A 48,477-nucleotide genomic window follows, 5' to 3' on the forward strand; every position below is an offset into this window, starting at 1 on the left:
ACCAGTCTTTTCTGTGGTAGAAAGTGAGTCTGATGGCTTAGTTTCTGCATCTGTCTTCTGAGTTTCTTTTTTACAGCTTGAAAGGGCAAACAAAACAAGCGTTGCTAAAATTATCTTTCTCATAAATTATTTTTTATCTATTTTTGAATTGAAGTATGGAACAACAAATCTATAAAGGGAAACTGATACAGTTTCATTGGCTAAAAATAGCGAAAAAGGAAGAACTAACCAAAAATACTTTTTCTCTGGAGTTCGATATTCCGGGGAATTTACAAGAGAATTTCAAGTTTGAGGCAGGTCAGTATGTAAGTGTAAAATTTCAATCTTATGGAGAGGAAGTGATTCATGATTATTCGATGACCTCTGCTCCATATGAAAAAAAAATATGTCTGGGAATTAAAGTAAATTCTCCTGACGGGACAACTTCCCAACTCTTCAAAAATTATAAAGTGGGCGATCAGTTGCAGGTGGGAGAGCCTAACGGCAGATTCACATTAGGATCTAAACCGAGTGAATTCAGAACGATTATTGGTTTTGCTGCCGGTATTGGGATTACTCCGATCATAAGCCATTTCAAAAATATTCTTCATAATGAGCCGAGAACGAGACTTTTTTTATTCTTCGGAAATAAAAGCTCGGAGGAATTGATTTACAGGGATCTTTTGGACAATCTTACCAAAAAGTATGGAGACAGACTGCAGATTTTTTACTTCTTTTCACGGGAAAATACGGCTGACCCATTTTTTTATGGAAGGCTGGATGCTAAAAAACTCAATTTAATTATTAATCAAATTCTGCATCTGGATGATACGGATGAAGAATCTACGATCTGGGATGCGGTAGACGAAGTTCTTATTTGCGGAAAAGGGGATATGATCAAAACATTGGCTAATGCCTGCTATCATCATGGAATTCCTAAAAAGAATATTCATTTTGAACTTTTTGAAGAATTTAATGACGATATTTACCCGGTTGAAAAAGAATTCCCTTTGATTGAACAGATCGAAGTAGAATGTATAATGTTGGAAAAAACATATCAGACAGTACTTCCCGACAATAAAGAAAAGATTTTGCAACAGCTGTTGGCTCAAAAATTTCCGGTTCCATATTCGTGTAAATCCGGAATATGCGGCAGTTGTGAGTGTTATCTGGAAGAAGGAGAAGTAGAGCTGCTAGAAAATGAATATCTAACGGAAAAAGAAGAAGCGCAGGGACGGATTTTAGCTTGCATGTCCATTGCAAAAAGTAAGAAAATAAAGCTTAACTTTGATCTTAGTTGAGAGCCGTAAAAAACATATTTAACTTAACTTTTATATCAATAGAAATAGGAATTCTGTTGATATGTTTTTGTAATGCCTGGGTTTTTGGTCTTACAAACGGGAGAACTTATACTAAAATATCAAAAATACCACCCCGTGAAATAGCTTTGGTGCTGGGAACTTCACCTAAAATGAGATCAGGTTTGTCTAATCCTTATTTTACTAAAAGAATGGATGCCGCAGCCCTTCTATACCATCACGGAAAGATCAAAAAAATTATTGTGAGCGGAGAAAAAAGCAAAGGTTATAATGAACCTGCTGCCATGAAAAATTATCTGGTTTATCAGGAAGGGGTTCCGGGAGAAATCATCATTGAAGATCCTAAAGGTTTTAACACCTATAAAAGTATTTTACGCTGTAAAGACGTTTATAAAAAGAAGAATGTCATTATAGTCTCTCAGGGTTTTCATAACCTACGAGCTTTGTTTTTTGCAAGAAACAACAATATGAATGCATTGGGCTTTGATGCTCAGGATGTCACCAAACCTGAAAGTTACTACAGAAATCAATCCAGAGAGATACTCGCCAGAGTGATTGCTGTAGTGTATTTTACGTTGGGTATTTCTCCGGATTAGAAAGGATATCCGAAAGCAATGTTTAAGGTTGGTTTAAAAGGCTGGAAATTCTTAAATCTCCATTTGTCACCATCCGGTTTATTCGGATCATAAATCTTATAAGCCAGATCCAGTCTGAATGTGATGTAGGCAACATTCACTCTCAATCCGAATCCACTACCGATACCCATTTGCCCTAAGAATTTATTGAATTTAAACTCATCTCCGAATCCATCGTTATAACTACGAACACTCCAGGTATTTCCAATATCTGTAAAGATCGCCCCTTCATACATATCGCTGAAAGGAACTCTGTATTCTATATTCGTAGTCAGTTTTATATTATCCGTCATATAAGTCCTTACTCTTTCATCTACCTGAGAGTCTGAAGGACCTAGTCCTCCGAACGCCACCCAGGCTCTGATATCATTGGAACCTCCATTGAAATACGATTTAATAACAGGCATATTTTTAGAATTTCCATACGGAATACCGACTCCTATAAACTGACGTAGTACCAAAGTCTGATTACCGAATTTGAAGTATTTTCTGGTATCAATATCAAACTTCACAAACTGTGCATATGGTATTCCGAAAATGGTTCGTTGCGGGTTCGTTACAATTCCCCCTTCATCCCTTTTCTGGTTGAATATACTTAATATATTGCCGGCAAGCTCCAGCTTTCCATTGAAGTAAAAAGCATTGGGATAATCTTTTTTACCAATTTCACTATATACAAAATTATAGAGCATGGAAGAGATAAGAATATCCTGTGTCTGGCGGTCTTTATTGACCAAAGTTCCCCTAAAGGCTGTGAAAAGATCAACACCCTGTTGGTTCAGCGTTGCATAGTATTCCTTGTCTTCAACGATCATACGGGATACATTATCAATACTCAGTGCACCAGATTTATACTTCGTCTCGGTCTCAGGACTGTGCACAAAATAATTATCAAATATTTCACTTCTTACCTTATCATCATTTACAAAATAATCATAATAGGCATCTTTATTTTTGGTAAGGCTGACCTGAGTATTGAAAAGGGTTAGTCTGTGCGATACCTGATCGTTTACGTTAGCCTGATAATTAAGCCCTGTATTAAAGTTTACTCTTCCCAAACCAATATTATTCTGGATCGATGCTCCTAAAAGAATAGATGAAGTAGGAGTGTACCTTTTAGGCAGGAGCTTATAATAATCAAAAGGCAGTAATAGTCTTGGGAAATTAAGAGAAGCCTGTGCAGATATCTCATAAGCTAAAACTCTGTTACTGATATCTTTGGTGCTTCTGATAGAACCAAAGGTCCCTGAAAGGCTTGTTGAGAGGTTTTCTGCCCCTTTAAAAACATTTCTGGTAGTAAGGTCTACAGAAGGAGAAACCCCTAAATTCAAAATCTGGGAATAATTAATATCCGTTCCCAATTTTAATTCATATTTAGGAAGTGGTTTCAATATGTATAAAACATCAATAATGCTGTCATTAGGAGAAATTCCGCCACCTCTTCTTAAAGAATCTCTGGCCTTTAGAATACTGAAGTTATTCATTGCCAGAAAATTTCTTTTCGTAAGATCCAGTTTTTTTTGATCGTATATCTGCTTGTGATCTACGATAACTGCTCTCCATAATGATGATGTCTTATAATTATTATTCATCTTATGGAATCTTATCCTTCTTAAGCTATCTTTAATCGTGTTTTTAGGATAATCACCTGCCTCATCCACAATGGCGACATCTATATTTCCTATAGTGGCCACTTTATAAGGGTGATCTGCAGAATCCCTATGGATTTCAAGTGTTAAAGGAACCTGCTTTCTGCTCTTTAAAGAATCTGCTACAAAGAAGATTTCCTCATTGGAATTATTAAACCGATAATACCCCTTTTCCCTCATCAGCTCATTAATCCTGGTTACCTCTTTTTCAAGAACAGTCTGGTCAAGAATTTGTCCTGATCTTATAAGGCTTTTATCCAGCTTTTGCATGTAAAGACTTTTGATACCGGGATCGGGAATATTAAAATAATAGTCTTTAATATAAGTAGGGTCGTTATGCTTAATAAAATACGTTACTGCAGCTTTTTTCGCGGTTGAGTCCAGATCATGCTTAAAGGTTACCTGACCATCCCAGAATCCCCTGTATGTAAGTCTTTTATCGATGGATTCAGCACTTTTTGCCGTTCTGGTCTGATCTAAAATCACCGGTAGACTTCCCCAGCTGTGCAGAAGACGATCTAAAAACAAGCTTTTTCCCACACTGCTTTTCATGTTGTACTTAATGAAAAGAGAATCTCTAAGTTTTTGATTCCTCATCTCACTAGGATAAGTCATGTATTCATTGAGAATAGTGTCGTATTTAGGATTAGCCATATTATAGAACCCCAAACTTAGCGGCATAAAAAGAAGCTGCTTTTTGTTAGGTTTCTGTTGGACGTATCCTTTTAGCTCATCATCAAAAAATTCTTTTTTATCTTCGAATTCAAAATTGTTTTTGGTAAGCAGATATTCGCCGTTTGGAACTTTTTTTGTTGTACTACAAGCATAAAGGAGACCAACAAATGTTGCAAGTGAGATAATTTTATAATATTTTTGAGGAGAATTCTTAAAATGCTTACAGCTCATACAATAAAAGTTTTACAATCTTTAGATAAAAAGAAGTTCCGACAAAAATACAATTTGTTTTTGGTTGAAGGTAATAAAATCATTTGCGAACTTCCCAATTCTAATTTTAAAATTAAAGAAATATTCTCAACCGATCCGCAAAAATTGGACCGGACCGATTGCCCTGTTACTCATGTATCTGATAATGAGCTTAAAAAAGTTAGTTTCCTGCAAAATCCTAAAGATTCTGTAGCGGTATGCTATCTAAAGCCGGAGGAAAAACTTGAAGATCAGACTATTCAGTTCGTACTGGATGGAATTCAGGATCCCGGGAACCTGGGAACCATTATCCGTTTGGCAGATTGGTTTGGAATAGAACAGATCATATGCAGTGAAGATACGGTTGATTTTTATAATCCAAAAGTAATTCAGGCCAGTATGGGATCTTTTACCAGAGTCAATGTCGTGTATTGTGATCTTGTGGATTATCTTTCCAATACAGAAAATATAAATATCGGAACGGATATGGAAGGAGAAAATATTTACCGTTTTGAAAGGCCGGAAAAAATGAATTTGATTTTAGGGAACGAAGGAAGCGGAATGAGACCGGAGACGGAAAAGTTGCTTCAGAAAAGTATAAGTATTCCAAGATTTGGAAAATCACAGTCCACAGAAAGTCTTAATGTATCTATGGCAGCAGGAATCATTTTAGGACAGCTTTTTTCAAAGTAAGTCCTGGATTTTAGAAATCAGATGTCAGACTTTAGATTTTAGCCTGTATAGTCTATAATAATTCTATTATTTCACGATTAAAAAATCTGACATCTGATGTCTAATAAATTATATAAGTTGTTCCATACTGGAAACGCTTTTATTCTTTTGATAATTTTCTAGTTTTTTTCTGACGAATTTCAACGCAATAGGAGCGAGGTAGATCATGGCCGCACCCAGCAGTTTTTTCTTCCAGTTAGGACTTTTCATATTCTTTTTGGCATAGTTTCCTACGAGTGCCGTAATTCCTAATTTGATAAGACCGTCCGCCACATTACCTTTGAATGCTGAACTGGCAATTCCTACTGCAGTATTTTTGCTGATCAGCATGTCTTTTACTTCTGAAGTAAGCTGTCTTGCAATAACATCTTTTCTTAGAGTAATTTTTTCATCGCCGTCCTCATCTACATTTTCCTGCAGGTACTGATCTGTTAAACCATTGGTAAAAGCACTTAAACTTTCTTTGGTATTTTTAAAGGTAAGAAGGTTTTCCAAATCACTGATTTCTTCTTTTAAAAGTCTTTTCTTTCTTCTTAATTCTTCTATACTTTCGTACTTTCTACTCATAGCTTAATGATTTAAAAATTTAATAACCTGATCTGCCACAGAATTTACAATTTTATTTTTAAATACGACTACAAAAATCATCAATAAAAAATAGAATCCGGCGACAATTAAAAATCCATAAGAGGTATTATCCAGAGCTTTGCCAATGAGAAATGCAATTCCAAAATTAAAAAGGATAATAAAAAAAGCAAAAGCAACAAGCAGTACTATAAAATAGGTAATGAGCCCCGCGGAAAGAGAAGATTTTTCAGTAGCTTCAATTTTTAGAAGGTCTATTCTCTTTGACGCATATTCTTTAATAGTTTCTATCATTGTTTTTTTTTAAAGTTACAAAAAAAGGAACTTCTTGCAAAAAGTTCCTTCCCATAATTTACTCAAAAAAATAAATTACTTATTTTTTTAGATCATTTAATTCTGCTTCTACATCTTTTACTACATCTGCAGTTTTAGAAACAATCTGATCTTTGTATTTGTCATATCCATCCTTTACGGTATGAGCTACACTGCTTGCTGTTTCTTTGAAAGTAGAAGAGATATTACCATATTGATCTTTTACTTTTTCAGAAACCTCGCCATACTTGTCTTTGGCCTGATCTTTAAGGTCGTTAGCCTTATTTTTTATTTTTTTTCTAGTTTCCTTACCTTCCTCAGGTGCATAAAGCATTCCTAAAATTACTCCTGCTGCAGCTCCTGCAAGAAGTCCTGCTAATATACCTGCTGTATTTTTCTCTTTTCTAGACATTTTTCGTTTTTTAATAGTTAATAAAAGATTAGTTTTTACAGTATATAAGATTACAATTTGTATACCAAATGGGGTTATGCCCTTATTAAAAAGTGTTAAATATTTTTAAGATAAGATAAAATAAGTTCTATTGTTTCTTTTTTATTCAATGTAGTATTATCTATTACAATAGCGTCTTCAGCCTGCTTAAGAGGGGCAATTTCCCGCTCGCTGTCTATTTTATCTCTTATAATTAGGTTTTGCTTAACTTGCTGTTCATCAGCATCAATACCTAAGCTCAGTAATTCCGCGTATCTTCTCTTGGTTCTTTCGTCAATACTTGCGGTAAGGAAAAATTTAAAGTCAGCATTTGGCAGAACTACTGTCCCTATGTCACGTCCGTCCATCATAATGCCGCCTTTTTCTGCCAAAGAACGTTGTGCCTGTAAGAGAAAGTCACGCACTTCCTTTTGTTTTGCGACAAGACTTACGTTATCTGAAACTTTATTGGAACGTATCTGCTTGGAAATATCAGTATCATTAAGGTAAAGTACCAGTTCTCCATGGTCGTTTTTAAATTCAAGCTGAATGTCTCCAAAAGAAGAAAAAAGCTTTTCAAAATCCAGTGTTCCGTCTTCATTGGTACAGTTCTGTAGAGCAAACAAGGTTACTCCTCTGTAAAGCGCACCCGTATCCAGATGAATAAGTCCTAACTTTTCAGCAATGACTTTGGATATTGAACTTTTTCCGGTAGACGAGTACCCATCGATAGCTATTACAGGTTTTTTCATACCGCAAATTTCAAGATTTTTTTTAAAAAACCAAGAAAGACTGAGAAATTTTATGAATTATTTTGAGTATTTTTTGATAGCTCTTAATATTGGTGGCCGCTAAGATCCATGGAAACCCCTATCTGATTCACGTTTGAAGAGTTGTGATATCTCACATGGGCATAGTCTATGCGGAACTTTGAAATTTTAATTCCAAATCCGGCGGACAGCCCTGAGAAGTTTCTCTGATCTGCCACTGCAAGTTCGTTTCCTCTCTTTACATTATAACCCAGTCTGATATTAAAGCCCTTTTCCGGGAATAATTCTGCTCCTACCGAAAAGTGATCGGCAATTTTTCTTCCCAAATTAACTTCCTGTCCGTTCACATTATAATCTGAAGAGATGTTCAGCTTCTGAAGGTCGTGGGCAGTAACAGTAATAGCAAGAGGAATTACTTTTAAAATTCTGGTATATCCCAAATCTACCCTGAAGGGAAGATTTTCTTTTACTCCGTTAAAAGATTTCAGCTGGAACCCAAAGTTTCTAAGGACCAGGGAAAGGACTTCTTTATTTTTTTTATTATAATAGGTAACGCCCATATTGCCTGAAATGGCAGAGGAGGTGTAATTATCAATTTTTGAAGTGATGAAGTTAAGGCCACCACCAATGGTCCAGTCTTCTTCAAACTGGTAGGCATATCCGGCACCCACCGCTACATCTGAAGCTTTGAATTCACCATTTTCATATCCGCTTTCATCAGTTCTTGGAATGCTTCCGTAGCTCAAATACCTGGCATTCACGGTCACTATATGTCCGTTATCCAAATCTTTGGCAAAGCCGATAGTTCCATATTTTGAATCAGCAAGATAGGCGGCTCCGTTTACAGAAATTTGGTTATCTGAATCTTTGTTTAATAATGAGGGGTTTGCAATAGCAAAGGAAACATCATAATCTCTTATGGAAATTGCATCTCCCCCTAAGGCTGCCTGTCTGGCAGATACGGGGATATTTAAGAACGGATAAACATTTGTTCCCGTTTGTGCAAAAGAAACAATTCCTGACAGAAATAATGAAAGAATGACAATTTTCTTCAATTCAATTTATAATTAATGCAAAAATAATCCTTTTTCGTACTTAACAAAATATTTATCATATTATTTGAGTTAAATATTTTTCTTTTACCAATATTTTTAATGATTATATTTGCAAAATCAAATTTCAGGGAAATTCCCCTGGTAAAAGTTTATTAAAAATTAAAGATGAAATATAAAAGAATCCTTCTAAAACTGAGTGGTGAAGCCTTAATGGGAAACAGACAATACGGTATTGACAATGAAAGACTGCAGGAATATGCTGCGGAAATAAAACAAGTTGTAGACAAAGGCTGTGAGGTTGCGATTGTAATTGGAGGAGGAAATATTTTCCGTGGAGTAGCAGGTGCTGCAAAAGGAATGGACAGAGTACAAGGAGATTACATGGGTATGCTGGCAACCGTAATTAACGGAATGGCATTACAGGGCGCTTTGGAAGATGCAGGAATTAAAACCAGGCTTCAGTCTGCTATTGAAATGGATAAAGTAGCTGAACCTTTTATTAAGAGACGTGCAGTAAGACATCTGGAAAAGGGAAGAGTGGTCATTTTTGGTGCCGGAACCGGAAATCCTTATTTTACAACAGATACTGCTGCTACCTTAAGAGCTATTGAAATTGGAGCTGATGTTATCCTGAAGGGAACAAGAGTAGACGGAATCTACGACAGCGATCCGGAAAAGAATGAAAATGCAGTAAAATACAATTCCTTATCTTTTGATGAAGTTTTTGAAAAGAATCTTAAAGTAATGGACATGACTGCTTTTACTTTAAGCCACGAAAATAAATTACCTATTATTGTTTTTGATATGAACAAGGACGGTAATCTGGTTAAAATTGTAGATGGAGAAAATGTAGGAACTCTGGTTGATTTATAACAGGAAAAACGGAGTATATATTACGACATTCATTAATTATTGTAATTTTTTTAAAAAATAATTCCTCATTTGTAGAATATTGTTATATTTGAGACCTAATCAAATTAGCTATTTAACAATGAAAAATTTAAAGAAAATTTCAAGAGATCAATTAAAAGAGGTACAAGGTGGAACTTCTATTCCACAATGCCCGGTTGGATACATTTACAGATGTGATGCTGTAGGGGTATGTGATCCAATATTTGATCAATATGATTGTGTTTGTGGTTGTATTCCCAAACCGGTAAAAGGATAATAACTGAACCCTCTTTTTTAAGAGGGTTTTTTATTGGCTGTTTCTTTTTGAGATGATGGATTGTGAACGAATTGTTCACTCAGTATAGAACCCATTTCAGAGGTTATATTATTTGAAAAAATGATGAGTAAAAAGATATATCAAGTCATGACTGGAACGTTTTCAGCAAATAATGATTAAAATAAAATTGATAAAGTTTTACTTAATTAAAAACAAATGTTATTTTTGCACCACTGAATAGTAAAAAAACGGTATAAAAACCTTTGAAAAGTAGAATTTAAGAGGGCTGTGTGCTGATATTCAGAGCGATTGGATTAATGTGTAACTTATCAAATTTTAAATATATAATGGAAGAATTAGATCTTATAGTAGAATCTGTAAAGCAGGACATGGATGCAGCTATTAAACATTTAGATCATGCATTTCAAAGAATTAGAGCAGGACGTGCTTCTACATCTATGGTTCAGGATGTTATGGTGGAATATTACGGGGCTCCGACTCCAATTAATCAGGTTGCCAATGTTTCTGTTCCGGATGCGATGACGATTTCTATTCAGCCTTGGGATAGAACAGCGATCGGTGCCATTGAAAAAGCTATTATCAATTCTAACTTAGGTTTTGCACCTTCTAATAACGGAGAGAATATTATTCTGAATGTTCCGCCTTTAACAGAGGAAAGAAGAAGAGATTTGGCAAAACAGGCTAAAGGTGAAACTGAAGATACAAAAATCGTTGTAAGAAATGCAAGACAGAATGGTTTGAAAGAACTTAAAAGACTGGAAGGTATTTCTGAAGACGTTATAAAAGGAGTGGAAGAAGATATACAGGCTCTTACTGACAAGCATGTAAAGCTTTGTGAGGATCATCTTAAGACAAAAGAAGCTGAAATTATGAAAGTATAATTTTCAGTTTTTGAAAATAAAAAAAGACTTTTTTAGAAGTTACTGTAGTCGGAAGATTTTTTCTTCCGACTTTTTTATTAAATAGTCAAAACTACTTTTTCCCTTTTGTCGGGGTTTGTTTTTTATCATTATCAGTTTCAAGAGTTCCTTTTAACAAAAACTGTAATACTCTGTCTGTATAATCAAATGGTTTTTGAAGATAAAGAACATTGTTTCGGTTTTTATCCAGCATTGTATCTACTTTATTTCTTTCTGCTACAGCTGTAATGGCATTGTGTATCTGATCCTCAAAAGGGACTACTAGGTTTGTTTTAAGTTTTTTAATTTCGCCATTATTTCCAAATCTTAAACTCACTGTAGTTTTAACGTTTTTCTCCAAATCTAAGACTTCCTTTTCCCTCATTGTTAATTGAGTTCCGATTAATAATACTTTTTCGTTTTCAAAGGCTGATTTTTTCCTTTCATATTCGGACTGCAGATTTTGAAGTTCTGTTTGCCAGGTATTGATCTGTGCATCGAGCCTTGCTTCTGCTTCTTTATATTGAGGCATTTTTTGTAGTATAGCATCGGTATCTACAACCCCTATTTTTTGAGCATTACCGAACCCAAAAGCAAGGAATAGTGCGAGGCCGGAAATCATTTTGAAATTTTTCATGGTGTTAATTATATATATCGCCAAATATTTTGTCTATCAAAAGTGTATGTAAGAACGGCCAGTAAAATAAATTATTATATATAGTAGCTATAAATACATTACTGGGGCTCAATTTACGTAAAAAATGATAATCTGGCTTATCAATGTAAAGCATTTGGTCAACGGATATTTTTAAAACTAAATAAAAAAGTGGTGGAAGAAATTCCGACCACCACTATCTGGTTTTTAATCTTGGAATCTATTTATTTACAGTTTTCGTTGTAATCGACAATAACTTCATCTACAATTTGAGGAACATTGGACATCACATCATCAATCTGACTTTTAATCAATCTTCCTAATCCTGATCTTTTCTTTTCTTTTCATCATTTTTCAGTGAAGCATATGAGCCGTTTGCGAGTTTTCCTTTTGCATAGCTACAGTCTGCAATGATTATTTTAGCTTTGGCAAGTGTTAGCTCCTCCAGCTTACCGTCTTTCTTGCTGTAGATATAAGAAGGGGAGTTTCTCATTCGCTCATTTTCTTTGTCTGCTACAGCGATCTGGCCTCCTGCCGAAAAAGTAGTTGGATATCCGTATAGTTTATACACCTTGATTTTTCCGTCTGTTACCAACTCTGCAAACTGAGTGGATTTTGTAAGATTATTGAATGCTTTTAAATTACCGCTCAATCCTCCGGTTGCCGTATTGAAGCCTTCTTTGGTGTTGGTGTATTTTACCATTTCGAAATGCCTTTCATTGTTATTTTCGTCAAAGGCAACATATTCTTTCAGGTCATCTGTATCAAAAGTTTTGAATTTCTGCTTCTTTTTAGATTGATCAATATCGGAAGCAGCAACAAATTTCACTTTTTTCTGGTTCTGCCAGGGATTCATAGCATCTCCGGCTAATCTTACAATACCTTCAATCTTTTTACCGCTCTTATCAATAATGTAGCCATAGGTCTCATTGGGTCTTAAGTCATAGTCTTTATTGTCATCCTGAGCATAAGCCTGAAAAGTCATGAATGTAAATAATCCAAGAAGTAGTGTTTTTTTCATAAGGTTATCGTTTTTTATCAATTTTTGTAAATATAGCTTTTTATCGCTTAGCATGGAATGTAATAAAATACCACATTGTCAATAAAAAAGACCCGAAAAAATCGGGCCTGTAAAATATTTAAATTATTAAATCTTTTAATCTTTTAATGATAGCTATTGATACCTTTTATGTTCTTTACTTTTACTGAATAGCTTCGTAATCGGTTTAAATAATACTTTGTATTTTTCAGCATCAAAAAGCTGCGAATCGGTGAGTGCTTTATAAGTCATCCAGATTCCGAAAGGAAGAAGGATCAGGTTGGGAAGCCATGCCGCAAGATATGGGCTCATTTTTCCACTCCATGATATATTTTCAATTCCCAGGTTCATGACGTAGAAAATAATGAAAATAACGATCGCAATAATAACAGGAAGTCCCATTCCTCCTTTTCTGATGATGGAACCTAAACTCGCACCGATAAGGAAGAAGATGATACAGGTAACAGAATAAGAAACAATTCTCTGCTGGTAAATAACAATTTTGCTGAAATATTTGATATTTGGACTCAGTTCGTTCTTTTTCCCTTCTACTGTAGACTTCAAATTATCTAATCTATTGTAGGCATTATAGATGATTTCCAGTTTTTTTTCTCCTTTTACGGTGTCCAGTTTTATTTGAGGCTTTGCCGCTGCTTTGGACTTTGTATTTTTATCCATATAAGTAACGACAGCACTGGTCTGGTTTAACACATCATTGCTGATATTGCTGAAAAACTTATCGTTGTCTTTCTTATTTTTATCAATCGTTTCATTCAGCTGGCCGTAGGTCTGAAAACGGTAGTCATCTGTAATCTGCTCCTTTTCGATAGCTTTATTGATGATTTCACTCACATCAAAATGGGATACCAGTGTATCAAATTTAATAGCCTGATCGGGTTGTCTTAATTTCGCGTTTTCCGGCTTTCCTTCCAGTTTATCTTCAAATACATATCCGTTATACAGAACCAGTTTTAAGAAGTTCTTATTGGCAGCAGGGACAAACTTTCCTTTTTCAGCCACAATAGATTGCTGATCCTGGTAGGTACTTGCTTTTTTATGTACAAAAACCCCCTCTATATTTTCTCCGTTTTCTCCGTAGATTTTATCGAATTTCACCATATATCCGGGAATCTGGTCTATAAACTGTCCCGGAGTAAAATTCAGTGCCGGCTTGGTCTGGGCAATATTGAAAAGCATGTTTTTAGCCTTCTTCTGGAAATCCGGAATAATATTATTGGAAAAGAAAAAAAGCATGACTGCAAGCGCAGCAGCGACACCCAGCAGAGGAGCCATTACTCTTGTAAGAGAAATTCCGGCCGCTTTCATGGCTGCTAATTCATACCGCTCCCCAAATTCTCCAAAAGACATGATGCTCGCCAAAAGAATAGTAAGCGGAAGTACCAAACTGACTACACTTACTCCAAGGTAGAAAAGAAGTTTAAGGATTTGCCAGTAGGTTAATCCTTTTCCCATAAACTGCCCCAATTGAACCCAGATAATGTTTACAATAAAGATGAAAAACAATACGCTGAATATAAAGAAAAACGGTCCAAAGAAGGTTTTTATGATATATCGGTCTAGTATTTTTAACATTTGCCAAAATTAATGAAAAAGCCACAAAGTTTACTTGTGGCTTTCTATATTTTATGATTTTTTAAATAAATCTGATTTGCATTAGATAATTTCTGCGTTTGCTGTTTGTCTGATGCTGTTTACAATTCTGTGATCACGTAATTTTTAAATTTATTCTTATCAAAAACAAACATATTCGGATCCAGAGTCTGGTTTTCTTTATATTCTTTGATCGCAATTACAGCTACATCATTGTTATTTCCGTGCTGTTCAAGCTTTACCATCTGTTTTTTTGCAGAATCTACAAAAAGATATACGTACTTGATTCCGTTTGCTTTTACAGGGGTTAATTTAATGAAGTCTGCATTCACACCATTCACCATTTGTTTTCCGTTGTAAGTTACATTATAGTCGTTTCTGTAAGTAGTAAGATAGTTGATCGGGGAGAACATACTGCTGCTTCCGTTGGGTTTTGCTGTTGTTACTTCCATATCGTCTGCATTGATATTATAGATTTTATTCCCGTCAAAAATCTGCTCGGTATCCATAATCTTCAACTTGTATTTGTTGCCGGCTGAATAATAAATTCCGGGCTCTGTTTTAGAAACCTGTCCATTGGCTCCGCTTCCAAAAGAAAATTTAAAATAAGAATTCTTTTTGGAATTGTAATTGGCTGTGATGTCATCCAATATCTTTTTAGCCTTTGCATCAATTTTTTGTGCATTGGTTAATCCTACTGCTCCTACAACAAAACTTCCTAATATAACCTTTGAAATAATACTTTTCATTTTTTTAATTTAAATACTCTTAGATTTTTTTTAACTGATAAGGATAAACATGTTATTTTCCTTTATCTACGCAGATCTTCCAAAAACTGTTCCAAAGAATTAAGATCACTAATGATCACCTCTCTTGCTTTAGCCCCATTAAAGCCTCCAACAATACCGGTTGCCTCTAGCTGATCCATAATTCTTCCCGCTCTGTTATATCCCAGCTTCAATTGTCTCTGAAGCATTGAAGTAGATCCCTGCTGTGTAGAAACGATAATTCTTGCTGCCTCTTCAAATAATGCATCTTTTTCGTTAGGATCGAAGGTTCCTACTGTACTTGAAGCATCCTCAGAAACATATTCAGGCAGTAAAAATGCTGATGCATATCCTTTTTGTTCTCCGATGTATTCTGCGATTCTTTCCACTTCAGGTGTATCTACAAAAGCACATTGAAGTCTTAAAATTTCATTTCCGTTAAAATAAAGCATATCCCCTTTACCAATCAGCTGATCTGCTCCCGGAGAATCCAGGATTGTTCTGGAGTCTACACTTGAAATTACTCTAAAAGCTGCTCTTGCCGGGAAGTTGGCTTTAATCATACCGGTAATTACATTCACAGAAGGCCTTTGTGTTGCAACGATAAGGTGTATTCCTACTGCTCTTGCAAGCTGTGCTAATCTGGCGATCGGCATTTCAACTTCTTTTCCGGCCGTCATGATCAAATCTGCAAACTCATCAACCACTAAGACGATATAAGGTAAATATCGGTGGCCGTTTTCCGGGTTTAGCTTTCTTTCCGTGAATTTTTTATTATATTCCTTCAGGTTTTTACAGAATGCATTTTTAAGAAGATCATATCTTGTATCCATCTCAATACAAAGAGAATTCAGCGTATTGATTACTTTGTTGGTGTCCGTGATAATGGCATCGTCTGTATCCGGAAGTTTAGCCAGATAATGTCTTTCGATTTTTGAATATAGTGAAAGTTCCACTTTTTTAGGATCCACCATTACAAATTTCAGTTCACTCGGATGCTTTTTATAGAGTAGGGAAGTCAGAATGGCATTGATACCAACCGATTTACCCTGTCCTGTAGCTCCGGCCATCAGCAAGTGCGGCATTTTTGCTAAATCCGCCATGAAGACTTCATTAGAAATCGTTTTTCCGAAAACAACAGGTAGGTCCATATCCGTATTCTGGAATTTATGGGAAGCAATCACAGAACGCATAGAAACCATAGTAGGATTTTTTCTCGGAACTTCAATCCCGATCGTTCCTTTTCCAGGCATTGGTGCAATAATCCTGATTCCTAATGCAGAAAGGTTTAAGGCAATATCATCCTGTAGTTTTTTAATGGCAGATACCCTGATTCCTGCTTCTGGAACAATTTCGTATAAAGTAACGGTAGGTCCTATCGTTGCTTTAATTTCAGAAATTCCTACGTTAAAGTTTTTCAGAAGGCCTACAATTTTATTTTTATTTTCCTCTAATTCTTCTTGGTTGATAGAAATTTCTTCATTTCCATAATCTCTCAATAAATCAATAGTAGGCATTTGGAAACCTGCAAGATCTAAACGGTGGTCATACAAACCGTGCTTGTCAACAAGCTCCTGAGATTTTTTATCCGACTCGTCCAGTACATCAATAACCGGTGCTACTTCTACATTAAACTTAATGTTTTCTTGTGGCGGAGTCACCACTGGTGTAGAAACCGGAGGTTTTATATCAAAAGCTTGTTCCGGAGTGGAAAGCGGAACCTGAGGTTTTGTGTTAAGATTTACATTTAGAGGTTGGGAAAAATTTTTCTCATCCTCAAAAGAAGTATGATTAGGGGTTACAATCGTCGTTTCTACTGTTGGAGCGATAGGAACTTCAGGAAAACCTTTCGGGACTTCCACAGGCTCCTGAACTTTCACAGGCTTGGCAGTGGTATCTGTTACCGTGATATTGGATGGAGTTTCGTGAACTTCTTCCTCCAGCTCTTCATCAGCCTCAAAGTTTTCATCAGAATTAGGCATCATGGATTTTACCTTTCCAATGGTGTTTTCATTGATACTGTTGAATTTCGCTTTAATAGAACTTGGGCGAAGGTTAAATTCTAAGATGAAATATAAAAGAATGCTTGATGCCAACACCAGCCAAAGGCCAACTGTTCCAATAATAGCATTCAGATAATCCATAATCTGGTATCCGTATACACCTCCTAAAACGCCTTGGCCTTTTGTTAATGCTCCCATAAATATAGGAAGCCAGCAAATGAAGAACAGAGAATGTCCTATGGTTTTCCAGGGTTTGAATATTTTCTTTTTCAGAATCAGTGTGCCCACTACTAAAAATAGGAATGCAATGATAAAGGAAGCGATGCCGATGCTTTCGAATATAAAAATATTCCCCAGCCAGTCGCCGATTTTACCAAATATATTTGAAGATTTTATACTCTTGTCAAGCATTGTCCCGGCCTGGCTTTGGTCTGCTTTCCAGTTCATTAAATAAGAGATGAACGAGAAGGCAAGGACAACGGAAAGAAGTACAAAAGTAAGCCCGAAAAATATACGTGGCTTAGATAAAATTCTGCCTGTTTCAGGTGATTCTGTTTGCTTTGTTTGTGTCTTTTTATCCATAATATCAATGAGGCAAATTTAATGTTTTTTCAATACTAAAAGAATCTTTTTTCATCAAAAAGAAAGGTTACTATATATTCAGTTTCTGAAAGTTGATCTGCTTTATATAAAGCATTATTGTTTAAAAATATTGAAAATAAATTAAAAAAGCACTTCATTTTTTTTGAACCGATTCAGAATACATCCTAAAAACTCCCATACATTTTCAGAAAAAATAACTGTGAAAATGCATGAGGGAAATAGACTGACTCAATAACAGATATAGCTATTTTTCATGCGCTTTGTTAAGTGTTTTTGATATTGAATTTTCGGTATTATTTTTTATATTATTAAGAACAATTCAAAATAACGATTATACGGTTGAAAATGATAAAAAACAGTTTTTTTTATCGACCTTTTATTTAATCATCCTTATTTTTGCATGTCAAGTAAAAAAAATTCATGAAGAAGCTCCAAGATATTCTTATCTCAACCAGAACGATGGCTGTGTTGCTGTTGATCTATGCATTTGCGATGGCATATGCTACGTTCTTAGAAAACGATTACGGAACGCCCACTGCGAAAGCGTTAATTTATGAAGCAAAATGGTTTGAATTAATCATGGTGCTGCTCATTCTTAACTTCATAGGGAATATCGCAAGATATCGACTTTGGAAAAAAGAAAAATGGCCGGTTTTAATGTTTCACCTTGCATTTATTTTAATTTTCATTGGGGGTGCTATCACAAGATACATCAGTTTTGAAGGGCAGATGCACATCAGAGAAGGGGAAACTTCAAATGAAATCGTAACCGATAAAAATTTCTTTAAGATTCAGATTGAAGAAAAAGGAGATGTTCTTAATTATCAGGATGTTCCTTACCTGATGTCTCCGTTGCATAAAGATTTTAATGCATCATATGATTTTCATGGAAAAGAAGTGAAAGTTTCTGCAGTACAATACATTCAGAGAAAAAAAGACAGCCTGATTGCTGATCCAAATGGTGCGGAATATCTTCATTTGGTGTCGACAGGGCAGACCGGAAGACAGAATATTTACATTAAACCGGGAGAAACAAAATCGATAAACGGAACATTGGTTACCTTTAACAGATCGATTGACGGTGCTGTAGAATTTAAAAATGAAGGCGGGAAATTATTTGTTAAAACTCCTGTGGATGCTACTTATATGACCATGGCTACACAAGCTACGGGAAATACAGTTAAAGATGAATTCCAGCCTCTTGCATTAAGAAGTTTGTACAGCATCAATGAATTAAAACTGGTAGTTCCTGAAGGTCTTAAAAAAGGAAGATTGTTGGCCTTTGAAGGTGATAGAAAGAAAGATCAGGCTGTTCCGGATATGCTGACAATTGAAATTCAGGGTCCGAAAACAAAACGTCTTGTTGATTTGTCAGTAGAAAAAGGAAACCCTAATGCCTTTAAGCAGGTAACAATGGATGGGCTGAACATGATGGTAGGTTACGGCCCTAAAGTGTACAATACTCCGTTTGCATTGAAATTAGATGATTTCGTTATGGAAACCTATCCGGGAAGTTCATCACCGAGTGCTTATGAAAGTCACATTAAAATTATTGACGGAGGTAAAGAAACTCCTTATAAAATCTATATGAACCACGTTCTTAACCATGGCGGATACCGTTTCTTCCAATCCAGTTTCGATCCGGACAGAATGGGAACTGTACTTTCTGTTAACCACGATTTCTGGGGAACATTGATTTCTTATATCGGATATACCCTTCTGTTTTTAGGAATGTTTATTATTTTCTTCTGGAAAGGAACCCATTTCTGGAAATTGAATAAAATGCTTACCGATGTTAATAAGAAAAGAGCGGCCGGTGTACTTTTACTGTTTTTAAGTTTAGGTTTACAGGCTCAAAAAATTGAAACCCACGGAACAAGCGATGGAAGCAGAGAGCATGTACATGTAGAAGGTGACGGACACACCCATGCGGTGGCTCCTGAAACGGCACATGTACAGGAAGGTGCAGCACCAAAACAGAATTCTCTGGCAGCACCGTTAAGCAAAATGAAACTGATTTCTGCGGATGAGATCATTGCGAGAAATAAAATCAGCAAAGAACATGCAGATAAATTTGGATATCTTTTGGTTCAGAATTTTGAAGGAAGAATTGTTCCTATTAATACAGAAGCATTGGATGTTTTAAGAAAACTATACAAGAAAGATAGTTTTACTGAAGAGGCCAGCCCTTGGAAAAAGTTCCTGGCAAAGTTAGGTCTTGCTGAAGTAAAAACAATGACTGCCAATCAATGGTTTCTTTCGGTAAATACAGATACTCCAAGCTGGACTATGGTTCCTATGATTAAAGTGGGAACAAAAGGCGGAGATGAATTAAAGAATAAAACAAAGGCTGATGAGGAAGGATACACTTCTTTGATGAATCTTTTCCCGGCAGATGCTAACGGTAATCTTACTTATATCTTAGAACATGATTACAACACGGCATTCCGTAAAAAACCTGCTGAACAGACTAACTATGATAAAGAAGTAATTGCTGTAAATGAAAGAGTACAGATCTTCAATGAGTTCTTTAGCGGTCAGTTTATGAGAATTGTTCCTGTGAAAAATGACGCCAACCATACCTGGCATTCATGGTTAGATCAGAAATTCGAACCGGATATGGAATCTCAGCAAGTGATGGGGCCTTATTTTGCAGAAGCGCTGGCAGCTCAGAAATCAGGAGATTGGAGCAAAGCGGATGCTGAATTGGCAAAGCTATCAGACTATCAGCAGAAATGGGGGAAAAGTGTAGTTCCTGCAAAATCAAAAGTAGATCTTGAAGTATTCATGAATAAAGCAGATATCAACTTCAAATTGTTGATCTTCTATACTCTTATTGGTGGTCTTCTTCTGATCTTAGGATTTATTGAGTTATTCAAATCAAATAAGCGATTAAACAAAATAATTAAAGTAATTATTGCGGTTGGTTCAGTTGGATATTTGTTACATTTCCTAGGGCTTGTTGCCAGATGGTATATTTCAGGACATGCTCCTTGGAGTAACGGTTATGAAGCAATTATCTTTATCTCGTGGGTGGGTATTACGGCAGGTTTAGTGCTGTATAGAAACTCCAACGCTTTAATTCCGGCAGCCGGATTTATGGTGGCGGTTATTATGATGGGGTTTGCACACGGAGGTTCAGCGCTTGATCCGCAGATTACGCCGCTTGTGCCTGTACTGAAGTCATACTGGCTGATTGTTCACGTTGCAATTATTACTTCCAGTTACGGATTCTTTGCCCTGTCGATGATCATTGCAGTAATCTGTCTGGTATTCTTCATTATTGCCAATAAAGAGACGTATAAACTTCACCACGATACCACATTAAAAGAATTGGTCATCGTATCTGAAATGTCTCTTACGATAGGTCTGTTCGCATTAACAGTAGGAAACTTCTTAGGAGGGATCTGGGCGAATGAATCATGGGGTAGATACTGGAGCTGGGACCCGAAAGAAACATGGGCTTTCATCTCGATCATGGTATATGCTTTCGTACTTCACATGAGATTGGTTCCGGGCTTAAGAAGCAAATGGGCTTTCCACGTAGCAACAATGTTTGCATTCTGCTCAATGGTAATGACTTATTTCGGAGTTAACTATTACTTAAGCGGTCTTCACTCGTATGCAGCAGGAGATCCGGTTCCGGTTCCGGCTTGGGTATATATCGGATTATCTTCAATGCTTTTATTATCTGTTGTTTCTTACTTTAAGTTTAAAGTTTTAAATCAAAAATAAGACAACTCATTATATCAAAAAAATCCCGGAAATCATATTTTCGGGATTTTTTTTGTGCTATACTTTAATCGACTTAGGAAAGTAAAGCGTTAAGAAAATTAAAAACTAATTCCTTAAAAGTTCCCACTGTTTGAGAGCGGGACAGAGTTTGGGACTGAAGAACGGAAAGCAGACCAGCACGATTTTGGGGATTTTAGCATTCATTTTTCAGTCTCTAACTCTTGTTTTTTGTTTTAAGACGAAAGAAATTTGATGAAAAATGCATTCACACTACAAAATCTTCATGGTAAAAAAATTCATAATTTATATCTCATAAACCAAAATTTATATTTAGCTTTATGATATCAAATTAATATCATTATAAATTACATTTATGGAAAAAGTTTTAAAACCAATGTCAGGCTACTTAGCATTAATTATCTGCTTAGTATTGTTTGTAGCCTCAGTGTATTTCTTCATCAGCGGAGTTGATCAGAACATTCCTTTTGTAGTACTTTCGGTACTTTGTTTTCTGCTTTTCTGTTTTTTCATGAAGGGCCTGATGATCATTCAGCCGAATCATTCCAGAGTATTGAATTTTTTTGGAAAGTATGTAGGAAGCGTAAAAGATAATGGGCTTTTCTTCATCAATCCATTGTATTCATCACAAAAAATTTCGCTTCGTTCGGAAAACTTACAGGGCCAAACGCTGAAGGTTAATGATAAAATGGGTAATCCAATCGAGATTGCTGTGGTAATGGTTTGGAAAGTAGGAGATACCTATAAAGCGGCTTTTGATGTAGAACGGTATTCAGATTTCGTAAGAATGCAGAGTGAAGCTGCGGTACGTCATCTGGCAATGAGTTTCCCTTATGACAACCTCGAAGATGATCACGCACCAATTACTTTAAGAGAAGGTGGAGATAAGATCAATTCTATCCTGGAGCAGGAATTGACTGACCGTCTTTCAAAAGCGGGAATTATCATTCAGGAAGCGAGAATTTCACATCTTGCTTATGCTTCCGAAATTGCCGGCGCCATGTTGCAAAGACAACAGGCTACAGCGATCGTTGCAGCAAGAACAAAAATTGTAGAAGGAGCCGTAGGAATGGTTGAGCTGGCGTTGAACAAACTTTCAGAAAAAAACATTGTAGAGTTGGATGATGAAAGAAAAGCAGCGATGGTAAGCAATCTGATGGTTGTTTTATGCGGCGAAAAAGCGGCAACACCTATTGTGAATGCCGGAACTTTATATAATTAAATTAAACTGGATAGCAACTAGAATATAATGAAAGAACAAAAAGCTCAAAATCCATCTGAAAGCACCTCAAAAGGTAAAAAATCTTTTGTGTTGAGGATTGATGAGTCTACCTACAAACTCCTCGAAAAATGGGCTAGTGATGAATTCAGGAGTGTAAACGGGCAGATTGAGTATATGCTTCATCAAAGTCTTATAGATTCCGGGAGAAAAAAGAAAGAAGGATAAAAAAGATCTAACGATCTATAAATAATATAATTACTAATAAAAAAAGAAAAGCAGAGAATATTCTCTGCTTTCCTTTTTTTTATGTTGAATGTTTATAAGCTTATTCAAAAATCGACGAAAAATACGAGCTGATAACAGTCCAGAAATTTTTACCCAGGAAATAAATCAAAGTAGAAGTGATAATACCTTTTACCGTAAAAAAAATGATTCCTCCTACGCCAAAACGCTTAACCCACTGTTTCCATTTCGAATGATTCTCTTTTTCTACAGGTTCTTTTATAGGTGCATTACTTTCCATCACTGAAATTATAAAATTACTGTACAAAGGTAATCATGTTTATAACTAGTCCAAATAAAAATTTGTTAAAAAAATTAAAATTTTGTGATTCACATAATATTTTTATCTTTAGAGGAAACGAAAAGTAACATTTTATGTCTAAAAAAGTAAAGGATTTCGGGATCGAAAAGACTCTGATAAATCTAGGTATTAAAGATGAAAATAAAGGAACTTCGGTAGGTGGGAAGTTTTTTGCTTCAGGAAAAACTATCGAAAGTTATTCACCGTCAGACGGAAAATTAATTGGTACCATAAAAATGTCCGGAGAGAGTGATTATGAAAAAGTAATTACTACTGCTCAAAAGGCATTTCAGGAATTCAGATCAATCCCGGCACCGAAAAGAGGAGAGATTGTAAGACAGTTAGGTCAAAAATTAAGAGCGTATAAAGATGATTTAGGGAAACTTGTTTCTTATGAAATGGGTAAATCTTTGCAGGAAGGTTTAGGTGAAGTTCAGGAAATGATCGACATCTGCGATTTTGCAGTAGGTCTGTCAAGACAGCTTCATGGATATACGATGCATTCCGAAAGACCTGGTCACAGAATGTACGAACAATATCATCCACTTGGGATTGTAGGCGTTATTACGGCTTTCAACTTCCCGGTTGCCGTTTGGGCGTGGAACACAGCATTGTCTTGGATCTGCGGTAACGTTACGATCTGGAAGCCATCAGAAAAAACACCTTTCTGTGCATTTGCCTGTCAGAATATCATGAATGAAGTTCTTAAAGAAAACAATCTTTCAGAAGGTATTTCCAGTCTATTGGTGGCAGATCATGAGATCGGGCAGCGATTGGTGGAAGACAAGAGAATTTCATTAATCTCATTCACAGGTTCTACAAGAGTAGGAAGAATGGTTTCTTCTAAAGTAGCAGAAAGATTCGGGAAATCAATTCTTGAATTAGGTGGAAATAATGCGATTATTATCTCTAAAGATGCTGATATCGACATGTCGATCATCGGGGCTGTTTTTGGGGCTGTAGGAACTGCAGGACAAAGATGTACCAGCACAAGAAGACTGATCATTCATGAAAGTGTATATGATGAAGTGAAGAAAAGACTGGTAAAAGCATACGGGCAGCTGAAAATAGGAAATCCACTGGATGAAAATAACCATGTAGGGCCTCTTATTGACGTAGATGCTGTCAATCAATATGAAGAAGCGATCAAAAAATGCAAAAAAGAAGGCGGTAAATTTGTCGTAGAAGGTGGTGTGTTGTCAGGCAAGGATTATGAATCCGGATGTTACGTGAAGCCTTGTATCGCAGAAGTTAAAAACTCTTACGAGATCGTTCAGCACGAAACTTTTGCTCCTATTTTATATCTGATTAAATACAAAACATTAGAAGAAGCGATTGCGATTCAAAATGATGTTCCTCAGGGATTATCATCTGCAATCATGACTCAGAATTTAAGAGAAGCAGAATTATTCCTTTCTCATGCAGGTTCAGACTGTGGAATTGCCAACGTAAATATCGGAACTTCAGGTGCTGAAATCGGAGGTGCTTTCGGTGGTGAAAAAGAAACCGGAGGCGGTAGAGAATCCGGTTCTGACGTTTGGAAATACTATATGAGAAGGCAAACCAATACTATAAATTACACAGCTCAACTTCCTTTAGCACAGGGGATTAAGTTTGACTTGTAAAATTCTAATTTAAATCATTTAACGATTTAAAAATTAATAACCTGGAATGCTTAAATCTTTTTAACCATTCAATTTTTAAATCAAACACAGTTAACTATGGAACAAACAATTGATATAAAAGCAAATAAAGTAAAAGAAACGGTAGGCAGACACGTATTGGCAGACGGTTTCGACTTCGTGATGGATATAGAAAGATCCCACGGATCATGGCTGTATGATAAACTTTCTGACAGAGAATATTTAGATATGTTTTCCATGTTTGCATCGGCTTCTGTAGGGTACAATCACCCTTATCTTGTTGAAAGATCAGCATGGTTAGGGAAAATGGCAGTTAATAAGCCAACCCTTGCAGACGTATATTCCGAAGAATACGCTCACTTTTTAGAAGTTTTCGAAAGAGTGGTGATTCCTCAGGAATTGCAGTATGCCTTTTTTATTGAAGGCGGAACATTGGGTGTTGAAAATGCGATGAAAGCATGTTTTGACTGGAAAACCCGTAAAAACTTTGAAAAAGGACTTGATATCGAGGCAGGAATTTGCATCCATTTCAGACAGGCATTTCATGGAAGAAGCGGATATACTTTAAGCTTAACCAATACTTCAGACCCAAGAAAATATCAATATTTCCCGATGTTTGAATGGCCGAGAATCTTAAACCCTAAATTATCTTTCCCGATCACAGAAGAAAATCTTGAGGAAACGATCAAAAATGAAAGACTGGCTTTGCTGCAGATTGAAGAATCTATTTTAATGAATCCCAACAAAGTAGCGTGTATCATTATTGAGCCTATTCAGGCCGAAGGTGGCGATAATCACTTCAGAGACGAATTCTTTATCGGATTGAGAAAGATTTGTGATGATAATGAAGTTTTGTTGATTTTTGATGAAGTTCAGACAGGAATCGCAATTACTGGTGAAATGTGGGCATTCCAGCATTTTACTGCTAAACCGGACATTATTTCTTTCGGTAAAAAAGCACAGGTTTGCGGCGTTTTGGCCAACAAAGAAAAATTTGACGAAATCCCGAATAACGTTTTCAGAGAAAGCTCAAGGATCAATTCTACCTTCGGAGGAAACTTTATCGATATGCTGAGATTCCAGTTGGTAATGGAAGTAATCGAAAAAGAAAACCTTGTAGAAAATGCAAGAGTGGTCGGAGAATACTTACTGGAAGGCTTACAGAATTTAGCTCAGAAACATCCTGAAAAAATTTCAAATGCCAGAGGAAGAGGATTGATGTGTGCCATTGATTTACCTTCCGCAGCAGATAGAAATCATCTGGTTAACGAGCTTTTCAAAGATGGATTGATCATCTTATCATGTGGAGATCAGTCGATTCGTTTCAGACCTCACCTGAATGTTACCAAAGAAGAAATTCAGTTAGCGCTGGATAAAATTGAAAATAATATTAACAAAATTTAAAACCGAAGATTTGTAATTTAAAAAAAAACATTGTACATTTAGATACTCAAACGTTATAGAACTATGGAAAGAAGTACGAGAGTATCCGTTTTTGAAAGTGATAAACCTTCAGAAATTCAGTTGATCAAATCTAAATTGGATGATGCACAAATTACAAATGCAGTCGAAAACAGTTACCTGACTTTTACAACGACGCCCACGGCGACATCGTTAAAGATTATGGTAGATTTGGAAGAGGAGAAGAAAGCATTCGAAATTATTGATGCCTATCTTCAACAAAGTGAAAACCAATAAAAACAATTTCATAATTTTAAATTTTACTACTTCGAACCGAAAATTAATTTTAATTAGTTTTCGGTTTTTTAATTCAAATAATAACTACCAAATTTAATGGTACCATTGAAAAATAAAGTTCATCCCAATCCTACTGAGGTGGGCTTTAATTATTAAACCGTTAATTTTACATTTTAAATTAATATTCACACGAATGAATTCAGCAGAAATTAAATTAAGGAAAGCCGAAATTGAAGACCGGGAAATCATCTGGGAAATGATTCAGCAATCCATTGAACGAAGAAGACAGGACGGAAGTACGCAGTGGCAGAATGGCTATCCTAACATCAATACCGTAGAAAGTGATATTGCAAAAGGGTTCGGCTATATTCTTACTGTTGATGGAGAACCTGCAGTATATTCCGCTTTGATTTTAAATGACGAACCCGCTTACAGCACTATTGAAGGGGCCTGGCTGAGTAATGGCGAGTTTGTGGTGGTACACAGAGTGGCTATAGATGAAAAATTTGCGGGGCAAGGACTGGTAAAAAAGCTATTTGATCATATTGAAGAATTTACCAAATCTCATGGAATTCAAAGTGTTAAAGTAGATACTAATCATGATAATATAGCCATGTTGAAAATTCTTGAAAGCAAAGGATATTCATATTGTGGTGAAGTTGTTTTAGCAGGGGGAATAAGAAAAGCTTTTGAGAAGATTATAATTTAAGGGAAAAGTTAAATCCATTTCCATTGAATTTTTAAAACATCCTGTATTCATAAACTCTATCGGGTTTGTTCGTTTAGTTCTGAACTAATTTTCTATTTTTGGTGAAATTTTTCTAATATGCACCAAAGTATAGAAATTGATGAGAAAATTTTTCAAGATGCGGTAAAATTCTACGGAACTATTTTTAACATTCCCCCATTAGCTTCAAAAATATATGCTTATCTGCTTTTCGATTACGAAAAAGTGGGGATTACTTTTGATGAATTTGTAGAAGTACTGTCTGCAAGCAAAAGTTCCGTTTCTACAAGTATTTCTTTATTACTGAACGCACAGCTGATCATCGATCATAACAAAATGGACGAAAGGAAAAGGTATTTTTTCACCAACGACGAGTATAAAAAAATACGGTTTGAAAAAATAGTTCAGAAAATGAAGGATGAACTAAAGCTGCTGGATGATCTCAACCACTTCAAAAAAGTTCAGGATGAAGATTACAATGAAAAAATTGAAGCCTACAAAGCACTTTTAAATAAAAACATTTTAAATATTCAGGAATCTCTTAATAAACTATAAAATGAATAATAAACTAGTTATACTTTCTATTGCAGCGCTTTCACTCACAGCCTGCAAAAAAGAAGCTCCAAAACAGGATGGTGCAAAGCCGTATCCTGTCGTTAATGTGGAGGCAAAGAATATCGTAGGTTATCAGACATTTCCGGCTACCATCCAGGGTAGAGTAAATAATGATGTACGTGCGAAAATACAGGGATATATCACTCAGGTTTTAGTGGATGAGGGGCAGTATGTAACAAAAGGGCAGCCTTTGTTTCGTCTTGAAACCAATATCCTGACAGAAAATGCAGCAGCAGCAAAAGCCGGAATCGGTGCGGCTGAATCCACCATTGCAGCTTCACAGGCAGCGGTAAATGCCGCTCAGGTTGAAGTCAATAAATTAAAACCTCTGGTGGCTAAAAATATCATCAGTGATGTTCAGCTGCAGACGGCACAGGCTAATTTAGCTCAGGCAAAGGCTCAGTTACAACAATCTATGGCGGCAAAACAACAAGCCTCAGCCAATTACAAAGGAGTAGCAGCGAATATTGAATATTCCATTATCCGTGCGCCCATTTCTGGGGTTATTGGTAAACTTCCTTTAAAAGTGGGAAGTTTGGTTGGGCCAACAGATCAGACTGCATTAACTACGATTTCAGATACTTCCCAGTTGTTTGCTTATTTCTCAATGAATGAAAAAGAGTATTTTGATTTTCTGGAAAAATCTCCGGGTTCTACAATGTCTGAGAAGATCAAAAACCTTCCGATGGTAGAATTGCAATTGGCCAACGGAAGTATTTATTCCGAAAAGGGTAGAATTGAAGCCATTACAGGACAAATTGATGCTACTACAGGGACTATTCAGTTCAGAGTTGCCTTCAACAACCCTCAGAAATTGTTGAGCAACGGAAACAGTGGATCTATCAGACTTCCAAAAACATATGATAATGTATTGGTCGTTCCTGAAAGTGCAACCTATGAGCAACAAGGTATTGTTTACGTTTATAAAGTAGAAAAAGATACTGCCAAAAACGTAGTCATTAATGTGATCGACAGAATCGACAATATGGCTTTAATAAAATCAGGGGTAAATAAAGGCGAGACTATTGTGGCTGCCGGTATTGGTGGTTTAAAATCAGGAACTCCGATTAAAAAACAGCCTGTAAAAATGGACAGTCTTGTACAATCTATAAAACCGAAATTCTAACATGATAAAAAACTTTATAAACAGACCGGTTCTATCCACCGTTATATCAATTCTTATTGTTATACTCGGGGTATTGGGACTGATCTCTTTACCAGTTACACAGTATCCTGATATTGCACCGCCTACCGTAAGTGTTACAGCAAACTATACCGGTGCCAATGCGGAGACTGTAATGAAAAGTGTTGTAGTGCCTTTGGAGGAACAGATCAATGGGGTAGAAGGAATGGACTACATTACTTCCAGTGCAGGGAATGACGGTTCAGCACAGATCCAGGTATTCTTCAAACAAGGAATTGATCCCGATATTGCTGCGGTAAACGTACAGAACCGTGTGACCAGAGCAACACCACTACTTCCAAGTGAAGTAACCCGTTCGGGAGTTGTAACACAGAAGCAGCAGACGAGTGCCCTGATGTATATGTCTTTCTATTCTGAAAACAAAGACTTAGACGATGTGTATCTTCAAAACTTCCTGAATATCAACGTTATTCCAAACTTGAAAAGGATTAATGGAGTAGGTGATGCCAACGTTTTCGGAGGTAAAAACTACTCAATGAGAGTTTGGCTGGATCCTTCAAAAATGGCAGCGTACGGATTAACTCCGGATGATGTTACTACGGCAATCAATGAGCAGAGTAGAGAAGCAGCAGCGGGTTCTATCGGACAAAACAGTGGAAGTTCTTTTGAATATATCATTAAATATGTCGGAAAATTCAACGAAAAAGATCAATATGACAATATCATCATTAAAGCACTTCCGGACGGACAGAACTTAATGCTGAAGGATGTTGCTAAAGTTGAACTGGCAGGGCAGTCTTACACCGGAATCGGGGAAAACGGAAATAATCCATCGATCAGTATGGGGATTTTCCAAACGCCGGGTTCCAATGCTCAGGAGATTATTAAAAATATTAAAACCTATCTTAAATCAGCAGAAGGAAGCTTTCCTGAAGGAGTAAAATATACTTTTAACTTTGATACCAACGAATTCCTTGATGCATCTATTGAAAAGGTAGTTCATACCTTAATAGAAGCATTTATCCTGGTATTTATTGTGGTGTATATCTTCTTACAGGATTTCAGATCTACTTTAATTCCGGCCATTGCGGTTCCGGTATCTATTGTGGGTGCATTCTTCTTCCTGAATTTATTTGGATATTCATTAAACCTTTTAACCCTATTTGCATTGGTTCTTGCAATTGGTATTGTGGTAGATGATGCGATTGTCGTCGTCGAGGCCGTTCACGCCAAGATGGAACATGGTATTTCCGATGCTAAAAAGGCAACCGTAGAGGCGATGGATGAGATTACAGGAGCTATTATTTCCATTACGTTGGTAATGGCAGCGGTATTCGTTCCGGTAACTTTCATTACAGGTCCTACAGGGGTTTTTTACCAGCAGTTTGGGATTACCCTGATTATAGCGATTATCATTTCTGCGATTAACGCATTAACGTTAAGTCCGGTTTTATGTTCATTGTTCTTAAAGCCTCACGATGCGCATCATGCAGAATATAAAAACTTAAACTTTTTACAGAAATTTTTCTACAAGTTTAACATTGCTTTCAAAACAACAACAGACCGTTACGGAAGAGGATTTGTATTCTTGTTGAGACATAAATGGGTGACACTTATCATCTTTGCCGTAACAGGAGGTATTCTTTACTGGGCAAGTACTACCATGAAAAAAGGTTTCGTACCTACAGAAGACAGAGGGATCATCTTTACAGACGTACAGCTTCCTCCGGGAGCTTCTATGGAAAGAACGTATAACGTATTGAAAACACTTCAGGCAAACGCATTAAAAGTTCCGGGAGTACAAAACGTTACCATTTCTACCGGTAGAGGTTTCTTATCCGGAAACGGAAGTAATAACGGTCTTGCCTTCATTAAATTAAAACCATTTGATGAACGAAAAAAAGGAGGCCAGACATCTGAAGATATTACAAAACAGTTATTTGGGATCTCAGGAAAAGTTCCGGATGCGAAAGTCGTATTCTTCCAGCCGCCAAGTGTACCAGGTTTTGGTAACAGTGCAGGTTTTGAGATGGTGTTGCTGGATAAATCAGGAGGTGATTATGCCGATCTTGATGACAAAACCAATCAATTCATCGGAAAACTGATGCAGAGACCCGAAATTGAATTTGCTCAATCCTCATTTAATACAAAATATCCTCAGTATCAGATGGACATTAATGTTCCTTTGGCTAAACAGGTTGGAGTTTCTGTAAGCACGATTCTGAGCACGATGCAGGGATATATAGGAGGGGTGTATACCGCCGACTTTACGAAATACGGGAAACAGTTCAGGGTAATGGTTCAGGCTCTTCCGGAAAACAGAAAGAGTATTGAAAATTTAAATGAATTGTACGTAAGAACAGCTTCAGGAGTGATGTCACCGATTTCTCAGTTCGTAACGCTGAAAAAAGCATATGGTCCGCAATCGGTAAGCCGATACAACCTGTTTACTTCTGTCAAAATTACAGGGGCTAACTCTGCAGGATACAGTTCCGGGGATGCGATTACAGCTGTTCAGGATGTGGCGAAGGAAACATTAAATCAAAATTATGATGTAGAGTTTACGGGGTTAACAAGAGAAGAATTGAATTCAGGATCTCAGACGCTTTTGATCTTTGGATTAAGTTTAATCTTCGTGTACTTCATTCTTTCTGCTCAGTATGAAAGTTATATCCTTCCGCTGGTGGTGGTGATCTCACTTCCTCTTGGGGTAATGGGAGCATATTTTGGTCAGAAAATAATGGGCTTGGAAAACAATATTTATTTCCAGATTGCATTGATTATGTTGGTGGGATTACTTGCGAAAAATGCAATTTTGATCATCGAATTTGCCGTCCAGAGAAGACACCATGGGGAAACCATTGTCATGTCTGCCATCAATGCTGCAAAAGCGAGATTAAGACCTATTCTGATGACATCATTTGCCTTTATATTCGGTTTATTACCGCTAGTGCTGGCAAGCGGAATTGGGGCAGTAGGTAACAGATCTATTGCAACAGGTGCTGCGATCGGATTATTAATAGGTACTATTTTAGGACTTTTTGTAATTCCTGTATTGTATGTTATTTTCCAAACCTTACAAGAAAAAGTGAAACCTATTAAGAAAGAAGAGATCAATTTAGCAGAATAAAAATCTTTAAGATTTATCATAATGAAGAGTTTATTAAACATCATAAAAGGAATAACTTTTTCAGTCGCAATTCTGGCAGCCGTTTCATCTTGTATGGCGAGAAAAGAATACGAAAGACCGAAAAATGTTGTTGACGAAAAGCTTTTCCGAACAGATATGCTTCCTTCAGACAGTATCAATATGGCGGATGTTTCATGGAAAGAAATTTTCACGGATCCGATACTGCAAGGGCATATTTCCAAAGCGTTGGAAAACAATTTAGACATTAGAATTGCATTGCAGAGCATTGCTTCTGCAGAAGCCTATTTAAAGCAAAGCAAAGCAGCCTATGAACCTACCTTAACAGTAGGACCGGGCTATACTTTCCAGACACAATCTTTGAATACCCAAACCGGGAAACTATTTGGAGACAGACGATATATCAACCAGATTGATATTACGGCAAGTATAGGTTGGGAAGCTGATATCTGGGGGAAACTGAAAGCTCAGGAAAAAGCACAGTTGGCAACATATTTAGGAACTGTTGCAGCCCACAAAGCTGTAAAAAGTGACCTGGTAGCGTCTGTTGCCTCTGCATATTATCAATTGTTAACCTATGATGCTCAAAAAAGAATCATTGCAGAAACGATTGCCGTGCGTGAGAAAAATCTGGAAACCACGAAAGCTTTAAAAGCATCAGGAACGCTTACGGAAGTTGCCGTGCAGCAGAGTGAAGCGTTGGTTTTCAATGCAAAATCTTTGCTGATTGATACCGATACCCAGATCCAGCTCTTAGAAAATACCATGAGTTTACTGATGGGGGTGCCATCCAATTCTATTCAAAGATCTACACTGGAATCCCAGAATATTCCGATCGATCTGAAATTGGGATATCCGGCTCAGTTATTGGCAAACCGTCCTGACGTGATGAGAGCAGAATATAACCTGATGAATGCTTTTGAATTAACGAATGCAGCAAAAGCTCAGTTTTATCCAACCTTAAAACTTACAGGAAGCGGAGGAATTCAATCACTCGATATTGATCATTTGTTCAGTGTGAACTCTCTGTTTGCAAGTGTGGTGGGTGGTTTAGCACAGCCTATTTTAAACAAAAGAGCGATCAGAACCAACTACGATGTAAGTTTAGCCAATCAGGAAACAGCCTATCTGAACTTCAGAAAAACGGTTCTTACCGCAGGGAAAGAAGTTTCCGATGCCATCAGAGTATTCTCTGTTCAGGATTCTTATATCGACCTGAAAAGAAAAGAGCTTGATGCTTACAAAAAATCAGTAGATTATTCTCAGGAACTTGTGAACTATGGGATGGCCAACTATCTTGAAGTATTGAATGCCAGTGTAAATTCATTGAATGCTGAGCTTAATATTTCTAATGCCGAATACAGTAAAATGAAAGCAGGAATAGATCTTTACCAGGCTCTTGGCGGAGGCTGGAAATAAGTAAAACCGCAATCATCGATACAAAGCGTATGTCAGTAATGGCATACGCTTTTTTTATAGTTAATATAAATAAAATGAGTTTCATCTCAATTAAATTTGCATATATGTAGTTAACTACGTAGTTTTGTATGGTAAAAAAATCATCTTATGAAATTAGAGATCCGTACCCTAGACAATTCTTATTCAGAGCAAGCAACCGATCTTATTTTGAATATTCAGCAGAAAGAATTCAATGTCCCGATTACCATTCATGATCAGCCTGACTTGGCTCAGATCGAAAGTTTTTATATTGAAGCAGGAGGAAACTTTTGGGGAGCTTTCATCAATGGGGAATTGGCAGGAACCATCGCGTTGGTAAAGTTTAATGAAAAAGAAGGAGCCATAAGAAAGATGTTCGTTAAAAAAGAATTCAGAGGAAAAGACTTAAATATTGCACAGCTTTTATTGGAAATTTTAATTTCTTTCTGTCGGGAAAAAGGAATAGAGAACCTATATTTGGGAACTGTAAATATATTAAAGGCTGCAATTCGGTTTTACGAAAGAAATCAGTTTCATGAAATTCAGAAAGAAAATCTGCCTGCCAGTTTTCCTTTGATGAATGCTGATAATGTATTTTACCATCTCAAAATAAACGAAAACAGATGAACATAATTGATGAATCAGGCATTCTGGCCATTTCAACCCGGTTACAGCGTCTCAGCGAACAGCTGAGAAAAGACGGTGCTTTGATTTACAAAGAATTCGGGATTGATTTTGAACCGAAATGGTTTCCGGTAATATTAACGCTCCATCACAAAAAGGAATTGAGCATTGTAGAGATCGCCCATGAAATAGGGTATACCCATCCTTCAACCATCAGTCTGCTGAAGGAGCTTGAAAATAAACAATTAATCCTGTCCAAAAAAGACAAACAGGATGAACGTAAACGCCTGATAGAAGTAACATCTAAAGGAGAAGCCCTCGTGGAGCAAATGAAGCCGGTTTGGGAGCTGATTAAAAAAGTATTGGGTGAGATCGCAGACAATGAAAACAACCTGCTGGCTGCCATCAATGAAGCGGAAACAAAGATTGCTGAACAGTCTTTCTACCAAAGAGCCCTGCAATTGAAAAATTCTAAATAGAATATCAGAAATTTGTGGAATAAGATATAATAAAAAAGAGTTACAATTTATTTTGTAACTCTTTGATTTGGTGGAGAATACGGGGATCGAACCCGTCACCTTTAGACTGCCAGTCTAACGCTCTAGCCAGATGAGCTAATTCCCCAGTTGTATTTTACTGTGCCATTTTTTAAAGCGGTACAAAAATAAGTATTTAAACTATATATGCAAATATTTTATCATTTTTTATTTAATTAATAAATATGTATGGATAATGGATTGTTTGATAAATTATAAATCCGTCCCAATTAGCTATTGAGACGGATTTTTTTACCTATCTTTTTTTAGATACCCAGCATAAGTTTATTTAAGATCAGTAAAACAAGATGCATTATAAGCTTCTTGAGCGGGATACCGAAATAAGATACACCAAATGAGCAAACATACTTCGTTTTACAGATTCTATTTTTACATCTCCGGTGGTTTGATTAACTGTTGCTACTAAATCGGTATTGCATTGCCCGTTAAAAGAACCGCTTCCTAAATAATTGGCTACATTCGTACTGGGATATGATATTCTTGGGAAGTCCGGCGCAACCTGTTCTGCTGCTGTTGCTCCGCCAATGTATCCTTTATTATCAATATAACGGGCAGACCACGTTCCCAGAAACTGTCCATTTCCAGTATTGATGCCTTGTCCAACAATAATTTGCGTGTCTACAGATCTGTTGAATCCTGCACAAGAACTGTAATGGTTGACACTTACCGTGCAGGACGAAGCATTATCTGTAGGCACAAAGCATTTTCCTTCATATACAGTAAGTCTCTGTTCTGCAGAACTGGTAGAAGTGTTTAACAGCGCTTTAGGAGAGAAAATTTCCTCCGGTGTGATCAGTCCTAAAACGCCAAGATCGTTGGCGACAACAATTTTGTTTTCGGTATTTGATAAACCTCTTATTCTTGTACTACCATTTACATCCAGAGTATTGGTAGGAGTAGTTGTATTAATACCTACCTGGGCATAAGAATAACTGATAAAGGTAATTGTTAAAAAAAGAAAAGCTTTTGTTTTCATGGTGTAGTTATAGTTTAAATGTATTTACAATTATTCCCTAAATATAGAAATAAATAAAAAAACGAAAAAATTTTATACAAATAAATATTGTTTATTAAAAAATAATAATAATGGTAGTATAGGTTTATAACCAATAATTTAAAATTCATAATGCAAAATTGATGGAAATTTAAAATTGGAAAATCAGAATGTTTATTCCTTATTTCCTGTCAGTTTTCAGGCTGGAAAAAAAAGGTGGAACCTCAATTGTAAAATAAATGGATAATAATAAATTTTTAATGAGATATTCTCAATTTAATAATGGTTTCGTAAAATAAAGCGTATAAAAAGTAGAGAAATAAAATTTAAATTATATATTTGCCGGAGCCAAAAGATCTATAAGATTAATTGAAAGAATAACAGAAAATGTATTCTATAAAACTATTATAAAAACTATGAAGAAATTTTTTTTACTTTTGTTAATGACATTTATATCAATCGGATGCAGTTCTGATGATGACACTATTTATGATTACATCGGAACATGGTCTGGAACTTACGAAGGCAGTGACAAAGGGGTTTGGAACATCGTAGTAGCAAGTGATGGGAAAGTGAAAGGAACAATGCATTCTGATGTGAATAACGAAAACTATAATATTTCCGGAAATCTAAGTACTTCAGGAGAGCTTAACGCAAGTATAGGGCTTCCTTCAGATGGAGATTTTAAAGGAACACTGACTACCGATAAAACTGGAAACGGAAACTGGTCTAATGCAGTTCCTACACCTACAAGAACCGGTACCTGGAAAGGAGAAAAGAAATAATGCATTTTAAATAAATAAAAAAGCCTGCAATTAATTGCAGGCTTTTCTATTTTTAAACGAATCCCATATGGGTAATATCTCCGTTTTTTTTCAGAACCATAAAGTAGATCGGAATCTCTGTCTCCAAAAAATGATTCTCAAAATTGATTTCATCACGATTATTGATGGCAATACTTTTTTCAATGGTTTCCGCAGTGTACCTTTCAAAATCAATTTTTAAAGTGACAATTACTGCTTCTTTTGCAGAGCAATTTTGCCCAAAATGAATAGTGTTATTCTTTATCATTATCATTTCAGATCCTGGGTTTGCTTTCGTTCCAAAAGTAAATGCTTTAAGAAGCGCTTTCCCTTGTTCTGTTTCTAATCCCTTTTTAACCGTACGTTTTCCTCTTTCAGAAATAAGATCCAGGTTTTTAATCTCGGTCATTACTTTCGCAAACTGCTGATAGAGCAGGGGATCTCCTGCCTGCCTGATGTAGGCGTCAAGAGCTGTTCTTATCACTTTTCCGGTTTTAGAACAGTGTCCGAATTCAGAACTGTTCTGCCGTACTTTTTCGTACGCAGGGCTTTTTTTAAAAGCTGTTTTATTGAACCCGCTTTTCTTCCTTACTACATTTTTTCCGTTCAGCTCATAAAAAACAAGACCTCCAACCGTTCCTTTTATTTTAATTAAACTTTCATATGTTGCCATATCTTATAATAGGAATCAAATATAATGATAATTAAGAGAATACAAAATTTTAACATATATTTATCATATAGTTGTAGTATAGCTAAAGTATAGTTATTATATAATTATGTATATTTGTCATAATATAAGTTAGTTTAGTAAAAATCAGACAGATATGATACCTGGATTATTTGAGAAAAAAAATAGAATAAAGCAGTTTTGTGCTTTGCTGATTGCCTCTTCACTGATTGTTTCCTGTGGAAGTTCAAAAAATGTAGCTTCTAAGAAAAATACCAGCACAAAATCCGTTGCCAAAGCTGAAAATCTCAGAAAACTGGATTCAAAATTTGACGGTAAAGTTTCAAGATCAATTAATGATGTACTGAAAGATGCCGAAAAATATCTGGGAACTCCCTATAAATTTGGTGGGAATACTTCTTCCGGTTTCGACTGCTCCGGTTTTACGGTAAAAGTTTTTGAAGAAAATGACTTTTCTCTGCCCAGAAGATCTTCTGATCAGGCCGAAGCAGGTAAAAATATTGATATTAAAGACGTAAAGCCTGGAGATCTGTTGTTTTTTGCTACAGCCGGAGGAAGCAGAGTTTCTCACGTAGGAATTGTACATGATATCGGAAGTGATGGAGAAGTGAGATTCATCCATGCTTCTACTTCAAAAGGAGTAATGATTTCTTCCTTAAACGAAAAATATTGGAATAAGGCTTACCTGCATGCCCAAAGAGTTTTATAAGGGTTTCAATCGATAATCCGAATGGAAAATACTGCTTTTGCTTTTATCAAAACAGATAAAAAACTGGTTAAATTATTCTTTAACGACATCACCGTAATTAAAGGGCTGGGAAATTATGTGGAAATTCATACCGTCCACGATAAGAAATACACCTACTACAAAAGCCTTAAAGATCTCATTGAAAATCTTCCCAATGAATTTATGCGTATTCATAATTCTTATATTGTGAACCTCACGAACATTGAATATTTTGAGGATAATCATATCATCATAAAAGAGATGAAAATTACCGTTGCAAAAAGTTATCGCGAATGTCTTTCTAATACCCTTCAGAATAGAATGCTGTAACCGTCCACATCAACAAACCAGCATACTAAATAATACTTTCCACAACTTGCATAATAAAATTGCCGGCTTCTTTTATTCCTTTTACATTGCTTTAAAAATGAATTGCAATGAACAAAGAAGAAGCTTTAGAGTACATTAAAATACATAACCTGATAGGAATTAAAGCAGGTTATGAACGCCAGAATTTTTTAGAAATATGGATGGTGGTAGTTCAAGACCGGATCTTTGCCCGTTCCTGGGGACTGGCGGAAAAGAGCTGGTATAATAGTTTTATCAAAAATCCGATAGGAGAGATTCAATGCGGGGATTTCCAATTTACCATTAACGGATTTATTCCTCATGATAAAGATGAGCTGGCGGATGCAATCAATCAGGCATATTTAACAAAATATAATACTGGGCATAATAGTAAATATGCAAAAGGAATCGTTACAGAAAAGCATATTGAAAAAACCATGGAATTTATCCTTTGTGAGTAAAGAAATATGGTCATGATTCAGACAAAGAAAGAAGACGCTAGGAAAGAGGTTATTCCATCGAATTTGTAGGTTAGACCAAACTTTTGTATTTTTGATCCTTATAATAGAGTCATACTTTATACAGTAAAAATAATAAATTAAATAAGAAATATGTCATTACAACAAACTATTGAAAACATCTGGGATAATAGAGATTTATTGCAAAATGAAGACAGCAAAAAAGCCATCAGAGAAGTTGTTTCTTTATTGGATTCCGGTGCACTTCGTGTTGCAGAACCTACAGAAAACGGATGGCAGGTAAATGAATGGGTGAAAAAAGCGGTAGTGATGTATTTTCCGATTCAAAAAATGGAAACCATTGAAGTGGGTCCGTTTGAATTTCATGATAAAATTCCATTGAAGAGAAACTATGCGGAAAAAGGAGTACGAGTGGTACCTCATGCAGTAGCTAGAGAAGGTTCTTTCATTGCTTCAGGGGTGATTTTAATGCCTTCATACGTTAATATCGGTGCTTATGTAGATTCTGGAACCATGGTTGATACATGGGCTACCGTAGGAAGTTGTGCACAGATCGGTAAAAACGTTCACCTAAGCGGTGGAGTGGGTATCGGTGGAGTATTGGAACCGTTACAGGCTGCTCCGGTTATTATCGAAGACGACTGTTTCATCGGTTCAAGATGTATCGTTGTAGAAGGAGTGCATGTAGAAAGAGAAGCTGTTTTGGGAGCTAATGTTGTATTAACAGCCTCTACCAAAATCATTGATGTTACAGGTGATACGCCTATCGAAATCAAAGGAAGAGTTCCTGCCCGTTCAGTTGTAATTCCGGGAAGCTATACAAAACAATATCCGGCTGGAGAATTTCAGGTTCCTTGCGCTTTGATCATTGGTCAGAGAAAAGAATCTACAGATAAGAAAACATCTCTTAATGATGCTTTAAGAGAAAATAATGTAGCTGTCTAGTTTTTAAAACAGAAAGAACATTAAAAATAAATACTATAAACCCTGAATATCTATTTAGGGTTTATATTTTGTAATATAATAAGAATCATCTGCGAGAGTTTACCATAATCATCTGTGCAAATCTGCGAAATCTGTGGTCAAATAAAATAAATCACAATTTTTTAGATTGTTAAAAGATAACAGATGGAAATAATAAAGATAATCCTCGTAACGCAGATAGGAAAGGTATTTTGATTCCTAGCTTTATACAAGAAGATTTAAAATAGAAAAAGCCAATGTAATATACCAATAAAAATTGTACTTTTGGAGCATTCCAGCACATTCAAAAATAAACAAGATTATGAAGATTGCCTTTGATGCAAAACGTTTTTTTTACAATACATCCGGATTGGGCAATTATTCAAGAGACCTGGTAAGAATACTTTCTACATATTATCCTGAAAATGAATACCTCCTGCTGAACAAAAACAACTCTGAACGAGGAAAAGATATTCTGGAGAAACCCCATGTTTACTATATAGAAACATCAAAAGGAAATTTCTCCCGTCAGTTGAAAATGGGTAAAGATGCCCAGAAACAGCATGCCGATATTTTTCATGGATTGTCCGGAGAATTACCGTTACGATGGGGGAAAGAACCCATTAAAAAAGTAGTGACTATTCATGACCTTATCTTTATGAGGTATCCCCAGTATTACTCATTTTTTGACAAAAAAATACACCTTTGGAAATTTAAAAAAGCGGCAGCATCTGCGGACAAAATCATTGCGATTTCCGAGCAGACAAAGCAAGATATTATCACTTATTTAAAAGTGCCGGAAAGCAAAATTGAAGTTATTTATCAAGGCTGCCACCAGGCTTTTAAAGAACAGCAGCCAGAAGATTTTATAGAATATACAAAACAGAAATACCAGCTTCCTGAAAGATTTATTTTAAACGTAGGAACTATCGAAGAGCGGAAAAATCTCCTCAATATTGTAAAAGCAGTCAATGAAACAGAAATTCCTCTTGTGGTAGTCGGCAGAAAGACAAAATATTTCACAAAAATAGAGCAGTACCTCAAAAAAAGTAAGATGGAAAAGCAGGTCCACTTTCTTGAAGGTGTGACCATGGATGAACTTGCTGCCATCTATAAACTGGCCGATATCTTCGTATATCCAAGCTTCTTTGAAGGATTTGGAATTCCGGTGATAGAAGCTATTTTCTCAAAAACAGTGGCCGTTACCAGCAATACCAGCTGCCTGCCCGAAGCAGGGGGAAAAGATTCAGTATATATTGATCCTGCAAATTATCTAGATATTAAAGCTAAAATACAATTTCTATGGGATAGCGAATCCGAAAGAAAACGCCGTGCTGATAAGGGTTTTGAGTTTGTTCAGAAATTTAATGACCAGCCTATCGCTGCACAGCTGATGCATTTTTATCAAAAAATTATGTAAAAAATACTTTCAGTTTAAAAATAAATACTACATTTGTACCACAATTTTCAATACAATGAAACCAAATTTTTTAACACTACATCATTATTATCATCATCTCTGCTAAGACGGAATTGATTGATATTTACATGTGTTAAAATCAAAAATAATTAAAAACCGTCTGAGTCAATAGACGGTTTTTTTGTTTCCAGGATTCTCCTTAGAAATTTCAATTAATCAGTTTTATTTACTCAGGCTAAAAAAATAGAAATGAGTAAATTAAAAATTGCAATTCAAAAAAGTGGCCGTCTGTACGACGAATCCTTACAACTGCTGAAAGACTGCGGAATTTTTGTCAACAACGGAAAAGACCAGCTTAAAGTGTCTGTAGATAATTTCCCAATGGAAATCATGTACCTGCGGAATTCTGATATTCCTCAATATCTCGAAGATGGAGTGGTAGACATCGCTGTCGTAGGTGAAAATCTACTGACTGAAAAACAGAAAAATATTCAGATTGTACAATATCTGGGGTTCTCCAAATGCCGTGTTTCTCTTGCTGTTCCAAAAGAAATTGAAACCGATAGCCTTTCCTATTTCCAGGGCAAAAAGATTGCTACTTCATACCCTAATACCTTACAAAATTTCCTGAAATCAAACGACATTGCAGCCGATATACACGTTATTTCCGGTTCCGTGGAAATAGCGCCGAATATAGGACTGGCAGATGGAATCTGTGATATTGTGAGCTCCGGAAGTACCTTATTTAAAAACGGATTAAGAGAAACGGTTACCCTGCTGAAATCAGAAGCCGTTTTAGCTAAAACCCCACAGTTAAGCCAGGAAAAAAATGCCATTCTTGAAAAATTTCTATTCAGAATCAAGTCTGTGCTCAAAGCTAAAAAATCAAAATATATTCTGATGAATGTTCCTAATGAGAAGATCGCTGAAATTTCGAATGTACTTCCGGTTTTGAAAAGTCCTACCGTCATTCCGTTAGCAGAAAAGGATTGGAGCAGTATTCATTCCGTGATTGATGAAGAGCGTTTTTGGGACGTGATTGACGAACTAAAGGCCAATGGCGCACAAGATATTTTAATTATTCCAATCGATAAAATGGTTATTTAAACATGAAAATATACAGATATCCCTCAAAAAACAATTGGCAGGAAATGGTAGAACGTCCTGTTTTTAAGAGAGAAGAAATTTCAGAAACGATCGCTGCTATTTTTAATGAAGTGACAGAGAAAAAAGATCAGGCACTGTTTAGTTTTAATGAAAAATTTGATGGTGTACGTCTTGAAAGTATCACCGTTACAGAAGCGGAAATCAAAAAAGCAGAAGATATAATTTCCGAAGAATTGAAGCAGGCAATCCGTCAGGCCAAAGAAAATATTTCAAAATTTCATGCCGCTCAGCAATCAGCAATTGAAAAAATTGAGACTACAGCTGGGGTAACCTGTTGGAGAGAAACCCGCGCTATAGAAAAGGTAGGGATTTATATTCCGGGAGGAACGGCTCCTTTATTTTCTACTGTTTTAATGCTTGCCATACCCGCTCAATTGGCAGGCTGCAAAGAAATTATTTTGTGTACACCGCCGGATAAAGATGGAAATGTACACCCTGCTATTCTCTATGCTGCCCGGCTTTGCGGAGTTTCCAGACTATTTAAAGTTGGCGGAGCTCAGGCAATTGCAGCCATGACATTAGGCACGGAAAGTATCCCGCAAGTGTATAAGATTTTCGGCCCAGGGAACCAGTTTGTGGTTGCAGCCAAAGAATATGCTCAGCGTTATGGAGTCGCAATTGATATGCCTGCGGGTCCTAGTGAAGTATTGGTTATTGCCGATCAGCAGGCGGTTCCTGCATTTTGTGCAGCAGATTTACTTTCACAGGCGGAACACGGGAGTGACAGTCAGGTTGTTTTTATTGCCACTGATCTTACAGTTTTTAGCGAAACGATTGCAGCCGTTGAAGAACAGGTTCTACAGCTTCCCAGAAATGAATTGGCAAAAAACGCATTGGAAAACAGTTATTGTATTCTGCTTAATACTATTGAAGAAGCCTTTGAATTCAGTAATCTGTATGCTCCTGAACACCTTATTCTTGCAATAGATAATTTTGAAAAATACCTTCCATTTATCCAAAACGCCGGCTCTGTTTTTCTTGGAAATTATTCATGCGAAAGTGCCGGTGATTATGCCAGTGGAACCAATCACACACTTCCTACTAACGGCTTTGCAAAAAATTACAGTGGAGTTTCATTGGATAGTTTTGTGAAAAAAATTACTTTCCAGCATCTTTCAAAAGAAGGACTGGAAAATTTAGGAAATACCATAGAAATCATGGCGGAAGAAGAAGGACTATTTGCTCATAAAAATGCAGTAACGATACGATTAAAATAATACAATGAAACAATTTACACTCAATAATATAGTTAGAAAGAACATTCTAGAATTACAGCCTTACATCAGTTTCAGGGATCATAATGAATTCAATGCTCCGGTTCTGCTGGATGCGAATGAAAGTCCTTTCGGAACATTCAACCGGTACCCGGATTCTACTCAGAAAAAGCTTAAAAAACGATTGGCAGAATTAAAAAAAATCTCAACAAACCAGATTGCGTTGGGGAACGGAAGCGATGAATTGATTGATCTGATCATTAAAGTTTTCTGTGAACCTAAAAAAGATGCAATCCTGATGATGAATCCTTCTTTTGCGATGTATGGTTTTTATGCTTCCATTAATGAAAATAAGGTAGTAAAACTCAATTTAGATAGGAATTTTGAAATCGTGAAAGATGATTTTCTAAAGATCACCAAAGAGAATGATATAAAGATTTTCTTTCTGTGCTCTCCCAATAATCCTACCGGAAACAGTATCGAAGATATTGAATTCTACCTTCAGAATTTTAATGGAATTGTAGTGGTTGATGAAGCCTATATTGAGTTTTCAGGAAAAAGATCAAGTCTGGAATTCCTTAACACATATCCTAATTTAATTGTTCTCCAGACATTTTCTAAAGCATGGGGAATAGCAGGAGCCAGAGTTGGAGTAGCGTATGCTTCAGAAGAGATTATCAGCTTTATTAATACCGTAAAAGCTCCTTACAATGTCAACTCCTTAAGCCAGGAATTGATTTTGAAACATCTCAACGAAGATCTTGTGGTAGAACAAAATGTAGCGAACATCTTACATGAAAAAGAATGGCTTGGGGAGGAATTTCAGCATATACCATGTATTGCAAAAGTATTTCCTACAGACGCCAATTTCTTTTTGATTGAATTTCTGCATATTGAAAAAGTATATCAACAACTGCTGGAAGAAGAGATTCTTACAAGCAAAAGAGCACCTGCCATTCCGGATTGTATCAGAATTAATATCGGAACGCGTCAAGAAAATGAAAAGTTAATCCGAGTTTTAAAAAACATAACCCTATGAAAAAAGCATTATTTATAGACCGCGACGGAACGTTGATCATAGAACCTCCCATTGATTTTCAGGTTGATTCCCTGGAAAAACTGGAATTTTATCCCGGTGTTTTTCAAAACCTGGCGAAAATTGCCAAAGAACTGGAATATGAACTCGTGATGGTTACCAATCAGGATGGTTTGGGAACAGACAGTTTTCCTGTTGAAGATTTTAGTAAGCCTCACGAAAAGATGATCAAAGCTTTTGAAAATGAAGGAATTATATTCGATGGAATTTTAATTGATAAAAGTTTTGAGTACGAAAATCTGCCTACCAGAAAACCTGGAATCGGAATGTTCGCAAAATATATTTACGGAGATTATGATTTAGCCAATTCCTATGTGATTGGAGATCGTATTACCGATATTCAGCTGGCACAAAATCTGGGTTCAAAAGCTATTTTTATTGGTGAACAACCCAATGATCATGCATTATTAACAACCAAAAGCTGGGAAGAGATTTATCAGTTTTTGAAAAAGCAGCCAAAGAAAGCCCGGATTTCAAGAAAAACCAATGAAACAGAGATTGATATTGAGGTGAATCTTGACGGAAAAGGACAATCTGAGATTTCTACAGGACTTCATTTCTTTGATCACATGCTGGAACAGATTTCGAAACACGGAAGTTTGGATGTGAAAATTAAAGTTAAAGGAGATTTGCAGGTTGATGAACACCACACGATGGAAGATACGGGAATTGCTCTGGGAGAAGCTGTTTTAAAAGCGTTGGGAAAGAAAAAAGGAATTGAGAGGTATGGTTTTCTGCTTCCGATGGACGATTGCCTGGCACAAGCAGCAATTGATTTTGGAGGAAGACCCTGGCTGGTCTGGGATGCCGATTTTAAAAGAGAAAAAGTAGGTGATGTACCCACGGAAATGTTCTATCACTTTTTTAAATCGTTCACTGATTCTTCCCGATCTAATCTAAATATAAAAGCGGAAGGAGATAATGAGCACCACAAGATTGAAGCGATTTTCAAAGCGTTTGCAAAAGCAGTGAAAATGGCAGTAAACCAGTCGGATCCCAACTATAATTTACCCACTACAAAAGGAAGTTTATAACATGATTGCTATTATAAAATACAACGGCGGAAACGTAATTTCTGTTCAGAATGCATTGAAACGACTGAATGCAGATTCTATCGTTACCGATGATTTTGATCTGATTAAGAATGCTGATAAAGTGATTTTCCCGGGTGTTGGAGAGGCTTCCTCCACCATGAAATTATTGAGGTATAAAGGGTTGGACAAACTTATTCCCACGTTACAGCAGCCTGTGTTGGGGATATGTTTGGGAATGCAGCTGATGTGTGGCAGCAATGAAGAAGGAAATACCGAAGGAATGGGCATTTTTGATATTAAGGTTAAAAAATTTCCACCTGAAGATCTTGTTCCGCACATGGGCTGGAATACCCTTTCACAATGTCAATTACCAGTTTTTTCAGGAATAGAATCGGAGGATGATCTTTATTTTGTTCACAGCTATTATTGTGAACTGTCGGAGTATACGACTTCGGTCTGTAATTATATTCTTCCGTTCAGTGCTTCTCTGCAGAAAAATAATTTTTATGCCACACAGTTTCACCCTGAAAAATCGGGAAGAGTGGGAAATGAAATATTAAATAACTTTTTAAAACTTTAAGATGAAAATTATTCCCGCAATTGATATTATCGACGGAAAGTGCGTCCGTCTCTCAAAAGGAGATTACAACACCAAAAAAATATACAATGAAAATCCCCTTGAAGTAGCCAAAGAATTTGAAGAGTACGGAATCCAGTTTCTTCATTTGGTGGATTTGGACGGAGCAAAATCTAAACATATTGTGAATCAGAAAGTATTGGAAAAAATAGCCTCCGGAACTTCATTACAGATTGATTTTGGAGGTGGTTTAAAAAGCCGTCAGGATATAGAAATGGCTTTTAATTCAGGAGCGAAGCAGGTCACAATTGGAAGCATAGCAGTTCAGGATCCTGATTTCTGCCTTCAGATTATTGAAGAGTATGGTGCTCAAAAAATTATTTTAGGAGCCGATTGCGAAAACAGGAAAATAAAGACTTCTGGCTGGCAGGAAGAAAGCAATATAGAAGTCATCAGTTTTATTCTTGATTACATGAAAAAAGGGATTAAGGAAACGATTTGTACTGATATTTCGAAGGATGGAATGCTGGCAGGACCTTCAACTGATCTTTATAAAGATATTGTAGAACAGACATCTGTTCAGTTGATTGCCAGCGGAGGAATTTCCGGCATTGAGGATGTGTATACCATGAAGGAAACCGGATGTTCAGGAACGATTATCGGAAAAGCGATTTATGAAGGAAAAATAACATTACAACAACTTCAAAATTTCATTGCAAATGCTTAAAAAGAGAATCATCCCATGTCTGGATATTAAAGACGGCAGTACCGTAAAAGGGATTAATTTTGAAGGTCTCCGGAATGCCGGCGATCCTATAGAATTGGCCAAGAAGTACGAATTGGAAGGAGCGGATGAGCTGATATTTCTGGACATCACAGCCACGATTGAAGAAAGGAAAACATTTGTTGAACTTGTAAAAGATATTGCTAAAGAATTAAGCATTCCTTTTACAGTTGGCGGCGGAATTTCTTCCTTAGAAGATGTCCGGAAGCTTTTGGATGCCGGTGCTGATAAGATCAGTATTAATTCTTCCGCGGTTAAAAATCCACAACTGATCTCTGATTTGGCTAAAGAATTTGGAAGTCAGTGTATTGTTGTTGCCATTGATACGAAATTTATTAATAATGATCATTTCGTGCATGTAAAAGGAGGAAGAGAAATTACTGATTTAAAGACCGTAGAATGGGCAAAAAAAGCAGAAATTCTGGGTGCGGGAGAAATCCTTTTGACCTCCATGGATGGAGATGGTACAAAAAACGGGTTTGATATCAATATTACAAAAATAGTTTCCGAAAACATTAATATTCCTGTGATTGCTTCTGGCGGAGCAGGGAAAGTGGAAGATTTTGAAACGGTTTTTAAAGAGACCCAGGCAACCGGAGCTCTCGCGGCAAGGGTCTTCCATTTTAATGAAATACAGATTCAGAACTTGAAGGAAACACTAAAAATTAAAAAAATAAACGTAAGATGAAAATAGATTTTGATAAAAATAACGGTCTTGTTCCGGTCATTATTCAGGACAATATCACAGCGCAGGTTCTCATGTTAGGCTATGTGAATGAAGAGGCTTTTGAGAAAACAAAAAAAGAAGGAATTGTCACTTTTTTCAGCAGATCCAAAAACAGACTCTGGACAAAAGGAGAGGAATCAGGTAATTTTCTTACGGTAAAAAGTATTCAAATTGATTGCGATAATGATACTGTTTTAATAAAAGTAATTCCTAAAAATACCGTTTGCCATACCGGAAGTTTCAGTTGTTTTGGAGAAAGAGAAAATAAGGGATTTCTCTATCAATTAGAAGATACCATTTCAAACCGGATCGAGGAAAAGGTGGAAGGATCTTATACCTATTCACTGTATCAGAAAGGCATTAATAAAGTCGCTCAAAAAGTAGGAGAGGAAGCTGTAGAATTGGTTATTGAAGCTAAGGATAATAATGCAGACCTGTTTAAAAATGAAGCAGCAGACCTCCTGTATCATTTTCTGATTCTCCTTAAAACAAAAGGATTTTCTATGGCGAATATTGAAGCTGTACTCATGGAGCGTGATAAATAAGCAAAACCCTTTGAAATTTTCAAAGGGTTTTTTGTTACCTTAAAAAAATAAATAACACGTCATGTTTTGTCGTTACGGATTATGAGATTTGCATATAATAAATTCTTTACAGGGATCGTGAAATTATTATATTTGATAAATTTTAATAAACACAATTTATGAAAAAACTCTACATGAGTGTACTTTCAATGTGCACTATCATAGGTATATGTGCCCAGGAAGTGTTGTGGCAGAAAGACATTAAATCCAATACTCAGGATTTCTTAAGCCAGGTCACTACCACCATCGATCAGCAATACCTGATTACCGGAAGCTCAATTCAGACCAGTAAACTTCAAACAGAAGGTAATAAGCAAAACAACGGTTACGATTTTCATTTGGTAAAAATTGATCAGCAAGGGAAAGAGATATGGGGAAAATATTTTTCAGGAAATAACCATGATTTTCTATCTGCTTCTGTAGCGACCCAGGAAGGAGGATTTCTTCTGGCCGGCACCTCCTATTCCGGAAAAGGATTAGATAAAAAAGACGAATCCAAAGGAGGATCTGACATCTGGCTGATCCGGATCAATGAATTCGGAGATGAGCTTTGGCAAAAAAC

General features: G+C 36.3%; 48 protein-coding genes, 1 tRNA gene and 1 pseudogene (1 of these 50 only partly in view). 34 read left to right on the forward strand and 16 right to left on the reverse strand.

Going from position 1 to position 48,477, the window contains the following annotated elements; all coding sequences use genetic code 11:
* A protein-coding gene (locus tag IW15_RS19185) for a thioredoxin domain-containing protein (protein ID WP_034714654.1) crosses the window boundary here: on the reverse strand, positions 1-123 show its 5' end (the start). 441 nt of this gene lie to the left of the window's left edge; 123 of the gene's 564 nt are visible here — the first part of the coding sequence; its start codon is at positions 121-123; its stop codon lies off the left edge, out of view.
* Between the two features lie 32 nt (positions 124-155).
* Between IW15_RS19185 and IW15_RS19190 the strand changes: the two genes are divergently transcribed.
* Together IW15_RS19190 and IW15_RS19195 are read left to right on the forward strand one after the other, a co-directional pair.
* Positions 156-1,280: a ferredoxin--NADP reductase gene (locus IW15_RS19190; protein WP_034714655.1), complete on the forward strand. Its 1,125-nt coding sequence runs from the start codon at positions 156-158 to the stop codon at positions 1,278-1,280.
* Complete coding sequence (locus IW15_RS19195) at positions 1,277-1,894, forward strand: SanA/YdcF family protein (protein WP_034714656.1); 618 nt, start codon at positions 1,277-1,279, stop codon at positions 1,892-1,894. Before IW15_RS19190 ends, IW15_RS19195 begins: the two co-directional genes overlap by 4 nt.
* On the opposite strand, the gene tamL is transcribed toward IW15_RS19195, so the two are convergent.
* Positions 1,891-4,488 carry a translocation and assembly module lipoprotein TamL gene (gene tamL / locus IW15_RS19200; protein ID WP_034714657.1) on the reverse strand — a complete coding sequence of 866 codons (2,598 nt, stop codon included), beginning with the start codon at positions 4,486-4,488 and terminating at the stop codon, positions 1,891-1,893. The genes IW15_RS19195 and tamL overlap by 4 nt on opposite strands.
* On the opposite strand from tamL, the gene IW15_RS19205 reads away from it, so the two are divergent.
* Positions 4,474-5,199, forward strand: a complete 726-nt coding sequence (locus tag IW15_RS19205) for a TrmH family RNA methyltransferase (RefSeq protein ID WP_034714659.1) — start codon at positions 4,474-4,476, stop codon at positions 5,197-5,199. The genes tamL and IW15_RS19205 overlap by 15 nt on opposite strands.
* Before the next feature lie 108 nt (positions 5,200-5,307).
* On the opposite strand, the gene IW15_RS19210 is transcribed toward IW15_RS19205, so the two are convergent.
* The 5 genes from IW15_RS19210 to porQ form a co-directional block, all read right to left on the reverse strand.
* Complete coding sequence (locus tag IW15_RS19210; protein ID WP_034714661.1) at positions 5,308-5,805, reverse strand: hypothetical protein; 498 nt, start codon at positions 5,803-5,805, stop codon at positions 5,308-5,310.
* Positions 5,806-5,808: 3 nt separating this feature from the next.
* The gene (locus IW15_RS19215; protein ID WP_034714663.1) at positions 5,809-6,117 is read right to left on the reverse strand and encodes a phage holin family protein; all 309 of its coding nucleotides are present in this window, start codon (positions 6,115-6,117) and stop codon (positions 5,809-5,811) included.
* A 79-nt stretch (positions 6,118-6,196) separates the two neighbouring features.
* Complete coding sequence (locus tag IW15_RS19220) at positions 6,197-6,547, reverse strand: YtxH domain-containing protein (RefSeq protein WP_034714671.1); 351 nt, start codon at positions 6,545-6,547, stop codon at positions 6,197-6,199.
* Positions 6,548-6,642: 95 nt separating this feature from the next.
* Positions 6,643-7,317 carry a (d)CMP kinase gene (gene cmk, locus IW15_RS19225; protein ID WP_034714673.1) on the reverse strand — a complete coding sequence of 225 codons (675 nt, stop codon included), beginning with the start codon at positions 7,315-7,317 and terminating at the stop codon, positions 6,643-6,645.
* Between the two features lie 83 nt (positions 7,318-7,400).
* Positions 7,401-8,390 carry a type IX secretion system protein PorQ gene (gene porQ / locus IW15_RS19230; protein WP_034714675.1) on the reverse strand — a complete coding sequence of 330 codons (990 nt, stop codon included), beginning with the start codon at positions 8,388-8,390 and terminating at the stop codon, positions 7,401-7,403.
* Positions 8,391-8,555: 165 nt separating this feature from the next.
* Here porQ and pyrH point away from each other — a divergent pair, with 165 nt between their 5' ends.
* The 3 genes from pyrH to frr all read left to right on the forward strand — a co-directional run bounded on the left by pyrH (position 8,556) and on the right by frr (position 10,460).
* Complete coding sequence (gene pyrH / locus IW15_RS19235) at positions 8,556-9,263, forward strand: UMP kinase (protein ID WP_034714677.1); 708 nt, start codon at positions 8,556-8,558, stop codon at positions 9,261-9,263.
* A 118-nt stretch (positions 9,264-9,381) separates the two neighbouring features.
* A complete protein-coding gene (locus IW15_RS22885) occupies positions 9,382-9,558 on the forward strand; it encodes a bacteriocin-like protein (RefSeq protein WP_165585227.1) in 177 nt (58 codons plus the stop codon).
* Between the two features lie 347 nt (positions 9,559-9,905).
* Positions 9,906-10,460, forward strand: coding sequence for a ribosome recycling factor (frr, locus tag IW15_RS19240; protein ID WP_034714679.1), 555 nt, complete (start codon positions 9,906-9,908; stop codon positions 10,458-10,460).
* 91 nt (positions 10,461-10,551) lie between these two features.
* Here frr and IW15_RS19245 read toward each other — a convergent pair whose 3' ends face one another.
* From IW15_RS19245 to IW15_RS19265, 5 genes are all read right to left on the reverse strand, one after another.
* Positions 10,552-11,115, reverse strand: coding sequence for an OmpH family outer membrane protein (locus IW15_RS19245; RefSeq protein ID WP_034714683.1), 564 nt, complete (start codon positions 11,113-11,115; stop codon positions 10,552-10,554).
* A gap of 337 nt (positions 11,116-11,452) precedes the next feature.
* The gene (locus IW15_RS19250) at positions 11,453-12,154 is read right to left on the reverse strand and encodes a hypothetical protein (RefSeq protein ID WP_131368596.1); all 702 of its coding nucleotides are present in this window, start codon (positions 12,152-12,154) and stop codon (positions 11,453-11,455) included.
* A 153-nt stretch (positions 12,155-12,307) separates the two neighbouring features.
* Positions 12,308-13,765 (reverse strand): LptF/LptG family permease, encoded by a 1,458-nt coding sequence (locus IW15_RS19255; protein ID WP_034714684.1) that lies wholly within the window; start codon positions 13,763-13,765, stop codon positions 12,308-12,310.
* Positions 13,766-13,884: 119 nt separating this feature from the next.
* The gene (locus IW15_RS19260) at positions 13,885-14,532 is read right to left on the reverse strand and encodes a LolA family protein (RefSeq protein ID WP_034714686.1); all 648 of its coding nucleotides are present in this window, start codon (positions 14,530-14,532) and stop codon (positions 13,885-13,887) included.
* 62 nt (positions 14,533-14,594) lie between these two features.
* Complete coding sequence (locus IW15_RS19265; protein WP_034714687.1) at positions 14,595-17,135, reverse strand: FtsK/SpoIIIE family DNA translocase; 2,541 nt, start codon at positions 17,133-17,135, stop codon at positions 14,595-14,597.
* Positions 17,136-17,576: 441 nt separating this feature from the next.
* Here IW15_RS19265 and ccsA point away from each other — a divergent pair, with 441 nt between their 5' ends.
* The 3 genes from ccsA (at position 17,577) to IW15_RS19280 (ending at position 22,356) form a co-directional block, all read left to right on the forward strand.
* On the forward strand, positions 17,577-20,891 hold the full coding sequence (ccsA, locus tag IW15_RS19270) for a cytochrome c biogenesis protein CcsA (RefSeq protein ID WP_034714689.1): 3,315 nt from the start codon (positions 17,577-17,579) through the stop codon (positions 20,889-20,891).
* 373 nt (positions 20,892-21,264) lie between these two features.
* Positions 21,265-22,131 carry an SPFH domain-containing protein gene (locus IW15_RS19275; RefSeq protein ID WP_034714691.1) on the forward strand — a complete coding sequence of 289 codons (867 nt, stop codon included), beginning with the start codon at positions 21,265-21,267 and terminating at the stop codon, positions 22,129-22,131.
* 27 nt (positions 22,132-22,158) lie between these two features.
* Positions 22,159-22,356 (forward strand): hypothetical protein, encoded by a 198-nt coding sequence (locus tag IW15_RS19280; RefSeq protein ID WP_034714693.1) that lies wholly within the window; start codon positions 22,159-22,161, stop codon positions 22,354-22,356.
* Positions 22,357-22,456: 100 nt separating this feature from the next.
* On the opposite strand, the gene IW15_RS19285 is transcribed toward IW15_RS19280, so the two are convergent.
* Positions 22,457-22,654, reverse strand: coding sequence for a hypothetical protein (locus IW15_RS19285; protein ID WP_034714695.1), 198 nt, complete (start codon positions 22,652-22,654; stop codon positions 22,457-22,459).
* Positions 22,655-22,788: 134 nt separating this feature from the next.
* On the opposite strand from IW15_RS19285, the gene amaB reads away from it, so the two are divergent.
* From amaB to IW15_RS19335, 10 genes are all read left to right on the forward strand, one after another.
* Complete coding sequence (gene amaB, locus IW15_RS19290; RefSeq protein WP_034714697.1) at positions 22,789-24,339, forward strand: L-piperidine-6-carboxylate dehydrogenase; 1,551 nt, start codon at positions 22,789-22,791, stop codon at positions 24,337-24,339.
* Positions 24,340-24,435: 96 nt separating this feature from the next.
* A complete protein-coding gene (lat, locus tag IW15_RS19295) occupies positions 24,436-25,761 on the forward strand; it encodes an L-lysine 6-transaminase (protein ID WP_034714699.1) in 1,326 nt (441 codons plus the stop codon).
* Positions 25,762-25,824: 63 nt separating this feature from the next.
* Positions 25,825-26,055, forward strand: a complete 231-nt coding sequence (locus tag IW15_RS19300) for a DUF2007 domain-containing protein (protein ID WP_034714702.1) — start codon at positions 25,825-25,827, stop codon at positions 26,053-26,055.
* A gap of 193 nt (positions 26,056-26,248) precedes the next feature.
* Positions 26,249-26,764, forward strand: a complete 516-nt coding sequence (locus IW15_RS19305; protein WP_034714704.1) for a GNAT family N-acetyltransferase — start codon at positions 26,249-26,251, stop codon at positions 26,762-26,764.
* A gap of 117 nt (positions 26,765-26,881) precedes the next feature.
* Positions 26,882-27,337, forward strand: a complete 456-nt coding sequence (locus tag IW15_RS19310) for a P-loop NTPase family protein (RefSeq protein ID WP_034714706.1) — start codon at positions 26,882-26,884, stop codon at positions 27,335-27,337.
* A gap of 1 nt (position 27,338) precedes the next feature.
* Positions 27,339-28,523 carry an efflux RND transporter periplasmic adaptor subunit gene (locus tag IW15_RS19315; RefSeq protein ID WP_034714708.1) on the forward strand — a complete coding sequence of 395 codons (1,185 nt, stop codon included), beginning with the start codon at positions 27,339-27,341 and terminating at the stop codon, positions 28,521-28,523.
* Between the two features lies 1 nt (position 28,524).
* Positions 28,525-31,671, forward strand: coding sequence for an efflux RND transporter permease subunit (locus IW15_RS19320; RefSeq protein WP_034714709.1), 3,147 nt, complete (start codon positions 28,525-28,527; stop codon positions 31,669-31,671).
* Positions 31,672-31,692: 21 nt separating this feature from the next.
* Complete coding sequence (locus IW15_RS19325) at positions 31,693-33,108, forward strand: efflux transporter outer membrane subunit (RefSeq protein ID WP_034714710.1); 1,416 nt, start codon at positions 31,693-31,695, stop codon at positions 33,106-33,108.
* Between the two features lie 147 nt (positions 33,109-33,255).
* Entirely contained in the window at positions 33,256-33,753 is a 498-nt protein-coding gene (locus IW15_RS19330; RefSeq protein WP_034714711.1) for a GNAT family N-acetyltransferase, read from the forward strand.
* Complete coding sequence (locus IW15_RS19335; RefSeq protein ID WP_034714712.1) at positions 33,750-34,229, forward strand: MarR family winged helix-turn-helix transcriptional regulator; 480 nt, start codon at positions 33,750-33,752, stop codon at positions 34,227-34,229. Before IW15_RS19330 ends, IW15_RS19335 begins: the two co-directional genes overlap by 4 nt.
* A 68-nt stretch (positions 34,230-34,297) precedes the next feature.
* On the opposite strand, the gene IW15_RS19340 is transcribed toward IW15_RS19335, so the two are convergent.
* Positions 34,298-34,374, reverse strand: a tRNA-Ala gene (locus IW15_RS19340).
* 225 nt (positions 34,375-34,599) lie between these two features.
* Positions 34,600-35,283 (reverse strand): hypothetical protein, encoded by a 684-nt coding sequence (locus IW15_RS19345; protein ID WP_034714713.1) that lies wholly within the window; start codon positions 35,281-35,283, stop codon positions 34,600-34,602.
* A gap of 434 nt (positions 35,284-35,717) precedes the next feature.
* On the opposite strand from IW15_RS19345, the gene IW15_RS19350 reads away from it, so the two are divergent.
* Complete coding sequence (locus IW15_RS19350; RefSeq protein ID WP_034714715.1) at positions 35,718-36,086, forward strand: hypothetical protein; 369 nt, start codon at positions 35,718-35,720, stop codon at positions 36,084-36,086.
* 52 nt (positions 36,087-36,138) lie between these two features.
* On the opposite strand, the gene IW15_RS19355 is transcribed toward IW15_RS19350, so the two are convergent.
* Positions 36,139-36,777: a hypothetical protein gene (locus IW15_RS19355; protein WP_034714717.1), complete on the reverse strand. Its 639-nt coding sequence runs from the start codon at positions 36,775-36,777 to the stop codon at positions 36,139-36,141.
* A gap of 154 nt (positions 36,778-36,931) precedes the next feature.
* On the opposite strand from IW15_RS19355, the gene IW15_RS19360 reads away from it, so the two are divergent.
* The 14 genes and pseudogenes from IW15_RS19360 to IW15_RS19425 form a co-directional block, all read left to right on the forward strand.
* Positions 36,932-37,504 carry a C40 family peptidase gene (locus IW15_RS19360; RefSeq protein WP_185097431.1) on the forward strand — a complete coding sequence of 191 codons (573 nt, stop codon included), beginning with the start codon at positions 36,932-36,934 and terminating at the stop codon, positions 37,502-37,504.
* 21 nt (positions 37,505-37,525) lie between these two features.
* Positions 37,526-37,852, forward strand: a complete 327-nt coding sequence (locus IW15_RS19365; RefSeq protein WP_034714719.1) for a LytR/AlgR family response regulator transcription factor — start codon at positions 37,526-37,528, stop codon at positions 37,850-37,852.
* Between the two features lie 107 nt (positions 37,853-37,959).
* Positions 37,960-38,331: a DUF2255 family protein gene (locus tag IW15_RS19370; RefSeq protein ID WP_034714721.1), complete on the forward strand. Its 372-nt coding sequence runs from the start codon at positions 37,960-37,962 to the stop codon at positions 38,329-38,331.
* Positions 38,332-38,481: 150 nt separating this feature from the next.
* On the forward strand, positions 38,482-39,294 hold the full coding sequence (locus IW15_RS19375; protein ID WP_034714724.1) for a 2,3,4,5-tetrahydropyridine-2,6-dicarboxylate N-succinyltransferase: 813 nt from the start codon (positions 38,482-38,484) through the stop codon (positions 39,292-39,294).
* A gap of 340 nt (positions 39,295-39,634) precedes the next feature.
* Positions 39,635-40,732 (forward strand): glycosyltransferase family 4 protein, encoded by a 1,098-nt coding sequence (locus IW15_RS19380; RefSeq protein WP_034714726.1) that lies wholly within the window; start codon positions 39,635-39,637, stop codon positions 40,730-40,732.
* 249 nt (positions 40,733-40,981) lie between these two features.
* Positions 40,982-41,839, forward strand: coding sequence for an ATP phosphoribosyltransferase (hisG, locus tag IW15_RS19385; protein WP_034714728.1), 858 nt, complete (start codon positions 40,982-40,984; stop codon positions 41,837-41,839).
* A gap of 2 nt (positions 41,840-41,841) precedes the next feature.
* Positions 41,842-43,116 (forward strand): histidinol dehydrogenase, encoded by a 1,275-nt coding sequence (hisD, locus tag IW15_RS19390; RefSeq protein ID WP_034714730.1) that lies wholly within the window; start codon positions 41,842-41,844, stop codon positions 43,114-43,116.
* Between the two features lie 4 nt (positions 43,117-43,120).
* A complete protein-coding gene (gene hisC / locus IW15_RS19395; protein WP_034714732.1) occupies positions 43,121-44,152 on the forward strand; it encodes a histidinol-phosphate transaminase in 1,032 nt (343 codons plus the stop codon).
* Positions 44,149-45,243: a bifunctional histidinol-phosphatase/imidazoleglycerol-phosphate dehydratase HisB gene (gene hisB, locus IW15_RS19400; protein WP_034714734.1), complete on the forward strand. Its 1,095-nt coding sequence runs from the start codon at positions 44,149-44,151 to the stop codon at positions 45,241-45,243. The genes hisC and hisB overlap by 4 nt, the downstream gene beginning before the upstream one ends.
* Before the next feature lies 1 nt (position 45,244).
* The gene (hisH, locus tag IW15_RS19405; RefSeq protein ID WP_034714736.1) at positions 45,245-45,823 is read left to right on the forward strand and encodes an imidazole glycerol phosphate synthase subunit HisH; all 579 of its coding nucleotides are present in this window, start codon (positions 45,245-45,247) and stop codon (positions 45,821-45,823) included.
* A gap of 1 nt (position 45,824) precedes the next feature.
* Positions 45,825-46,547 carry a 1-(5-phosphoribosyl)-5-[(5-phosphoribosylamino)methylideneamino]imidazole-4-carboxamide isomerase gene (gene hisA, locus IW15_RS19410; protein ID WP_034714738.1) on the forward strand — a complete coding sequence of 241 codons (723 nt, stop codon included), beginning with the start codon at positions 45,825-45,827 and terminating at the stop codon, positions 46,545-46,547.
* Positions 46,540-47,292 (forward strand): imidazole glycerol phosphate synthase subunit HisF, encoded by a 753-nt coding sequence (hisF, locus tag IW15_RS19415; RefSeq protein ID WP_034714740.1) that lies wholly within the window; start codon positions 46,540-46,542, stop codon positions 47,290-47,292. The genes hisA and hisF overlap by 8 nt, the downstream gene beginning before the upstream one ends.
* The gene (gene hisIE / locus IW15_RS19420) at positions 47,289-47,876 is read left to right on the forward strand and encodes a bifunctional phosphoribosyl-AMP cyclohydrolase/phosphoribosyl-ATP diphosphatase HisIE (RefSeq protein WP_034714742.1); all 588 of its coding nucleotides are present in this window, start codon (positions 47,289-47,291) and stop codon (positions 47,874-47,876) included. The genes hisF and hisIE overlap by 4 nt, the downstream gene beginning before the upstream one ends.
* A 158-nt stretch (positions 47,877-48,034) precedes the next feature.
* A pseudogene (locus IW15_RS19425) lies at positions 48,035-48,477 on the forward strand (T9SS type A sorting domain-containing protein); the annotation flags it as partial.

Source organism: Chryseobacterium soli (assembly GCF_000737705.1).
Classification (GTDB): Bacteria; Bacteroidota; Bacteroidia; order Flavobacteriales; family Weeksellaceae; genus Chryseobacterium; species Chryseobacterium soli.

Excerpts from the sequence above, each read along its gene's own strand:
- IW15_RS19190 (WP_034714655.1), top strand. The coding sequence starts at position 156 with ATGGAACAACAAATCTATAAAGGGAAACTGATACAGTTTCATTGGCTA.
- IW15_RS19205 (WP_034714659.1), top strand. The coding sequence starts at position 4,474 with ATGCTTACAGCTCATACAATAAAAGTTTTACAATCTTTAGATAAAAAG.
- tamL (WP_034714657.1), bottom strand. The coding sequence starts at position 4,488 with ATGAGCTGTAAGCATTTTAAGAATTCTCCTCAAAAATATTATAAAATT.
- IW15_RS19210 (WP_034714661.1), bottom strand. The coding sequence starts at position 5,805 with ATGAGTAGAAAGTACGAAAGTATAGAAGAATTAAGAAGAAAGAAAAGA.
- IW15_RS19215 (WP_034714663.1), bottom strand. The coding sequence starts at position 6,117 with ATGATAGAAACTATTAAAGAATATGCGTCAAAGAGAATAGACCTTCTA.
- IW15_RS19220 (WP_034714671.1), bottom strand. The coding sequence starts at position 6,547 with ATGTCTAGAAAAGAGAAAAATACAGCAGGTATATTAGCAGGACTTCTT.
- cmk (WP_034714673.1), bottom strand. The coding sequence starts at position 7,317 with ATGAAAAAACCTGTAATAGCTATCGATGGGTACTCGTCTACCGGAAAA.
- pyrH (WP_034714677.1), top strand. The coding sequence starts at position 8,556 with ATGAAATATAAAAGAATCCTTCTAAAACTGAGTGGTGAAGCCTTAATG.
- IW15_RS22885 (WP_165585227.1), top strand. The coding sequence starts at position 9,382 with ATGAAAAATTTAAAGAAAATTTCAAGAGATCAATTAAAAGAGGTACAA.
- frr (WP_034714679.1), top strand. The coding sequence starts at position 9,906 with ATGGAAGAATTAGATCTTATAGTAGAATCTGTAAAGCAGGACATGGAT.
- IW15_RS19245 (WP_034714683.1), bottom strand. The coding sequence starts at position 11,115 with ATGAAAAATTTCAAAATGATTTCCGGCCTCGCACTATTCCTTGCTTTT.
- IW15_RS19250 (WP_131368596.1), bottom strand. The coding sequence starts at position 12,154 with ATGAAAAAAACACTACTTCTTGGATTATTTACATTCATGACTTTTCAG.
- IW15_RS19255 (WP_034714684.1), bottom strand. The coding sequence starts at position 13,765 with ATGTTAAAAATACTAGACCGATATATCATAAAAACCTTCTTTGGACCG.
- IW15_RS19260 (WP_034714686.1), bottom strand. The coding sequence starts at position 14,532 with ATGAAAAGTATTATTTCAAAGGTTATATTAGGAAGTTTTGTTGTAGGA.
- IW15_RS19265 (WP_034714687.1), bottom strand. The coding sequence starts at position 17,135 with ATGGATAAAAAGACACAAACAAAGCAAACAGAATCACCTGAAACAGGC.
- ccsA (WP_034714689.1), top strand. The coding sequence starts at position 17,577 with ATGAAGAAGCTCCAAGATATTCTTATCTCAACCAGAACGATGGCTGTG.
- IW15_RS19275 (WP_034714691.1), top strand. The coding sequence starts at position 21,265 with ATGGAAAAAGTTTTAAAACCAATGTCAGGCTACTTAGCATTAATTATC.
- IW15_RS19280 (WP_034714693.1), top strand. The coding sequence starts at position 22,159 with ATGAAAGAACAAAAAGCTCAAAATCCATCTGAAAGCACCTCAAAAGGT.
- IW15_RS19285 (WP_034714695.1), bottom strand. The coding sequence starts at position 22,654 with ATGGAAAGTAATGCACCTATAAAAGAACCTGTAGAAAAAGAGAATCAT.
- amaB (WP_034714697.1), top strand. The coding sequence starts at position 22,789 with ATGTCTAAAAAAGTAAAGGATTTCGGGATCGAAAAGACTCTGATAAAT.
- lat (WP_034714699.1), top strand. The coding sequence starts at position 24,436 with ATGGAACAAACAATTGATATAAAAGCAAATAAAGTAAAAGAAACGGTA.
- IW15_RS19300 (WP_034714702.1), top strand. The coding sequence starts at position 25,825 with ATGGAAAGAAGTACGAGAGTATCCGTTTTTGAAAGTGATAAACCTTCA.
- IW15_RS19305 (WP_034714704.1), top strand. The coding sequence starts at position 26,249 with ATGAATTCAGCAGAAATTAAATTAAGGAAAGCCGAAATTGAAGACCGG.
- IW15_RS19310 (WP_034714706.1), top strand. The coding sequence starts at position 26,882 with ATGCACCAAAGTATAGAAATTGATGAGAAAATTTTTCAAGATGCGGTA.
- IW15_RS19315 (WP_034714708.1), top strand. The coding sequence starts at position 27,339 with ATGAATAATAAACTAGTTATACTTTCTATTGCAGCGCTTTCACTCACA.
- IW15_RS19320 (WP_034714709.1), top strand. The coding sequence starts at position 28,525 with ATGATAAAAAACTTTATAAACAGACCGGTTCTATCCACCGTTATATCA.
- IW15_RS19325 (WP_034714710.1), top strand. The coding sequence starts at position 31,693 with ATGAAGAGTTTATTAAACATCATAAAAGGAATAACTTTTTCAGTCGCA.
- IW15_RS19330 (WP_034714711.1), top strand. The coding sequence starts at position 33,256 with ATGAAATTAGAGATCCGTACCCTAGACAATTCTTATTCAGAGCAAGCA.
- IW15_RS19335 (WP_034714712.1), top strand. The coding sequence starts at position 33,750 with ATGAACATAATTGATGAATCAGGCATTCTGGCCATTTCAACCCGGTTA.
- IW15_RS19345 (WP_034714713.1), bottom strand. The coding sequence starts at position 35,283 with ATGAAAACAAAAGCTTTTCTTTTTTTAACAATTACCTTTATCAGTTAT.
- IW15_RS19350 (WP_034714715.1), top strand. The coding sequence starts at position 35,718 with ATGAAGAAATTTTTTTTACTTTTGTTAATGACATTTATATCAATCGGA.
- IW15_RS19355 (WP_034714717.1), bottom strand. The coding sequence starts at position 36,777 with ATGGCAACATATGAAAGTTTAATTAAAATAAAAGGAACGGTTGGAGGT.
- IW15_RS19360 (WP_185097431.1), top strand. The coding sequence starts at position 36,932 with ATGATACCTGGATTATTTGAGAAAAAAAATAGAATAAAGCAGTTTTGT.
- IW15_RS19365 (WP_034714719.1), top strand. The coding sequence starts at position 37,526 with ATGGAAAATACTGCTTTTGCTTTTATCAAAACAGATAAAAAACTGGTT.
- IW15_RS19370 (WP_034714721.1), top strand. The coding sequence starts at position 37,960 with ATGAACAAAGAAGAAGCTTTAGAGTACATTAAAATACATAACCTGATA.
- IW15_RS19375 (WP_034714724.1), top strand. The coding sequence starts at position 38,482 with ATGTCATTACAACAAACTATTGAAAACATCTGGGATAATAGAGATTTA.
- IW15_RS19380 (WP_034714726.1), top strand. The coding sequence starts at position 39,635 with ATGAAGATTGCCTTTGATGCAAAACGTTTTTTTTACAATACATCCGGA.
- hisG (WP_034714728.1), top strand. The coding sequence starts at position 40,982 with ATGAGTAAATTAAAAATTGCAATTCAAAAAAGTGGCCGTCTGTACGAC.
- hisD (WP_034714730.1), top strand. The coding sequence starts at position 41,842 with ATGAAAATATACAGATATCCCTCAAAAAACAATTGGCAGGAAATGGTA.
- hisC (WP_034714732.1), top strand. The coding sequence starts at position 43,121 with ATGAAACAATTTACACTCAATAATATAGTTAGAAAGAACATTCTAGAA.
- hisB (WP_034714734.1), top strand. The coding sequence starts at position 44,149 with ATGAAAAAAGCATTATTTATAGACCGCGACGGAACGTTGATCATAGAA.
- hisH (WP_034714736.1), top strand. The coding sequence starts at position 45,245 with ATGATTGCTATTATAAAATACAACGGCGGAAACGTAATTTCTGTTCAG.
- hisA (WP_034714738.1), top strand. The coding sequence starts at position 45,825 with ATGAAAATTATTCCCGCAATTGATATTATCGACGGAAAGTGCGTCCGT.
- hisF (WP_034714740.1), top strand. The coding sequence starts at position 46,540 with ATGCTTAAAAAGAGAATCATCCCATGTCTGGATATTAAAGACGGCAGT.
- hisIE (WP_034714742.1), top strand. The coding sequence starts at position 47,289 with ATGAAAATAGATTTTGATAAAAATAACGGTCTTGTTCCGGTCATTATT.